This window comes from Streptosporangium sp. NPDC049644, assembly GCF_040675205.1.
Taxonomy (GTDB): Bacteria; Actinomycetota; Actinomycetes; order Streptosporangiales; family Streptosporangiaceae; genus Streptosporangium; species Streptosporangium fukuiense.
Genome location: NZ_JBFAOJ010000064.1, coordinates 1 through 57,318 on the forward strand (window position 1 = coordinate 1; position 57,318 = coordinate 57,318).

Here is a 57,318-nt window from a genome sequence, read left to right on the forward strand (position 1 = left end):
GGGCGCCGCCGATCGAATCGGCGGCGCCCCTGCCCGTGTGGTGCCCGGACGGGGACACCACCGAGCTCGGCCGATGCCCGGAACGGACACGACCCGCCGAACTCGGCCCGCACCCGGGACAGGGTCAACCCTCGAGGGCTCGGCCCGCGCCCGGGACGACACCCGGAACAGGAGCGATCCTCCGGATTCGGCCGGGAAGGGCACCCCGAATGCCGCTAGTGTGCTTGCCGTCTGATTTCCCTGCTGCCTAAGGCGGATGCGATCGTGGCGGACGACTACGCGACAACTTTCAAGATCGTCGATGTTGACGGTGACGGCCTCATCTCGGTCCCCGAGCTGACCAGGCTCATGGAGGTGCTCGGCCAGCCGATCACCCCCGAGGCGGCCGCGACGGCCGTCGCCAGGATCGACCAGGACGGTGACGGCCTCATCTCCCTGGATGAGTTCGCCGGCTATCTCGCCCAGACCAGGGGCTGACCGACCTGATCCGATCGGGGTGCCCGCCCGGGCCCGAACCGGGCACCCCGGTCAGGTCCGCTTCCCCGCCGCGGACACCCGGCCAACACCGGGTCTCACCGCCGGCACGCCCGCCGCCTCCGCGCCCCGGCGACGACAGGTCCCGCCGACCGACCGGCCTCACCGACCCCGGCCCCACCGATCTCGGTCTCACCGCCGGCACGCCCGCCGCCTCCGCGCCCCGGCGACGACAGATCTCACCGATCGGCCCCACCGGCCCCGGTTTCGCCACCGGCACTCCCGGCCGCCTCCCGTACCCCTTGGCCAGGCACGGAACCGCTCGGTCCCGATCAGTCCCTCCCGCCGAAGACGTCACATGTTGCATTTGAGACAAGAACAAGCGTTTGCTAATTGTCCAAAGTGTCAATTAGGTGAGAATCTGAGGCGCACTCCGACGGGAGGGTCTATGGCGACAAAGGAACACACCCGAATCGCTGTCCCAGGCTTGAACGGCCGAAGAACGAGATCTCACGACCTGCCCGACCATCGGCTGTGGCGTTCGGCTCCGGCCAATGTCGCCAAGCTCCTGAGGCCGGGCCTGGCCCAGGTCGCACACCAGGTGATCGAAGAGATCACGGCGCGGATCCCCGAGTACGCCCGGCCGGCCGACACGAACTACATCAAGGCCATCAGGCTGGCCGTGGACGAGGCCCTGCGCCAGTTCGTCGACCGGATCGAGAACCCCAACGCGCCGTGGGAGCCCGACGTCTTCCGGACGATCGGGCGCGGCGAGGCCAACGAGGGCCGCAACCTCGACCCGCTGCAGACCGCGATGCGCCTGGGCGCCCGGGTCGCCTGGCGGCGGCTCACCGAGCAGTCCGAGCAACTCGGCCTCACCCCGCAGCACCTCTACGACCTGGGGGAGGCCATCTTCGTCTATCTCGACCAGCTGGCCGACGCCGCGGCCGAGGGGTTCGAGGAGGCCAGGGCCCGCGCGGCCGGGGAGATCGAACGCCGCCGGCACCGGCTGATGGACCTGCTGCTCAGCCAGCCGGCCGCGTCCCCCGACGCGATCGTCGAGCTGGCCAAGACCGCCGGATGGCGGCTGCCCAAGACCGTGGCCGGGGTCGCGCTGGAGGAGCACCCCGGTGGCTACCGTCCCCCCTCACTGCCGCCGGACGTGCTGGCCGGCCTCGACCGGCCGGGCCCCTGCCTGATCGTGCCCGACCCCGACGGCCCAGGGCAGGCCCAGACCCTGGAGAAGGGCCTGCGCGGCTGGAAGGCGGCCGTGGGTCCCGCAGTCCCGCTGGCCGCCGCCGCGACCTCGCTGCGCTGGGCCCGCGAGGCGCTCGACCTGCACAGGCGCGGCGTGCTCACCGAGCAGCGCGGCCTGCTCCGCTGCTCCGACCACATGGCCACGCTGATCGTGTTCAAGGACGAGGAGCTGGTCACCGCGCTCACCAAGGTGCGGCTGGCGCCCCTGGCCCATCTGCGGCCCAGCCAGCAGGACCGGCTGGCGGAGACGCTGCTGGCCTGGTTGCGGCACGGCCGGGGGGCCGGGGAGGTCGCCGCCAGGCTCCACGTGCACCCGCAGACCGTGCGCTATCGCCTGCGGCAACTGGAGGAGCTGTACGGCGACCAGCTCAGCGACCCGGATGTCCGGTTCGAGCTGGAGATCGTCCTGCGGGCCCGCCAGTCCGCCGCCGCCGGCACGGCCTGATCACCGCGGACGACTCCCGGAAAGCCGGAAACGGCCTGGTCATCGCAGGCCGTCCGGCAGACCGGAGACGACCGGCCGCCGCGTGATCATCCGATCCGGTGAACGTTTCCGGTCACTGCCAGCCTCGGAACAGCCTGAGCCGGTCCTCGCCGACGCGCTCCCTGAGCGCGTGGTCCTCGACGCCGAGGTCCTCGGCGGGCGCCAGGGCGAGCACGCCGACCTTGCCGACGTGCTCGTTGAGCTGCACGGCGCGGGCGGCGGCGCCGGTCTCGGCGAGCGGGTAGACGGCCGACAGGGTGGGATGCAGCAGGCCCAGCGAGAGCAGCCGGTTGACCTCGTGGCACTCCTGGTAGTTCGCCCCGTGGGAGCCGACGATCCGCTTGAGCTTCATCCACAGGTGCCGGTTGTCGTACGCGTGGTCGTAGCCGCTGGACGACCCGCACGTGACGACCGAGCCACCGCGCCGCGCGACGTAGACGGAGGCGCCGAAGGTGTCCTGACCGGTGTGCTCGAAGACGATGTGCGGGTCCTCGCCGACCTGGCGGCGGACCTCGGCGCCGAACCTCCGCCAGGACTTCTCGTCGCCGAGGTGCTCGAACTGCGAGCGGTCCACGACGTGTTCGCAGCCCATCCTGCGGAGCAGCTCCGCCTTCTCCGCGGAGCTGACGACGCCCACCGGGATGCCGCCGCCGTTCCTCACCAGCTGCACGCCGTACGCGCCGAGCCCGCCGGTGGCCCCCCAGATGAGCACGACGTCGCCCTGCTTCATCCGGGATCCACGCTCGCTGACCAGCATGCGGTAGGCGGTGGAGGCGCACAGCATGTTGCAGGCGGCCTCCTCCCAGGTCAGGTGTCCGGGCTTGGCCAGCAGCTGGGTGGACTTGACCACCGCGAACTCGGCCAGCCCGCCGTAGTTGGTCTCGAACCCCCAGGCGCGCAGGTCGGAGCCGAGCATGGAGTCGGAGTGGCTGATCGGGTCCTGCTCGTCGACGTAGGCGGGCGACACGACGACCCGGTCGCCGATCTTCCAGTGCCGTACCGCGGCGCCTATCCGGACGATCACTCCGGAGGCGTCCGAGCCGAGCACGTGGAAGTCCTTGTCGTGCCGGGGGTCCTCGCGCCCGAACCGCTCCAGGAAGGCGAATGTGGGGATCGGCTCGAACATGGCCGTCCACACGGTGTTGAAGTTGATCGCGCTCGCCATGACGGCGACCAGCACCTCGTTGGGGCCGAGCTCGGGCATGGGCACCTCGCCCACGTGGACGGATCTGGTGATGTCCTTGTCGACGCCGTTCACGCCGTGCCTGCTCCGGCCGAACATGCCCACCTCGCCCTTGCGGGTGTGCGCGGCCCTGAAGGTCGTGGGGACGTCGAGCCGCGCGAGCTCTTCGGGATCGGCACCGTCGACGACGGCCTGTGCGAGGGTCATTCCTGGCCTCCAAGGTGAGCGGCGATGACTTCGACGTGCGGCGGATCGAGCAGGTTGAGGTGGTGCGAACCGGGGATCGTGACGATCTCCAGCGCCGGGCTGAACGGGCCGAACCCCCGCGTCGGGTCGTCGGCATGGGTGTAGCGGACGTCCTCCACGGCCCACGGGGTCGGTTCCGTCGAGCGGTAGAGCAGCACCCGCCCCGGATAGCTCCCCGCCCGGTACGCCTCCAGCGCCCGGGTGTCCTCGTGCGAGGTGATCTGGTGCCGCAGGATGGCCTCCCCCAGCAGGTCCAGCACCCCCGACTCGGCGACGCGCGCCTCCACCAGCGCGAGCTGCCCGGCCTCGTCCAGGGCCACCAGTTCCTCATGGACGAGGTCGACCCGCACCCCGTAGGTCTCGTCGAGATAGGCGGCGAAGTCCGCGTACCGCCGCGCGACGATCTCCGCCCGCCCTGCCGCCTCGACCTCGTCGGGCAGACCCGAGTCGATCATCGCGACCAGTTCCACGTTCTCCGCGCCGAGCCGCCGTGCGATCTCGAACGCCAGGACTCCCCCGAACGACCAGCCCCCCAGCCGGTAGGGACCGGAGGGGCACACCTTCCTGATCTCCTCCACGTACCGGGCGGCCCGCTCCTCGACCCCGGCCTCGGGGCCGAACACCCCCAGGTCCGCCGGGCGCTCCAGCCCGAACACCACCTGCTCGGCGCCGAGCAGCCCCGCCAGCAGCGAGTACACCCCCGTGGTCCCACCCGCCGGATGCCCCAGGAAGAGCGGCACCCGCTCCCCCGCCTCCGTGGAGCGGACCGCCAGGTAGGCGTGGGCGGCGGGGGTGAGCGGGCGGACGAGGCCACGGGCGGCCTCCTCCTCGTCGATCTCCCGTACCAGGTCGGCCACCTGGGCACCGGTCCACAAGCCGGTACGCGGGCCGGTACGCGGGCCGGCCCGCTCGCCCTCGCCCTCGCCCTCGGCGAGCGCGCGGCCCGTCTCCCGGCCGAGGACGTCGAGCAGGACCGGCAGGACCTCCTCGGGGATCTCCTCGGTCACCCCCGGCTCGCGCCCGAGTATCCGGGTGAGCGCGGCGACGACCTGCCGCTCCGCCGCGTCCCTCGGCTCCACCCGGCGGGCCGGGGCCGCCGTGCCGCCCAGGCCGAGCTCCACGGCGACGGCCATGGCCACGTCCCCGAGGGTCGCCCCCTGCAGCATCGGCGCGGCGGGCACCGCCACCCCGAAGTCGTGCTCGATCGTGCCGCGCAGCCGGGTGGCCGCCAGCGAGTCGAGGCCCGCCTCGGTGAGCACCGTGTCCTCCTGGAGCCAGGCGGCGTCGAACCCCAGCACCGCCGCCGTCCGCTCCCTGATCTTGCCGACCACGACCTCGACGGCCCTGCCCGGCTCCATGTCGGCCAGGGCCTCGGCACCCGCCCAGCCCCCGGCGCCCGCCCCCGCGCCCGCCAGGCCGGCGAAGTACGGCATGCGCGCGATGCCGGGGAACAGCTCGACGGCGGTCGCCACGTCCAGCCGCAGCACGCCCGCCGCGTCCGCCTCGGCGGCGAGAAGCGCCTCCAGCGCCTCGACTCCCTCGCCGGGCGTGATGGGCGAGACGGCGGGCAGCGCCGCCTGGCTCGCCCCGCCGACCTCGGCCCAGGTACCCCAGTTGATCGTCGTTCCCGGCAGCCCCTCGGACCTGCGCAGGTCGCAGAGCGCGTCCAGCCAGGCGTTCGCCGCCGCGTAGGCGGCCTGGCCGGGCGAGCCGAGCAGCGCGGCCGCCGAGGAGAACGCCACCCACCAGTCCAGACTCGGCTGCCTGGTCGCCTGGTGCAGTGCCAGACCGCCGTGGACCTTGGCCGACCAGACCCGGTGCAGGTCCGGCGAGCCCACGTCGACGACGAGACGGTCGTCCAGCACGCCCGCCGCGTGCACCACGCCCCGGAGCCGCACCCCTCCGTCGGTCACGGCCCTGACCAGCCGTACGGCGCCCCCCGGCGCGGCCAGGTCACCGGTCACCACCTGGACGTCGACGCCCAGCTCGCGCAGCCGCTCGATCTCGGCGGCCCCCTCGGCGGAGGGCCCCGACCGCCCGCCGAGCACGATCCGCCCCGCGCCCCGCCCGGCCAGCCAGCGGGCCACGACCAGCCCCAGGCCGCCGTACCCCCCGGTGATCAGGTATCCCCCGCCGCGCCGTACCACCGGCGTCGCCCAGCGCCGCCCGACCGCGCCGGATCCGGTGCCGGGGCCGGTTCCAGGGCCGCCCGCCAGGTCGGGTACGGCGGCGAGGCGGGCGGTGTACCGGATGCCGAAGCGCCAGGCCACCTCGTCGTCCGGCTCGTCGGCCGCCAGCTCCGTCAGGAGCGACTCCGTGTCGTCGACGTCCACCAGGCAGGCTCGCAGCTCCGGATGCTCGAAGGCCAGGACCCGGACCAGCCCGCGCAGCGCGGCGGCCCCCGGGTCACCCGGCTCCCCGTCCAGTACGGCCTGCGCCCGGTCGGTGACGATCCTCAGGCGGGTCCCGCCACCACCGCCGGGCCCCTCCCCGGGCCTCGGCGCCACGAGCTCGCGGACGGTCGCGGTCACGGCGAGGAGCAGCGCCTCGCTCCCCGCCGGGGTCAGGCCCGCGGGGACGAGCAGCACGACCTCGTCACTCGGCGGCACCCCGGCCGGGGACGACGGTACGAGGCGGGTCGCCGCGTGCGGGGCGGGTCGCTGGGCCGGCACCAGGGGCGAGGTCGCGGCAGGAGGCGGGGAGAGGCAGGGCATCGTGAGTGTGCGGGCGATGTGTCCGGCGGCGGCGAGCCCGGCGGCCAGGCGCTCGGCCCGCGGGTTCTCGTCTCCGGCCAGGATGAGCCAGCCACGGGCCCGAAGAGAGTCGAGTCCCCTCTCCGCGGGCCGGGCGTCGGTCCCCGCCTCGGTGGCCCAGACCCGCCTCACCAGCTTGCCCGCCAGGGGCACCGGTAGCGCGTCGGCCGGGACGTCCCTGGCCAGCAGCCCGACCGGGGTGCCGTCCGGCTCCAGCACCTCGATCTCGACCGGTGTCCCCGCCGGTACGCGCAGCCGTCCGGCCAGCTCGGCCGGGCTCGGTACGGCGGCGACGACGGGCGAGTCCGCGACGATGCTCGCGGTGCCGTACCGGACCCAGACCCCGGCGGCGTTCCTGGCGTCGATCTCGACCTCGCCCGAAGGGGTGAGGGTGGTGGTGATCGTGGCGGGCAGCGGCAGGAAGCCGGTCAGGGTGACGTCGGCCAGCTCGGCCTGACCGTGCACGGCGAGGGCCGCCGCCTGGGCCAGGGCCGCGACCACGACCAGCGGCATGATCGGCAGGCTGTGCGGCCGCCACACCGTGGGCTCCAGCCGCCAGGGGACGTCGGACAGGTCGTCCAGCGTGGTCGTCCACACGTGCCCCGCCGGGCTCTCGACGTGCACCCCGAGCAGCGGATGGGTGCCCGGCGGGAGCGCGGACGACCTGGTGGCGGAGATCCAGTGGCGTTCGTGCCGCCAGGGTGACGGTGGAACGTCGGCGAGCGTGCCGGAGCGGGACGGCAGCAGCGAGGGCATCGCGACCACGGTCGCGGCGAGCTGGGCGCGGATCTCCTCGTCGTGCCCCCGGCGCAGGGAGTGGGTGATCACCGTTCCGGCGGGCAGGCTCTCGCGCAGCGCTCCGGCCAGCACCGGGTGCGGGCTGATCTCGGTGAAGAGGGTGTGACCGTCCGCCGCGGCGGCCCTGATCGCGTCGAGCAGGCGGACCGGGCGGCGGACCCCCGCCGCCCAGTAGGCGGGCTCGAAGGTCGGCACCTCGCGGGGGTCGTCGAAGACCGTCGAGTAGAACGGGAGCTCCGGCTTGCCTCCCGCGATGCCCTCCAGGGCCTCGCGGAGCCTGGGCAGGAGCGGCTTGACCTGCGGTGAGTGTCCGGCGCCCTCGGCGGTCAGCGTCCGCGCGAGCAGGCCGCGGGCCTCGACCTCGGCGGCGAAGACGGCCAGCCGGTCGGGGTCGCCGGTGACGACGCACTGCCTGGGCGAGGAGTACACGGCGACGTGCAGGTCACCGGGCACCTCCTCGGCGGGCACCTCAAGCACCGCCATGGCCCCGCCGCCGCCGATCGTGCCGAGCAGCGCGGCCCGGCGGCAGATCACCCGCACCGCGTCCCGCAGCCCGATCCCGCCGGCGACCACGGCGGCCGCGACCTCCCCCATGGAATGCCCGACGACCGCCGCCGGCCGTGCCCCGTACGCCGTCCAGAGCCGGGCCAGCGCCACCTGCACCGCGAAGATCACCGGCTGCGCGACGGCCACCCCCGGCGCGTCCGCCCCCTCGGCGATGATCTCGCGCAGCCGGATGTCCGCCTCCTCGGCGAGCATCGGGTCCAGTTCGTCGATGGTCCGGGCGAAGACCGGTTCCTCCGCGTAGAGGCGGGCTCCCATGCCCGCCCACTGCGATCCGTAGCCGGAGAACACCCAGACCGGCCCGCGCCCCCCGGCCAGTGCCGCTCCGGTGACGCCCGCCCCGTCCCGTACGGCCCGCAGCCCGGCGACCAGTTCCTCCCGGTTCGCGGCCACGACCGCGGCCCCCGCCCTGCCCCGCCCCGCCCGCCGGGCGAGGGTGTGCGCGACGTCGCCGAGCGAGACCTGCCGCCGGGGCTCCTCGGCAGGGGCGTCCCCGGGGAGGGCGCCGGGCTCGGCGAGTTCGGCGTCGGCCCAGTTCGCGAGCGTCCCGGCGTGGTCCCTGACCCGCTCGGGAGACACGTCCGTGAGCAGGAAGATCTTCGCTGCCGGCCCCTCACGCTCCGGTTCCCGCCGCCGCGGGGCGGGTTCCAGGACGGCGTGGGCGTTGGTGCCGCCGAAGCCGAAGGAGGAGACACCCGCCAGGGGGTACCCGTCCGGCCAGGGGGTGGGGGCGGTGACGACCCGGAGGTGTTCCCAGGGAATGTGCGGGTTGGGCCGGTGGAAGTGGACGCTGGGCGGGATCACGCCGTGGTGGAGGGCGAGGACCGTCTTGATCAGACCGGTGATCCCGGCGGCGGCCTCCAGGTGGCCGAGGTTGCTCTTCGCGGAACCGAGGAGCAGCGGCGCGGTACGGCCCTCGCAGAGGGCGGCGGCGACGGCGCGGGCCTCGATCGGATCGCCCAGGAAGGTGCCGGTGCCGTGCGCCTCGATGTAGCCGGGACTGCCCAGACCCGAGTAGACACCGCGCAGGAGTTCCTCCTGGGCCTCGGGGTTGGGCGCGACCAGCCCGTTCGACCGGCCGTCCTGGTTCACCGCGGTGGCGCGGAGCACCGCCATGACCCGGTCGCCGTCCCGCTGGGCGTCGGACAGCCTCTTGAGCACGACGACCCCGCAGCCTTCGGCCCTGACCATCCCGTCCGCCGACGCGTCGAAACTCTTGCAGCGCCCGTCGGGCGCGGTGCCGCCGCCCTGGTCGAACGCCATGGTGATCACGGGTGAGAGCAGCAGGTTGACCCCGGCGGCGATGGCCAGGTCGCTCTCCCCCGACCTGAGGCTGCCCGCGGCGAGGTGCGTGGCGACCAGCGAGGACGAGCACGCGGTGTCCACCGCCAGGCTGGGCCCGCGCAGGTCCAGCAGGTAGGAGAGCCGGTTGGCGGCGATGCTGAACGCCGCGCCCGTCGCCGTCCAGGCGTCCACCCTCGCGGTGTCGGCCGTGGTCAGGTGGGCGTACTCGTTGCCGGATATGCCGACGAACGCGCCGGTACGGCTGCCGCGCAACGACCAGGGCGCGACGCCCGCGTGCTCCAGCGCCTCCCAGGCCGTCTCCAGCAGCAGCCGCTGCTGCGGGTCCATGGTCTCGGCCTCGCCGGGGACGATCCCGAAGAACTCCGCGTCGAACCCGGCGATGTCCTCCAGGAAGCCGCCGTGCCTGGTCGTCCTGGCCAGCACCTCGGCGGTGCGGGGAGATCCGTCGTCGAAGGACTCCCACCGGCCCTCGGGCACCTGGCCGACGGCGTCGCCGCCCGCCATGAGCAGCCGCCAGAAGTCTCCGGGGCCGCGTACCGAGCCGGGGAGGCGGCACCCGACGCCGATCACCGCGATCGGCTCGTCGGAGACGACCGGCCCGGCCTTCTCCGGGGCGGTCCGCGCGCGGGGCGCGAGCCCCCTGGCCAGGCGGTTGATCGTGGGGTACTCCCAGACCAGCGTGGGTCCCAGCTCGCGGCCGAGGAGCACCTCCAACTCCCCCGCCACCGCGACGGCGTCGCGGGAGGAGAGCCCGAACTCCTCCAGGGGGCGGTCGGGGTCGACATCCGCGGGGGACAGGCGACAGCGGGTCGCGATACGCCCCGTGAGGAAGCGGCGAATCTCGTCTTCACCGAACAGGTCCACGTGGCAGCTCCAAGAACACCCGAGGTGGTCGGCAAACTTACCCAGACATATCGGGATAAGGGAGCCATGGCAGACCACAATCCATCTCGGCGTTTTATAACGAACGTGATAACGCCCGATATCTGATGAGATTTGTGGTTAAAGCGCAAGTAACAGCGTCATTTCGTTGCGAACGCTTATAGCTGGGCGGCGATCATCCCGCCTAGGGTCGCCTGCCACGGCCACTGTCTCCAGGCCGGGTGGAGGAACGACCATGCGACCTGCTCGACGCGGACTTCTGGCGCTGGCGACCGCGCTTGTCGTCGGATTCCCCTCGACCGCGCACGCCGCCCCGGCCTGGGCGTCGGCACCCGGCGACAGGAGCGGCGAGGCGGGCGCGGCGGTCGAGACCGCTCCGGGGGCGAACCCGGCGGGAAGGGCCGCCCGGAAGGGGAAACCCGCGGAAGGCAACACTCTGGTCGCGAGACCGGGGGGCAGGACCGCCTCGGCGGTGAGACAGGCGGCGAAACCGCAGCCGAGCCCGAGCCCTTCCGCCGGCAAGGGCGGCAAGAGCCCGTGGGGGCCCTGGCCTGCCGCCAGGCCGGGCGCCGCGCGCGTGGTCAAGGAGACCTGGCTCGGCCCGCGCACGCTCGACCTCCAGATCTCGTCGCCCTCGGTCAACGCGACCCTGCCGGTCCGCGTGCTGGTGCCCAAGGGCTGGTCGAAGGGCGCGCGCCGCACCTGGCCGGTCCTGTACCTGCTGCACGGCGGTGCCGACGACTACACCTCGTGGACCCGGATGACCGGCATCGCGAGCATGACCGAGGACATGGACGCGATCATCGTGATGCCCGAGGCGGGCCGGGCGGGTAACTATTCGAACTGGTACAACAAGGGCAAGAGAGGCGCCCCCGGCTGGGAGACCTTCCACACGTCCGAGGTGCGCCGCCTGCTGGAGACCGGCTACCGCGCGGGGAGCCGCCGCGCCGTCGCGGGACTCTCCATGGGCGCTTACGGCGCGATGAAGTACGCCGCGCTGCACCGGGGGATGTTCCGCTTCGTGGGCGCCTACAGCGGCGTCATGTCCACCCGCCTGCCGGGCATCCCCGAGCTCATCATGAACGCGCAGGCCTCCGAGGGACAGGACCCGCAGGCGCTGTGGGGCGACCCGCTCAGGAACCGGGACGTCTGGAAGGCCAACGACCCCGCGGCCCATGCCAGGAACCTGCGTGGCGTGAGCATCTACATCTCCAGCGGCACGACCAGCAGGCTGGGCGAACTCGACCCGCCGGGAGCCCCCTGGAGCCCGGCCCACCTGGGCGAGCCGATCTCCGCCTACACGGCCAGGGACCTGGTCGCCAAGCTCCGCTTCCACGGCATCAAGCCCGTGGTGCACCTGTACAAGGACGGCACCCACAGCTGGCCCTACTGGGAGCGCGAGTTCCGCAGCTCCTTCCCGATGATCCTGTCCGCCCTGGGCCTGAAAGCCGCCCAGGACGACGCTTCCGCACCCCGGGAGCAGGAGGACGTCTGGAACCTGCTCGGCGGGACGTGAGAGCGGGGCGCGCGGCGGGCGCCGACGACAGCCGGCCGCCGGGTCCCGGCCGGACGACCCGCCGCCGGCGAGCCACGTCCGGCGAGCCACGTCCGGCGGGCCTCCCGATGAATCCGCTTCCAAAGGCGCGGGCTCTCCTCCCGTGACCCATCGCCGGTCCGGTCCCGTGTTGACTCACCGTTGACCAGATAATAACTTTGAGTAGTTGTTTCAGCACTCAGCGTGGCGAGTGTTCGAGGCCGCGCGTGAATCTCGACGTTCCGTGACGGACGTTCGGCCGCGGATCCCCTTCCCGAAGGCGGCCCCCGGTCTCACGCGCGAGGTCGTCCGGTCGTGTGCCGCCGTATCCCCGCGAAGGGTGACCCGCGGCTCTCGCCTGGCCGTCTCGGGGGAAGCGCGCTCACACAGGAAGAGGCGGCAATAGGTAATGAGGAGCGCATTCAGCGGACGCGCCGGGGGCGCGCCGCACGACTCGCGCGGGGCCCGGCATCCGGTGACCGTCGTGGCCGAGCAGATGACCGATGTCCTTCTCGACCTTGGTTACCGCGTCGTCGAAGGCCCCGAGGTGGAGGCCGAGTGGTTCGCCTTCGACGCGCTCGACATGGACGACGACCACCCCGGCCGCGCCCCCGGCCGGGCCTTCCACCTCGAAGACCCCTCGGAGCCCGGCGGGAGGTCGGGCCTCGTGCTGCGCACCCGCACCTCACCCGCGCAGGTACGGGCGATGCTCGGCAGGACCCCGCCACTCCGCCTGGTCTGCGCGGGCCGCGCCTTCCGTCCCGACCCGGCCGACACCATCCACAGCCCGGTGTTCAACCAGGTCGAGGGCCTCGCCGTCGACCTGGGGCTCACCATGGTCGACCTGAAGAAGACCCTCGACCACTTCGCCGCCGCCGTGTTCGGCAGGGGCACGGTGACCCGGCTCCGCACCCACCGGGCCGCCTACACCGACCCGTCGGCGAAGGTGTACCTGGAGTGCGCGGTCTGCCACGGCGTCCGGGAGGACGTCTCCGCGGGCCCGTGCGGGACGTGCGGCGGCGAAGGGTGGATCGAGTGGGGCTGGTGCGGCACGGTCCGTCCCCGGGTGCTGACCACCTGCGGCGTCGATCCGCACAGGTACGGCGCGTTCGCCTTCGGCGTGGGCGTCGAGCGCACCCTGATGCTCCGGCACGGCCTGAAGGACATCCGCGACATCATCGGCGGCGACATCCGCTTCCCGCTCGGGATGGAGGAGTTCGTCCCCGGCGGCAGGCCCAGGCCCGCTCCCCGCCCCTGGACCACGGCCACCAGCCGGGCCGTGCCGGCCGCACGGGCCGTGCCCGATCTGGAGATCATCCCGCTGACCCGAGGCGGTCACGGCAGGAGAGGCCCGTGGGGACGGGAGGCCGGCGGGGGACTCACCCGCTCGCAGAGCCTGCGACGGCGGATCGGGCACGCGCTGGCGGGGGCGGGGTACGTCGAGACGCCGCGTTTCCCCTTCGTCTGCGACGCCGCGTGGGACGCCTTCGGCCTGGCGCCCGACGACCCGCGCCGCGCCACGCTGACGCTCACGAACCCGATCACCCCGCGCGAGCCGTCGCTGCGCACCACGCTCCTCCCCGGGCTGCTGGCCGCGCTGGGGCTCAACCTCACCCTGGGAAATCACCACCCGGCGCTCTTCGAGCAGGGAGTGGTCTTCGCACCCCGCACGGGTGCCGCCCCCGCCCTCCCGCTCCTGGCGGACCGCCGTCCCGCCGCGAGCCGGCTCGACGCGCTGAACGCCGCCGTCCCCGCCCAGCCCAGCCATCTCGCCATCGCTCTGACCGGCGAGTCGTCGTGGGCCCGCGCCGTCGACGCCGCGCGGACGGCCGCGCACGTCATGGGGGCCGGCCTGATCACGCGCCCCACCGAGTACCCGCCCTGGCTCCCTGGACGCTGCCTGGAGCTGCTCGTCGGCGAGGCGGTGCTCGGCCACGCCGGCGAGCTGCACACCGCCACGGTCCAGGCCCTGGGCCTGCCCCCGGGGACGAGCGTCATGGAGATCGATCTCACCACGCTGGAACATCTCACCGATCACGGAAGCACTTGACGTCCTCCCCGCCGGCATCCGGAGAGCCGGGGCGCCCCGCCCACCGGCCAGGTCTGCCGGTTCGCGGTCCCGGTGAAACCGGCCTGAGCCGCCTCACCGGGACATCGCGCGGTATCGCGGGAGTGCGTCAGGTGGTCGCGAGATAGATCTGGCCGAAAGCCTCGGAGAGCTTCTTGAGGTCGGCGGTCACGTCCACCTCGGGGTTGGCCGGGTCGTAGACGGCGGCCAGGCGGCGCTGGATCGGGGTGAGCTTCTTCAGCTGGTCCCAGGCGGTCAGCCGGTTCACCGCGCCCTGGGCGTCCTGGACGCGGGTCCAGACGTTCACCTGCTGGGCGGCGCCGTCCTTGACGGGCACCGACAGCCGGGAGGCGATCTGCTCATCGGTCACCTGGCCGACGAGACCGGTCTCCTCCGCGGCGATCTGGGCCAGGACGTCCCACGACCGGGCCCGGACCTGGATCCACTGGTTGCGGTGGGCCTGCTCGGCGTCGATCTTCCAGGTGTCGTAGCCGCCGTACAGCAGGCCGGTGTCCAGGGAGAGCTGGTCGACACGGCCCGCGATCAGCGGGGACTCGATCTTCTCGGGGGCGAGCAGCGGGTACCGCTTGCGCATCTCCGCCTTGCAGGTGTCGTTGGCACCGCAGGCGAGCTCGGGGACCACGGTGTGGACGCCCAGCCGCTTGCCGGGCGCGGCCTGGCGGAGGGCGTCGGAGGCCGCGGCGACGAACGCGGTGATCTCCGCGTCCGTCTTGAACGTGCTGTTGTAGCCCAGCTGGGAGGTGAACCGGATGCCCGTGACCTCCGGACGCGCGGCAAGCGCGCCGATGCGCTTGACGGCGGCGGTGAACGTCTCGGTGCCCGCCTTCCAGTCGTCGGCCAGTTCGGTGTCGATCCAGACCCTCAGCTGCCGGGCCTTCGCCGCGGTGATCGCCTGACCGGCCGGAGTCAGCGCGGCCGCCGCGACGGCGGGGTCCTGCGTGCTCGTGGCGGTCGACTTGGCGGCACCGGTCTGTTCGGGTCCGCTGACGGTGCCGTCGCCGCCCTCGCCGTGTCCGTCGATCGAGCACTGCTGGCCCGCCTCGCACTCGGGCGCGCCGTCCTCTCCCGCGCCCTCGGGAAGGGGGGAGTTCTCGTCGCCCTCAGCGCCGCCGCCGGGCGGCTCAGGGCAGGCGCCGGCCGAGCAGTCGATGAACTTGCCGTCGATCGGGCTGGCCCCCCTGAGGTGGGCCGCGTCGTCGCTGCCCCAGAAGAGCGCGACGCCGAGGGCCTCCTCCGGCTTGGCCAGCCAGTGACACACGACGTAGGCCGGGGTGTCGGCCCCCATCAGATCGTTGCAGCTACGGGGGTCGTCCTGCGAGTACGCGGCCCCGGGCGTCATGATCCCGACGAGCGCGAGCGCGGCGCCGACGGCGAGTGCCCGGCGCAGAGTAAGTCGCATGTCCTGAACTCCCCGGGTGAAGCTGGTCAAAACGATCGATCCACACTTTACCCAGATCGCAATGGGCTCAACAGCCCCAGTCAAGGACACACAGGACTTCGATACCTTCCGGCTGATCCGGCGTCCCACGCGGGCGGGAGCCCGCGGCATTGCAGGTAGCCGGAATGCCGAGATCCCGCTGGCATGAAGCGACAAACGGAGGCTGCCAGCGCAGACGGCTGGCGCCGGAGACGACACCATGGTGATGAGGGCAACCGCCCGTCTCCGCGGCGGCATCGCCGATGACGAGACTTCGCCGCCTTCCTTGAAAAGCGCACCGATCGGTGCAGATCGAAACGGGATCTTCATGCCGCCGCACGCCAACCCTTTGAGCAGCCGGTTCCACGGGCTTCCGGGGTCGGACGAGATCATTCGTCTCGCCCTGGCGACCAGTGACCTGCTGAAGCAGATGGAGAACGCCAGGAACCGGATCGACCGGTCGCTGGTCCAGCAGCGGCGATTCGTGTCCGACGCCTCGCACGAGCTGTTCACCCCGATCGCCGGGCTCAGGGCTCTCCTGGAAGAGGCCCGGCTGCATCCCGAGGAGACGGACCTGAGCGAGCTGCTGGCAGACGCGCTGGAAGACGTCGACCGGCTTCAGCGGATCGTCAGCGACCTGCTGATGCTGGCGAAGGTCGGCACGAACCCGCCGGACACGTTCGTCAGCACGGACCTGGGTGAGCTGGCCCGCGCCACGGTCTCGCGGCGCGAGGACGACATCCCCGTACGACTTCGGCTCGCCCCCGGGGTCAGGGCGAACGTCGTCGACGTGGAGATCGACCGGCTCCTCTCCAACCTTCTGGACAACGCGCAGCGCCATGCCAGGCGCACGGTGCTGGTCGAGGTGCGCAAGGACGGTGGATACGGCGAGCTGACCGTCACCGACGACGGGGACGGCATCGCCGGCGCCGACAGGGATCGGGTCTTCGAGCGGTTCACCCGGCTGGACACGGCCCGCTGCCGCAGCCGGGGAGGCGTCGGGCTCGGCCTCACGATCGCCCGCGACATCGCCGAAGCCCATCTGGGCACCATCGAGGTGGACGGCTCTCCGCTGGGCGGCGCACGGTTCGTCCTCCGCCTTCCGCTCTCCACCGCCGCACGGCCGGACGGCGGTGGAGAGACCGCTTCCCGCCGGGCCCCCACCCTCTGACACCTGCCCGGATGACAGTGGGATCCGCCGAACCCCCACCCCCCGACCGGGCGGTCGCCCGTCCAGGCTCCCCCGGACCGGCGACCGGGTTCCCGCTCGGGGACCCGCCCACCCCGGCGAGCCGGCCGTGGCCGTCAGTTCTCGATCGGCACCATCACCAGAAGCGACGTGCCCTCCTCCGCGGAGCTCGTGATCGTCAGCCTTCCGCCGAGCGTCTCGACGCGGTCCCTGAGCCCGATGAGCCCCGACCCCCCGCCGTACTCGGCTCCCCCGGTCCCGTCGTCGCTGACCGAGAGCCGGACCGTCGCCCCGGCCACACCGAGGGTGACGCAGACCACGGAGGCGTGCGCGTGTTTCACCACGTTGGTCAGCGCCTCCGCCGCGGTGTAGTAGAGAGCCACCTCGACGCGTTCCGGCAGGCGCGGGACGGAGCTCAGCCGGAGTTCCACCGGAACGGCGGAGCGGCGTGCGAGCGTCTTCAGCGCGGGTACGAGACCGCCCTTCGACAGGATCGCCGGGTGGATGCCCCTGGAGAGCTCCTGCAGGTCCTCCACGACCCCGGTCAGCCCCTGGACCGCCTGAGACAGCTGCTCCCTGAGTTCGGTCATCCCCGGCGGCACTCCGGCCTCCACCGCGCGCAGTTCGAGCCCGAGTGAGACCAGCCGCTGCTGGGCACCGTCGTGCAGGTCGCGCTCGATGCGCCGGCGGGTCTCGTCGGACGCGGCGACGAGGCGCGCGCGGGAGGCGGCGAGATCGGCGCGGGCCTGCGCGTTCGAGATGGCGGTCGCGATCAGCTCGGTGAAGTCCGTCATCTGCTCCTCGGCGCCTTCGAGCCTCGGCTCCCAGCGGCTGTAGAAGGCGAGCATCACCCCCCACAGAGAGCCGTCGACGATCACGGGAGAGCCGAGTGCGGAGGTGATGCCCATCTCACGGGCCCACCTCAGGATCGTTCCCGAGGTCTCCTCGTAGTTCGTCACCCGTGCCGGCTTTCCCGTCCGCAGCACCGTGCCGGAGACGATCGTCTCGCTGATCGGCCACTGCGAGCCGAGAGGCATCACCTTCCGCACGTCCTCCCGGAGACTCCATGTGCCCACCACCGTCGTGTGGCCGGGGTCGTAGCGGGTGACCGACACGTGGTCCGCCTTCATGAGGGAGCCCATCTCGTAGGCGACCGCGTTGAACAGCTCCGTCGAGGAGATGCCCTGCGCCACGAGCGTCGCGACCCGCCGCAACGTCGCCTGCTCCCGCGCGATCCTGCGCAGCTCGTCACGACTGGACGCCAGGACGGCCCCGATGTTCTCGCGATCGCGGGCCGCCCGCAACAGCGCCTCCAAAGAGGGCAGCATCCGGTCGCGCAGACGTCTTCGCACATCCTCCGACGTCCCGGCGGGAAGGACGAGCGTGCCGACCCGATCGCCGCCCTCTGTGAGCGGCAGAACCTCGCCCTGCTCTCCGGCGGGGACCTCGGCGAGCCGGATCTCCAGGCCCGGCGCCCCCAGGGTCCGGGCCAGGAGGCGCGAGGCCGGCGGCAGCGCCGCGCTCAGGTTCTCGGTACGCAGCAGGATGTGGGCCAGTTGCACGGAGAGGTCCGCCTCACGGCGACGCTCGTTCGTCTGGATGCCCAGTGAGCGCACCCGTGCCGCGATCAAAGTGGTCGCCAGCCCGACGAGAAGGAAGATCAGAAGCGGGGTCCAGAGCCAGTGCTCCCCGGGGAAGAAGAACCCCTGCGGGGGAAGGTTGAAGTAGTCGAAGGCGGTGGCGCTGGCCAGCAGGGTCACCAGTCCTGGCCACAGGCCCCAGACGACCGAGACCAGCAGCACACCGAGCAGGTAGATCCCGTCCAGGAAACCGCCCGGCATCAAGCGGACCAGAAAAAGGGAAAGAAAAACTTCCACCGCGATACACGCGGCGGCGCATACGATCCCCAGCACGAAAGATTGACGCTTTGTGTGCGTCAATGACGACAGCAGCCGCTCGCGCATAGATACTAAGATACTCGCATGTCAACGGGATATTTCACACTTCGCCCCGAACCATACCCCGCCCGGTGGACTTACGACCGACTGTCCAGAGTATTGGGAATTCCTTAACCCTAAAGCGACCATTCTTTTAATGACGGACCCGGCGGGAAAGACACCCCGAAAGGGCGATGATCATGCACGAGAACCGGATACGTGTGGCACTGGCGGACGACGACGTGCTTTTCCGCGAGGGGGTGTCGAGCCTGCTGGCACGCTCGGGCTTCGACATCGTCGGCCAGGCCGGAGACGCGACGGAGATCCTCCCCCTGGTCCGCGAGCACCGGCCGGATCTCGTCGTCCTCGACATCCGGATGCCCCCGACCCACACGAACGAGGGCCTTGACGCGGCACGGGTGATCCGTGAGGAGTTTCCGGAGACGGGGATCCTCCTGCTGTCGGCGCACATCGAGGTGGAGGAGGCGATGGAACTGCTCGCCGCCGGGCACCGGGTCGGCTACCTGCTCAAGAGCCGGGTGACCGGGGTCGGCGACTTCGTGGAGACGCTCGAGCGCGTCGCCCAGGGCGGCTCGGTCGTCGATCCGAGCCTGGTGCGGGAGCTCATCAAGACCCACCGCAGGAACGACCCGCTGGAGCTTCTCACCGCGCGCGAGCAGGAGGTCCTCGCGCTGATGGCCGAGGGCCGCTCCAATGCCGGCATAGCGAGCAAGCTCTGGATCACCGAGGGCACGGTCGAGAAGCACGTGCACAGCATCCTGTCCAGGATGCGGATACCGGGATCGGAAGACGATCACCGCCGCGTCCTCGCCGTACTGGCCTTCCTCGAAACCCGCTGACCCGGATCGCCTCCCGGGGAACGACCGGTGCGACCTGAGGACCGATGCGGGTCCGGGACCGGGGACCTGTGGGGCCGACAGGGCCGGACCGGTGGGGTCGGCTTGGCGTCGCGGGCCGGCCCGGCGGGAGATCCACGGGGCACGTCCCGGGTCAGGTGGGGGCCAGATCCCCTTCGTCACAGGCTTTCCGGAGAATGTCGCGAATCGCCGCCCCGGAAAGGGCTGACTTCGACAGGAACGCGACGGCGGGACTGGCCGTGATCATGTCCGTGAAGTCCTTCTCGGCGTGGGTCGAGATCATGATGATGCGCGGGCGGCCCTCGGGGGGCACCCGCGCGAGCCGCTGAGCGACGTCGAAACCGTTCTCCTCACCGAGGTCGATGTCGACGAGTGCGACGTCCGGCCGGGAGTCGCCGATCTGCCGTAGGGCCTCGTCGCTCGCGGAGGCCATGCCGACCACGGCGATCCCCTCCCGCTCCAGCAGCGCACGGGCGGCACAGCGGAAGTGATCGCTGTCATCGACGATCAGACAACTTACGGCCACACATCGAGGATCGCATGGGAACAGCGTCGGCACATTGCAGCTAGCGGGAAAATCGGGAGGCCACTGGCGGGTATGGAGCATGGTCGGCGAGCCTCGGGCGACCCGAACACGGTCAGGCTCCGAGCGCCTCGCACGCGCGTCCCACCCCGTCCTCGGCCCGCAGCCGCTCCCCCAGTCGCGCCGCCACCGCCCGCGTTCCCGGATCCCGTACGGCGTGTACCACCCGTGCGGCCAGTGCTCCCACGGTGGCCCTGCCGATCGGCAGCGGCGCGGGCCCGGCCCCCAGCGACGCCACCCGTGCTCCCCAGAACGGCTGGTCGGAGAAGAAGGGACAGATCACCCCCGGCACCCCGGCCCGCAGGCCCGTCCCCGTGGTCCCGGCGCCGCCGTGGTGCACCACCGCGGCCATCTGCGGGAAGAGCCACCCATGATCGATATCGCCGATGACGAGCATGTCGTCGGCGCCCTCGTACGGCATGCCCTGAAGGACTCCCCGCACCCCGGCCCTGCGCAGCGCCGCCACCACCGTCTCCGCCGTCGCGACCGGGTCGGCCGGGATCATGCTGCCGAAGCCCACGAAGACCGGTGGCGGCCCCGCGTCGAGGAACGCCACGATCTCGGGGCAGGGCGGCAGCGCGCGCTCAAGCGACCAGAAACCGGTCAGGTGCACGTAGTCCGGCCAGTCCCGTGGGCGGCCGACGATCCAGGGGCTGACCCCGCACAGCACCGGCACCCGATCGGCCCGTGCCCGCCGGAACGGGCTGCCCCGCATGGGTTCGAGCTTGAACACCCGGCCCCGCAGCCGGTTCACCATGCGACCGAGCAGCAGCCAGCTCAACCCCTCGACCAGCGCGTAGCTGGCCCGGTTGCCGGCTCCGCCGAGCGTGCGCAACGGCACCAGCGGGTTGGGGAAGGCCCGGGTGGGCTCGCTGGGCTGGAAGTGCAGCAGCGCGTACGGCATGCCGTACCGCTCGGAGAGATGGTGCCCGAAACCGCCCAGCGCGGGTGACAGGACGAGGTCGGCTCCGGCGCAGGCCGCGTCCACCTCGGCGACCAGGCGCTCGGCGAGCGGTTCCACGATCGTGCGAAACCCCCTGGCGAACCCGGCGGGGCCGCTCCGCAGCCACGCCTGCCCCTCCGCGGACTCCATGATCTTCAACGGGTCCACGCTGATCGGGCTGAACTCCAGCCCCGCCTCCTCGACCAGCCCGCCGTAGCGGCCCGCCGCCACGATCATGACCTGATGCCCCCGCCGGGCGAGTCCGGCGCCGAGCGCGACGCACGGCTGGGTGTCACCCCGCGAGCCGAACGCCAGGACCGCGATCCTCACCCGTACCTCCCCGAACCGACGGCTCGCCGAAACTCACCGATCCGGCGGCTCACCAAGGCGTCGCCACCCGGACGACTCATCGGAGCGTCACCAGGCTGATGGCCGCCCCCGTGACGACCAGCCCCGCGGCCGCGAGCAGGCCCGTCGAGTAGCCGGCCGTGAAGCTCGCGGAACCGTTGACGATCACCCCGATGATCGCGATGCCGAACAGCCCCGACATCTCCCGGGCCACGCTGAACACGCCCCCGGCCACCCCTGCCCTGGACTCGGGCACGGCACCCAGCACCGCCGACCCCAGCGGCATGGTCAGCGCCGAGCCGATCCCGATCACGCATACCGACGGCAGCAGTTCGGCCCAGCCGTCCCCCGGGCGCAGGAACGCGACGGCGGCCATGCCCGCGGCGACGAGGACGAGCCCCAGCGCCACGGTGCGCGCGGCGCCGATCCGGCGTTCGGCGAACGGCACCAGCGGCGTGACCACGACGACCAGCAGCGCCAGCGGCACGAACGCCAGCCCGGACGCGGTGGGGCTGAAACCGAGCACACCCTGCAGGAACAGCGCGGTGAAGAAGAAGACCCCGTTGACCCCGAGTCCCCAGAGCACCTGGGCGATCACCCCGCCGGTGAAGGTCCGCGACCGGAACAGCGCGAGGTCCACCATCGGGTCCTCGCCGAGCCTCTCCGCGACGGCGAAGACCAGGGCGGCGGCCACCGTGAACAGCAGCGCGACCAGGATCGGCGGCGAGGTCCACCCCAGCTCGGCCCCGAAGGTCAGGGCGAAGGTACCCGCCGACAGGACGACCACCGACGACGCGACCCCCGGAACGTCCACCCGGGCGGCCCGCTCGTCGCGCGACTCCGGGATCGCGACGGTGGCGAGCGCGATGATGAGGACGCCGAGCGGGACGTTGAGCAGGAAGATCCAGCTCCAGTGGAAGTGCTGGGTGAGATAACCGCCGACGACCGGCCCCAGGGCGAGCGCGCCCGCCCCTGACGCCATCCAGACGGCGACCCCGACGGACCGCTGCCGCTCGTCGTTGCCGACCGCGACGATCGCCAGCATCGCGGGCAGGATCAGGGCGGACCCGGAACCCTGCACCAGCCTGGCGGCGACGAGCGCGCCCACCGAGGTGGCCAGCCCCGCCGCGAGGGACGCCGCCGTGAAGACGGCCAGTCCCGCGACGAGCACCCTGCGACGGCCGTAGACGTCGGCCAGCCTGCCACCGGCGAGCATGAAGCCCGAGAAGGTGAGGACGTAGCCGGTGACGACCCATTCGAGTGCCGCCAGCGACGCGCCCAGCTCCGCCTGCAGGGTGGGCAGCGCGACCGTCACGACGGTGTTGTCCAGAGTCGTCACGAATCCAGCGAGCCCGATGACCAGCAGCAACAGCCCTCGCCGCACTGCCGGTGCTCCCGACGGCGATCCTGATGGCGACGCACCCGGCGCGCTCGACGCGGCGGACGGAGTCGGTACGACCTGGGCGTCCGGCCTGGGCTGCGCGCCCGGTACGGCCCGATCGCTCACTCGTCCACCTCTGTCCACTCCCAGCCGGATCCGTCGGCCTTGGGGCGTACGACCCGCGTGGTTCTGGTGCCCACGGCGACCCAGCCTCCCGCCGGTTCCTCCGTCTCCCGCCTCGCGGGCGCCCCGCCCGCGGGCTCCCCCGCACCACGCGGTACCGCCTCACCGCGCGGTACGGCAGCGGGCGGGGAGGCGGGGGCCGCCGCCCTCCACCGCACCCCCGCCGGAGGCCGCGGAACCTGGGGGACCGGAACCGGCGACGGGGCCGAGGGCGGGGCCGGGGTCCGCGGAACCGCAGGCGAGGCCGGGACCGAGGGCAGGGCAGAGGGCGGGGCAGGGGTCTGCGGAAGCGCAGGCGGAGAGGGGTCCGAGGGGGGCGTCTGCGGGGATGCCGGGATCTCCTGCCGGGGCGCCGGGGGCCCCGGCTCGATCGCCCTGGCCACCGGCCGTACCAGCGGCTCCAACTGGTCGATCAGATGGCTGCTGACCGGCGGCAGGCTCGGCACGCGGCGCGCGTCCTCCCCGGGTTCCGGCCTCCCCACCTCCTCGGGTACGGGCGCCGGAGGCGGGGTGGCGGGTGGCGTGTCAGGGGCCGCCGGCAGCCCGGCGGGCCGGCGCTCGGAAGCCGCCGGGGGCGGCGGGAAGTCACCGGAGCGGGCCACATTAGCGGGCCGGGGAGACTGTTCCATCGCGTCCCGCACGGTCAGCAGGGGCTCCGGTGGGGACGGCCTCTCCTGCTCCTCGGCCCAGTGCCAGCCGGGACCGTCCAGGTTCGGCTTGATGACCTTCCTGGTCCTGCCCCCGGCCGGCCCGGGGCCGGACGTCGGCGGTGCGGTGGACGCGGCGGCGGGCCTGGACGTCGGCTGGACGGGAGGGGGCGGCTCGGCGTCGAGTCCGGGCATGGGGTAGGGATTCGACCGGTTCTGCCGGAAGGAGGCATCCGAGATCCGGGACCGCCAGGGACGTGCCGTACCGGGCTCGGGGGACGGGACGCGGAACCCGTTGCGCGGGGCCGCCGGGTCCGGGCGCGGGCCCCGAGTCTCCTCCCGCGCCGCACGGGCGTTCGACACCGGAACGTGCGGATCCACGGGCACCCCCCAGGCCCCCTCCTCCGCGGCGTGGGCATACGGGTCCACGGGCGAGCCCCAGGACTCCTCTCCCACGGCGCGAACCTCCGGCACCGGGACGCGCGGGTCCAGGTGTACGGCCCAGGGCCCCTCCCCCATGGCGCGAACACCCGGCGCCGGGACGTGCGGGTCCATGGGCGAGTCCCAGGGTCCCCCCTCCGCCGCGCGGACGTCCGGCACCGGCACATGCGGGTCCAGAGGTGCGGTGGGGGGCGGTGGGAACTCCTCGGCCCACTGCCAGTCGCCGTCGCGGCCGGTCCTGATGACGCGTACCGGAACGGCGGGGGCGATCGGCAGTGGTTCGGCGGGCGGTGGCGGGGGAGGCCCCGCGGGAGCCTGGGAGGAGGTTCCGGCGGCGATCTGCGGGGGCCCCGGGAGGTGGGCGAGGCGGCGCGCGGGGGCGGCGCGGTGGGCACCGGGGGCACCCGCGCGCTCCACCATCACGTACGTGGCGGGAAGCTCGTCCGTGGCGTGCTCGCGGATCTCGATCCGCCGGTGGAAGCCGCGCAGGAAGCTCGGCAGCCACCAGTTGGCCTCGCCCATCAGCCGCATCGTCGCGGGCACCAGCAGCGCCCTGACCAGGGTGGCGTCCACCACGATGGCCACGAACATGCCGACGCCGAGCATCTTGACGATCGTGATCCCGGCCGTGGAGAACGCCCCGATGACGACCAGCAGCAGCAGGGCCGCGCTGGTGATGACCCCTCCGGTCCGCTCCAGCCCGACCGCCACCGCCACGGTGTTGTCGCCGGTTCTGAGCCACTCCGCGCGGACCCTGCTGAGCAGGAACAGCTCGTAGTCCATGGAGAGCCCGAACACCACGGCCAGGATCAGCACCGTGATCGTCGCCTCGATGCTCCCCGTCGGGGTGAAGCCCAGGACGCTCGCGAGATGGCCGTCCTGGAAGGCCCAGACGATCACCCCGAACGACGCCCCCAGCGACACGACGTTCATCAGGATCGCCTTGACCGGCAGCAGGATCGAGCCGAACGCGGCGAACAGCAGCAGGCCCGTCATGAGGCAGACCACCAGTGCGGTCCACGGCAGGGTGGCCCGCAGACTGGCCTGTAGATCCAGCTGGGCCGCGGTGGGACCGCCGACGACGACGTCCTGGAAGTTCGGCTCGGGCGGCAGCTCGCGGATCCTGTCGACCAGCGCGCGGGCCTCGTCCGACATCGGGTCCCTGTCGTAGCGAACCGCCAGCCGCACGGCGCCGCCGTTCTGGGAGACGCCGGTCACGTCGACGCCGGTGACGTGGTCGAGTGCCTCCAGCCGCTCGGCGAAGACCTTGACGTCCAGCGGGCCGACCGGGGTGACCGGGGTGATCCCCGAGTTCCCGACGCCGAGGGGGCCGCGCTGGGTACCGACCTCGGAGGTGAGCGCGCCGGGCGCCGACGCGGTCATCGGCCCGACCAGGTCGCGCTCGACGAGCACGATGACCTCGATCGGCGCGAGGGCGTTCTTGGCGAACCTCGTGTTGATCTCCTCGGCCACCTGGCGGCTCTCGAACCCCTCCGGCAGTACGCGATGGTCCACGCTGCCGAACCGCGCGTGCGCGAAGGGCGCGGCCAGCGCGACGAGGAGCAGCCCGACTCCGAGGAGGTACGCGACCGGGCGGCGCATCACGCTGGACGCGATGGTGTGCCAGGTACCGCCCCTGCGACTGCCGAAGTCGGGCATGACCTTGATCGCGTCCACCTTCGGCCCGAGCACGGCCAGCAGCGCGGGCAGTACCACGATCGCGGACACCATCGCGACCAGCACCACCGCCGCCGCGCCCAGCCCTATCGACCGCAGGAACATCTGCGGGAAGAGCAGCAGCCCGCTGAGCGAGGTCGCCACGGTCAGCCCGGAGAAGGCGACGGTGCGTCCGGCGGTGGCGATGGTCCGCACGACCGCCGCCTCGGTGGGTGTCCCCCGGTGGATCTCCTCCCTGAAGGCGTTCAGCACGAAGAGCGAGTAGTCGATGGCCAGGCCGAGCCCGAGCATCGTCACGACGTTCAGCGAGAACACCGAGACGTCCGTGACCTCGGTGAGCAGTCTCAGCAGCAACAGCGCCCCGGCCACCGAGAGCAGCCCGACGACCAGTGGCAGGCCCGCCGCGACCAGGCTGCCGAAGACCATGACGAGCAGGACGAGCAGTACCGGCATCGAGATGGCCTCGGCCTGCTGCAGGTCGGCGCCGGTCTGCGCGTTGAGGTCCTTGAGCAGCGGGATCCTGCCGCCGATCTTGACCGTGTATCCGGCGGGCGCCCTGCGGAGCTCGTCCCTGATCTTCTCGTACCCGCTCTGCTTGGTCAGCTGCCCGCCGCGCAGGGTGATCAGCGCGTAGGTGGAGTGCCTGTCCTCGGAGACGAGTTCCCCGGCCTTGGTCGACCAGTAGGTGGTGGTGCTCGCGACCTGCTCGGCGGGCAGCGCGCGGAGCGCCTCCCGCACGTCCTTCTCGAACCGCTCGTCGGCGGCCTCGTAGCTGGGATGCGTGTAGAGGGCCACCACGTCGGGTGAGTTGCCGCCGAACCACTTCTGGCTCCACTCGGCGGCCGAGGTCGACTCTGCCCCCGGGTCCTCGAAGCCGCCGTCGGACATCCTGCCGAACAACCCCAGCCCGAAGTAGCCGGCGAGGACCGCGAACGCCGTCCCCAGGACCAGCAGGGACCAGCGCCCTCGGTAGACGGCCCGCCCAAGCGACTCGAACATCAGACGTCGGCACCTTGCCCGTCGGCCGAGAACCCGTCGGCCGAGAACCCGTCGGCCGGGAAGGCACCGGTCGGGAAGGCGCCGTCCAGGTAGGCCCGCGCGCAGGCACGCCTGGCGATCTTCCCGCTGGACGTGCGCGGCACGGCCCCCGCCTCGACCAGTACGAAGTCATGCAGCCGCAGATCATGATTTTTCGTGACAGCTGCGCGGATGTTGGCCGCGATCTCGTCGATGTCCCGCCCGTCGGCCTTCCGTGACCGCTCGGCCACCACCACCAGCCGCTCGGTCTCCTCCCCCGGCACCGCGAACGCGGCCACATGGTCCCTGCGGACGGCCTCCTCGGCCTCCTGCACGGTCACCTCCACATCCTGTGGATAGTGATTGCGCCCGTCGACGATGATCAGGTCCTTGACCCGTCCGGTGATGTAGAGCTCGCCCCCGTGCATGACGCCCAGGTCACCGGTGCGCAGCCAGGTGCCCTCCTCCCCTTCGAGGACGTTGCCGAAGACCTCGGCGCTGCGCTCGGCGTCCCGCCAGTAGGCCCGTGCCACGTTGGGCCCCCGCACCCAGATCTCGCCGACCTCGCCGTCGGGTCTGGCCGTACCGGACGCCGTGCCGGATGTCGGGTCGGGCGTCGTACCTGGCATGGAGGCGATGACCACCCGCTGGCCCGTCGGCACCCCGCAGGAGACGAGGTCGCTGATCCGGCCCCGTCCCGTGTGCGGCACCGCGCGCCCCGCGGTCAGCGCGTCGCGGTCGAACAGGGTGACCCGGGCGGGCAGGTCCCGGTCCATCGCGGTGACGAACACCGTCGCCTCGGCCAGGCCGTAGCCGGGGGTGTGCGCCTCGGGCCGCAGCCCGCACCCGGCGAACGCCTCGGAGAAACGGTCGATCGTGCTGCCCCGGAGCGGCTCGGCGCCGTTGAGCATGACAGACACCCCGGACAGGTCGAGCGTGGCCTTCTCCGCCTCGGTGACCCGGCTCGCCGTGTACTCGTAGGCGAAGTTGGGACCGCCGGTGAACACGTCCTCCTGCCCGGAGAGCATCCGCAGCCAGCGCACCGGGTGCATGACGAACGCCACCGGGTCCATGAACATCGACTGGTTGCCGCCCACGATCGGCGCGGCGATGGTGGCGATCAGGCCCATGTCGTGGAAGAGCGGCAGCCAGAGCGCGGCCGTGGACACCCTGGGGGTGGCGCGGAACGCGGTCCACAGCTGCCTGGCGTTGGCTGTGAAGTTGCCGTGGCTGATCTCCACCCCTGCCGGGGCGCGGGTCGAGCCGGAGGTGTACTGCAGGTACGCCAGGTCCCCGGGGCCGATCGGTTCGGGTTCCCACTCGTCGGCCAGCAGGTCGGAGACCATGTCCAGGGTGATGATCCGCTTGGGCCGGGGCGCGGAGCGGCCGTCCAGGAAGGCGTGCACCCCCTCCAGCGCGGGCGTCGTGGTGAGCACGCACACCGGGTCGGCGTCGGCGTAGGCGCGGATCAGCCGGTCGGCGTGACCGGGCAGGTCCGGCGCGAAGAGCGGTACCGCGATCACCCGGGCGTACATCGCCCCGAGCATCGCGACCACGTACTCCAGTCCCTGCGGCGCCAGGATCGCCGCCCGCTCGCCCGGGTGCGTCACCTCTCGCAGCCGTACGGCCAGCGCCCGTGCCCGCAGGTCGACCTTCGCCCAGGAGAGCGTGTGCCGCACCCCGTCTCGTCCGGCGGAGTAGTCAAGGAAGGTGTAGGCCGGAGCGTCAGGGATCTCCCGTGCCCACCGCTCAACCTGGGCGATCAGCGTCTCGCTCATGCTCAAGGTCCCCTCGCCGAGGTACAGGGACCTAGCAACTTACGTCAGGGGTATCTCGCAATTCTTGCCAAAGCACTCCACATTCCCGGCTGCCGGTTATTACCGGCATGACAACTGATCACCAGTCGATCTGACCGCTCGTGCGAACCGGGCCGGACCCCGGTCACGGATCCGTCCGGCCGCTGGTACGCAGCCCCCTGGCGGAGACCCGTTCGTGCAGGCCGAAGCGGGGCTCGGGCTCCCTGGCGCCGTCCAGGATCTCCGCGACGTACTCCGCCAGGGCGGGGGCGTGCTTGAATCCGTGCCCGGAGTCGCCGCCGAGCAGCCAGGCGCCGTCCTGTTGCCGCGCGATGACCCACTCGGCGTCGCGGGTGAGGGTGTACTGGCAGGCCTGGCCCAGCAGTACGGGCGCCGCTGCCAGGCTCGGGAACCTGCGCCGCAGGTAGGCCCGGACGACCGCCTCGCCCGACGGCGAGATCCGCCGGTCACCGGTCTCCGGCTCGTAAGGCTCACCCTCGGCGTCCGACGTCGCCTTCATGCCGAGTCCGTCGATGTCGCCGTGCCCGTAGATCGAAGCGTCGTAGTCGCCCCATGCCGGGGTGTCCCACGGGTCCTGGACCGCGAAGTGCAGCGCGTCCTGCTTGGTCACCTGGAGATCCACCAGACCGGGAAAGAGCCGGGGCAGCCACGCGCCGCACGCCCAGACCACCCGATCGGCCCTGAGCACCTCGTCGCCGATCCGGACCGCGTCGCCGTACGGCTCCGCGCGCCCCCTGAGCAGGGTGACCCCGGCCGCGCGGGCGAGCCCGGCCGTGACCTGGGTGGCCCGCCTGGCCCTGACGACCCCGGCCTCCGGTTCCCAGAGCGCGAACTCCAGGTCGTCGCCGCGGAAGTCGGGAAAGGCGGCACCGACCCTGGCCGGGTCGTGGATCTCGTACGGGATGTCGAGCCGGTCGAACACCCCGGCGCTCGCCCTCTCCCAGCCCTGGTCCCGGCGGGCGAACCAGTACGCGCCCGTCTCGGCGTACAGCTCCTCGCCGGTCCGCGCGCCCAGGTCCAGCCAGAGCTCGCGGGACCGCCTGGCCATCCGGGCGTACCACTCGTCGGTGCCGTGCGAGGCGCGCAGCAGCCGGGTCTCACCGGCGCTCGCCTGCCGCAGGTGACCTGGCTGGTACTGCTCGACCAGGGTGACCCGCCACCCCGACTCCGCCAGCCGGAGCGCCAGCGACGTCCCCCAGATCCCCGCCCCGACCACGACCGCCGACCTCATCGAGCCCCCTCCCCCAGCCCCGCTCCACCGCGGGTCGTCCGAGCTCACGCTAGGTCCTCGCCGGTACGGCGGGCACACCGCCCTCGGTACCGGAGGGCGAGGCGCGGCCCCGTGGGCGGTGTGCGGTCCTTCAGCGGGGGACGTACCGGCCGGTGCCGGGGCGGCGGCGATAATCGGGGGCATGGTTCCAGCCCAGTGGGTGTCCTAGATGCCGGCCGAATCCTCGCAGACCCTGGAGCGCGGCCTGCGGCTGCTCCGCCTGCTCGCCGACGGACGCCGGGGTCGTACTCCCACAGAGCTGGCGGCCGAGCTGGAGCTGAGCCGCCCGGCGGTGTACCGCCTGCTCACCACCCTGCAGGGCGAGGGCTTCGTCCGCCGGGACGACGCGGGGCGGGTCCACCTGGGCTTCGGGGTTCTCGTCCTGGCCCGTGCCGTGCAGCCGCTGCTCCGGGAAGGCGCCCTGCCCACCCTGCGCGGGCTGGCCGAGGAGGTGGGCGCGACCGCGCACCTGACGGTGGCCGAGGGCGACGAGGGCCTGGCGGTGGCGGTGGTCGAGCCCTCCTGGACGAACATGCACGTCGCCTACCGCGAGGGGTCCCGCCACCCGCTGACCAGGGGGGCCGCCGGGCTGGCCATCCTCGCCCTGCGCGAGGGCCGCGCCGGCTACCAGGTCTCCGAGGGGCAGCTCCAGGAGGGCGCCCGGGGCATCGCAGCCCCGGTGCCCGGCCTCCCCTGGCTGGAGGCATCGGTGGGCGTGGTCGCCTTCACCCCCCTCGACCTGGACTCCGTCGGCCCCCGGGTGGCCGCCGCCGCCGCCGAACTGTCCGGCTCGCTCGCCTGACGGACCGGTGGAGTGATCCCTTTCCCCACGCCCGCCGCCGCCTGCCCTCAGGCACCGCGGGGGCGCCGGGTCCGGGACAGCAGGACCTCGGTCGCGCGCCTGGCCTCGGGAGAGGCGAACAGCCGCGCGGACAGTTCGACCATCTCCTGGCTGAGCTCGTCCATCCGGGCGCGCACCGGGGCGGTGAGCAGTGCCTTGGCCTCGCGCAGGCCCTGTGGGCCGCCCAGCAGCAGGTCCTCCAGGTACGCGTCGACCGCGGCGTCCAGCTCGGCCTCGGGCACGGCGCGGGTCAGCAACCCGGCCCGCTCGGCCTCGGCCCCGCCGAAGACCCGGCCGGTCAGCAGGTAGTCGGCGGCGGCCCGGTCGCCGAGCCGGGGCAGCACGGTGAGGCTGACCGCGGCGGCAGCCAGCCCGAGGCGGACCTCGGTGAGGGCGTAGCTGCTCTCCAGCGACCCGACGGCGACGTCGGCGGCGGCGACCAGGCCCAGGCCGCCGGCCCGGACCGTGCCGTGCACCCGCGCCACCACCGGCTTGGGCATGGTCACGACGAGGCGCTGCACCTCGACGACACCCTCGACGATCGGGGTCATCGCGCCGGAGCGCACCGCCGCGAGGTCGGCGCCGGAGCAGAACGAGGGGCCGTTGGCGCGCAGCACGACGACCCGGACGGCATCGTCGGCCGCGGCCCGCCGCAGCAGTGCGGTCAGCTGGTCCAACAGCGGACGGGACAGCGCGTTGCGGTTGGCGACCGAGTCCAGGGTCAGCGCGGCGACACCGCGCTCGCGGTCCGCGTGATATCCGACCAGCGCGGGTCCGGCGCCGGGGATCCCGGGGGCGTTCATCGGGGCGCCCTGGGCAGGCCCAGGCCCACGGTGGCGATCAGCTCGCGTTGGATCTCGCTCACGCCACCGCCGACCGGCAGCTTCAGCTCGGTCTTGAACGCGTGATCCGTGTCGCGCAGCACGGCGGCGGTCAGCTCGTCGGCGGGGTCGCCGTACCGCTGCACCAGCTGTGCGATCCGGGCGCCGGCCTCGACCAGCCTTTCGGAGTTGTACAGCTTGTTCACCGAGGCGTCGGCCGCGCCCAGCGTGCCGGTGCCGGTGTCGGCGACGATCCGCCAGTTGAGCAGCTCGTTCGCGGTGACGATCGCGTCGAGCTCGGCGAGCGCCCGGCGCACCTCGGGCAGGTCGGCCATCCGGCGCCCTCCGCCCGGCCCGCCCAGCGGCGTCTCGGCGGCCCAGTGCCGGAGCCGGTCCAGGTGGGCCTGGATCTTGCCGGCCGGGCCGACGATGAACCGTTCGGAGTTGAGCTGGCTGACCACCACCGACCAGCCCTTGTTCTCCTGGCCGATCAGCCGGTCCGCGGCTACCCGGACGTCGTCGAAGTAGACGGCGTTGACCTGGTGCGAGCGGTTCAGCGTGCGGATGGGCGTCCAGCTGAAGCCGGGCAGGGCGGTGTCGAGCAGCAGGATCGAGATGCCCCGGGTGCGCGGCTCCTCGGGGTTGGTACGGCAGGCCAGCCACAGGTAGTCGGCGGTGTGCGCGCCCGAGATGAACATCTTCTGGCCGTTGACGAGGTAGGAGTCGCCGTCGCGCCGGGCGGAGGTGGTCAGCGAGGCCAGATCGGTGCCGGAGCCGGGCTCGCTGTAGCCGATGGAGACCTGCAGGTCGCCGGCGAGGATGCGCGGCAGGAACTCCCGCTGCTGCTCCGGGGTGCCGAACTCCTGGAGTGCCGGGCCGACCGAGTAGACGGTGACCAGCGGATAGGGGACCTCGTACCGGAAGGCGGTGCTGACCACGATCTGGTCGGCCATCGGACCGAGGCCCCGGCCGCCGTGCTCCACCGGCCAGCCCAGGCCGAGCCAGCCGTCGCGGCCCAGCCTCCGGGACACCGCCCGGTACGCGGGGCCGAACTCGTCCTCGTGCAGCTGGGCACGCTCCTGCTCGGTCACCACGCCGGCGAAGTAGGCGTCCGCCTCCCGCTGGAGCTCGCGCTCCTCGGGGGTCAGGTCGATGTACACGGTGGTGTCCTCTCTCAGCTGACCCGGGCGGAACCGGCCGCCGCGTCCAGACATGCCTCGGTGCCGCCCAGGAACTGGCCGAGGGCGAGCCCACCGGTGACGTACCGGTGCAGCGGGTGATCGATGTCAAGGCCGGTGCCGCCGTGCAGGTGCTGGCAGGTGAGCAGCGCCGGGACGGCGTCGTGGCAGACCAGGTAGCAGGCGGACGACAGGCTGCGCCGGGCCTCGGCGGTGCGGCCGGTCGCCAGCTGCCAGGCGGCGGCCAGATAGGTGTTCTCCAGGATGCGCTGCGCCGTGAAGACGTCACCCATCTGCATGGTGACCGCCTGGAACTGGGCCAGCGCGCGGCCGAACTGCTTCCTCGCCCTCACGTGCGCGGCGGTCAGCTCCATGGCGCGCTCCAGCAGGCCGGAGGCGGTGGCGGCCACCCCCAGCAGCGCGGACAGCTCCAGGTGTCCGGCGGCCTCGGCGGCCAGGGCCGGCCCGCCCAGTAGTGCGTGTCCGGGCACCGCCACCGCGTCCAGGGCGATCCGGGCGGTGGGCACGTGGTCGGTGACCGGGTGCGCCGCGGCGGCCAGCCCCGGGGCGGCGGCGTCCACCACGAAGACCCCAACGGTGCCGTCCTCCGGTCCGCCGATGATCCGCGCCGGGACGAGGATCGCCTCGGCCTGCACGCCGAACGGGACGTAGGTTCGCACCCCGGTCAGCCGATGGCCGCCGTCGTACGGCTCGGCCGTCACGTCCGTGTCCAGGACCCGGCCGCCGCCGGGCCCGCGGACCGCGCCGGTCACCAGGGCGCCGCCCTTGGCCACGCTCCCCAGCAGGTCCCGCTGCTCGGCGCCGCCGTACCTGGCCAGGGTGTGCAGGCCGTAGGCCAGCACGGGCAGCGCCGGAACCAGGCCGCCGTACCGGGCCGCCCGCCGCAGCACGGCGGCCAGCACCACGGCGTCGGCGTCGGTGCCGCCCAGGTCCTCGGGGAGGAACGCCTCCAGGACGCCGGCCTCCGCCAGGCCGCGCCACGCCTCCTCGGAGTACCCGGCGGCCTCGAAGTCGGCCGAGGCGATCCGCTCGTCCGGCAGTCCCCGGGCGAGCAGATCGCTCGTCAGTCCGCTGAGGGTCTCCGCCGTCTCGTCCAGTCGGAAGTCCACGTCGATTCCTCCTAGGCCTCGTCGCCGATCCGCACCGGGAAGCGGACGTAGCCGATGTCGCCGGCGGAGGTGAACAGGCCGCGCTCCCTGGCGTGCGGGGAGTCCGCCAGCTCCAGCGGCGACAGCACCCGCATCACCGGGACGTCGGCGGCCTCCAGCGTCTCGGTCAGGGACTTGACGTCCCGGCCACGCACCGCCGCGGCGATCCTGGCGTTGATCTCACGGGTGTTGCGGCGCCGGTCCCCCAGGGTGGCGGTGTCCAGGCCGGACAGGTCCAGGTCGAGGGCGGCGACGGTGCGCTGCCAGAAGTGCTCCTCCAAGGCGGCGATGCTCAGGTACTCGCCGTCGGCGGTCTCGAAGACGCCGTAGGCCGGACGGGTGAAGACCGCCTCCCTGGCCTCCCGCAGCGAAGCGCGGCCGTCGGCCTGGAGCTGGCCGATCACCATGTTCATGCCATGCGTCAGGCAGTCGGTGATGGAGACGTCCAGGTGGCGGCCCCGGCCGGTGTCCTTGCGGGTGAGCAGTGCGGTGAGGGTGGAGCTGAGCGCGTACACCGCCCCCAGCAGGTCGCCGACGGGGGCGCCGACGCCGAGGGCGGGTGGGCCGTCGAGCTCGCCCATCAGGCCGAGCAGCCCAGAGGCGGCCAGGTAGTTGAGGTCATGGCCGGGTATCCGGCTCAGCGGCCCCTCCTGCCCGAAGCCGCTGATGGAGACGTAGACCAGGCCGGGGTGCCGCTCGGCGAGCGTGCCGTACCCGAGGCCGAGCCGGTCCATGACGCCCGGGCGGAAGCCCTCCACCAGCACGTCGGCCCCGGCCACCAGCTCCGCTGCGCGGGCCAGGCCGTCCGGGGTCTTCAGATCCAGGACGTGGATCCGCTTGCCGTCGTTGAGCACCCGGTAGGTGCCCGGATGGGTGGAGAGGGCGCCGTCCCTGGCCGGGCGCTCCACCTTGTCGATCTCGGCGCCCAGGTCGCGCAGGCACCGGGTCAGGAACGGGCCGGGAGCCAGTTCGGAGAAGTCGATGACCTTCAGCCCCACCAGGGGCAGCCCCTGCCCTGGCGGTTCCGACGCCGGCAGCCCGGTGCCCGTCGTCTCGTCACGTTCCACGTTCCACCCTCCAGCCGGCCGCGATCGACTATCATCACGACCTTTCGTATGTATATCCGATATTTCGTTGCAAGGGCCGGGGGAGCGACCATCGGCCGATCACACCTGGGCGGTCGGCCGGATCACGATCCTGTTCAGTGCCACCTCGCGGGGGCGGGTCACCACGTACCCGACGGCGTCGGCGACGTCGTCCGCGGACAACCGGACGACGTCACCCATCGCCTTCCTGCGCTCGGCCAGCACTTCCGGGCGAACGTGGTCGACCAGTTCGGTGACGGTGGCACCGGGTTCGACCAGAGCCACCCGGACCCGCTGCCCGGCCAGTTCCTGGCGCAGCGACTCGGAGAAGGCGGCCAGCCCGGCCTTGGTCAGGGCGTACACGCCGTTGCCGGCCCGCGCTCCCGCGCCTCGGCCGGCCACCGAGCCGATGTTGACCACGTCGGCCACCCGGCGCGGCGCGGACTCCGCCGCGGCCAGCAGGTGTGGCAGGGCCGCCCGGGTCGTCGCCAGCACGGCGCCGAGGTTGAGATCGAGCATGCGCTCCCACTCCTCCTCCGGTGCGTCCGCCACCGGGCCGAGCAACATCACCCCGGCGTTGTTGACCAGGACGTCCAGCCGCCCGTACGCGGCGGCCGCCTCCTCAACCGCACCGGCGGCCCGGGCCGGATCGGCCAGGTCCGCCGGGAGGGCGACCGCACCGCCGCCCAGGCCGGTGATCTCGTCGCACAGGTCGCGGAGCCGGTCCTCCCGGCGCGCGACCAACGCCACCGCGGCCCCGGAGGCGGCGAGCCGGAGGGCGGTGGCCCGCCCGATCCCACTGCTGGCCCCGGTGACCAGGGCGACGACGCCCTTCAGTTCGTCCGCCACGGTGTTTCCTTCGCCGTTTCCCGGATCCGGCACGTCTCAGTCCAGGGACTCGCCGATGGCGGGCACACTGCGATAGGCGACCCACCGGGTGATCCGGGCCTCGGCGTCGAAGGTGCCCGCTCCGGCGAAGGAGGACCGGATCGGCCCGCCCTCGGACTCCCGGACGATGCCCTCGATCAGGCAGCGGTCGTCGGCGACGAAGAGCGTCTGGATCTCGTGGAACCACTTCCTGGTGCCGCGCCTGCCCTTGAGCAGCGCCCGCACCGCCTCCCGCCCGATGACCTCGGCCCGCTTCGGGCTGTCCGGGTCGAAGGGCGGGTGGGAGTAGAAGGCGTCGTCGGCGAACAGGTCGGCCACCGCGTCGAACTCGGAGTTCTCCAATCCCTTCACGTAGCCGAGCACCGTCTGCCGGATGGCGTCGCGGGAGGGGTAGGCCGTGGTGGTGCCCGCGGTTCCAGTGGTCTCCGTCATGGTTCTCCTTCCGGGCCGGGCGCGGGCGACCGCGCACCCGCCGGTTCGGGCTGCGAGCCCGGCATCGTTTCGGGATTTCGCATGGTCATACGACAGGTCGGAATACATCCGATGCACCAGACCGGCGGCTGCCGTCTGGAAGCCAGTATTCGGCTGACCGTAAGTAGGTAACGGTCAGCGGTTGGCGGGATGGGTACTCGGCAGCGGGGACACCACGCCGATCCCGCCGTCGACCGGGATCTCCGCACCGTTGACGTACCCGGCCAGATCCGACAGCAGGAAGAGCACCACCGAGGCGATGTCGTCGGGGAGGCCACAGCGGCGCTGCGGGACGACCGCCGCCACGGCGCGCACCGCCTCCGCCGGCGGGTTCGGCGTCCCGCCCGAACCCAGGATCCGGCCGGTGACGACGGCGTTGGTTCGGACTCCGTAGGGCCCGAACTCCTGCGCGCAGGCCGTCGCCAGGTGGTGCACGGCCGCCTTCGCCGTGCCGTACAGCCCCAGCCGGGGCGTGTTGGCGGCCCCGGCCAGCGAGCCGACGAACACCACGCTGCCGTGCCCGAGGACGGCCAGCCGCGGGATCGCGACCTGAGTGAGCAGCACCGGGTGGCGCAGCACCAGGTCGAACTGGCGGCGCATCGACTCCTCGGTGCCGTCGGCCAGCAGTTCGGCGAAGGAGACCCCGACCACGTCGACGATGCCGTGGAAGCCCTCGCCGAACAGCTCCTCGGCCCGATCGAACACGGCCGTCAGCTGCTCCCGGTCGGTCACGTCGGCGGTCATCGCCTCGCCACCGCAGCGCGCCGCGGTCCTCCCCGCGCGCTCGCCGTCCAGATCCGCGCACAGCACCCGGCCCCCGGCCTGCGCGATCGCGTCGCAGACCGCGCCGCCGATGCCGTCACCGGTGCCCAGCACCACGTACCCGCGGCCGTCGAGCCGGAGCCGGCCCGGATAGTCGGGCCTCGCCTCCTGGGCGTACGGCCCCGGGGCCATCAGAACTCCTCGCAGTACGGCCGGATGTCCATTTCCTGAGTCCATGCGGTCCGGGGCTGTACCGCTACCTGCCAGAACGTCTCGGCGATCTGCTCGATGTCCACCATGCCGTCCGCCGGGCGGCTGTCCTTCGCGTGCGGGAACGCCGAGTTGAGCCGGTCGCCGTCGATCGGGCCGTGCACGATCACGTTCGCGACGTGCACGTTACGCGGGCCGAACTCACGGGCCAGCGCCTGGGCCACCGCGCGCTGCCCGAACTTCGCCGAGGCGTACGCGGCGAGCTTGGGCCGGGCGATCAGGCCGGAGACGGAGCCGGTGAACATGATCACCCCGCCGCCGGAGACCGTCATCCGCCGGGCCGCCTCCCGGCCGGTGATGAAGGAGCCCAGGCAGTTGGTGCGCCAGACCGACTCGAAGAACTCGGTGTCCATCTCCAGGATGCCGGGCTTCCACTGCGAGCCGCCGGCGTTGTAGGTGGCGATCGCCAGGGTGCCCAACTCGTCGACGACCGCCAGCGACTCGCGCAGGCCCTCCTCGGAGCCGGCGTCGCCGACGACGGCGGTGGCCCGGCCGCCCGCGGCCTCGATGTCCTCGGCGACCGCGGTGACCTTCTCCTTGGTGCGGCCGGTGACGACCACGTGCAGGCCGGCGGCGGCGAAGCGGCGGGCCACGGCCGCGCCGGTCCCCTGCCTGGCTCCCACCCCGACCACCCAGGCCACCGAGCCCTCGGGCGGCGGGCCGCCGTGGACCGGCCAGCCGCCGAACCGCTGTGCCTCTTCTGTCGGTGGCGCCATCCTCATGCCCTTCTCTGGTCGCTGCCGTCGCCGATGCGCATCCGGATGCGCCGTCCCGCGGAAGGCCCATGGGCGGGCGCTGTCCGGGCCCGGCGGCCACGGCGGGAACCGCCCCGGCGGGGCCGGCCGGCCCCACACCCGCGCGCATCCTCAAGCGTCACGGCTCGCCCTCATCGGCCAATCATGTAACTTCGTGGAAACCTACGATATTTCGCATACATGCCGCAAGGGTCACCTGCGCCCGGATCCCCCCTTGTCCAACTTCATGCCACACATCGTTGCTCCCGATCACGCCATCAGCGACGCCTGTCCGTGGAACCTTGCGAGATACCGCAACTACGACGTCGCAGCCCTGCCGGAACTCCGGCCGCCCGACCCGTCGACTTGGGACACCCCTCCCGACGAGCGACCCCGCAATCCGCCCGCTCGTTACGGACGCCCCAAAGCATTGGCCAACACCACGAAATACCGTATAGTGCAACAGCAGTTCGCAATATAGTCCCCCAGGTGGCCGTCCTGCCGCCCGGTACCGCACGCATGACCGCCGTCACCGGCGATGAATCGCCGTGCCCGCCTCGTAGAGCCTGCACGGAGCACACAGAGGAGGCCAGATCTCGCATGGCAACCGATCTCGCGGCGTCACCACAGAGCCGGAGCATCGCCGAGGAGGCGATGCTCTACCTCACGTCGCACCACCCCGACCGCGGAGAGATCACCGCCGACCCCTACCGGTTCTTCGACCGGCTGCGTGAGCACGCGCCGGTCTACCGGACCGCGCAGGGCCCGATCCTGGTGACGTCCTACGACGCCACCCAGCAACTGGTGAAGGACCGGCGATGGAGCCGGGAGGAGATGGACGGCAAAGAGGGCGTCACCCCGACGCAGCAGATCTTCCTGGAGAGCCTGGCCTTCCGCGACCCCCCCGACCACACCCGGCTGCGCGCCGTCGTCTCCCGGCTGTTCACCCCCCGGGCGGTCGAGCAGAACCGGCAGGACGTCAGCGAGATCGTCCAGGAACTGCTCGACGGGCTGCGCGACCGGGCCGAGTTCGACTTCATCCAGGATTTCTCCTACAAGGTGCCGCTGCGGCTGATCTGCCGGCTCGTCGGCGTCCCCCCGACGATGGAGGACGACTTCCTGGCCTGGGGCGAGGCACTGCACGGTTCACTGGAGCCACTGGCGCAACCCGCCGACGTCGCCGCGCGCCGCGAGGCCACCGCCGCGGAGTGCTTCGCGTACTTCGAGGAGCTGATCAAGGAGCGGCGGGCCAACCCCGGCGGGACCGACATCATCTCCCAGCTCATCCAGGCCTCCCCCGAGGAGATCACCGACCTGGAGATCATCGCCAACTGCATGCTGCTGCACTCGGCCGGGTTCAGCACCACCAAGAACCTGATCGCCAACGGCATGCACCTGCTGCTCACCCACCCCGGGGCCTATGACGACCTGCGGGCGAACCCGGACGCGATCCCGTCCGCGGTCGAGGAGATGCTGCGCTACGAGGGTCCGGCCCGTAACAGCCTGTGCCGGATCGCCCCCGAGGAGATGGAACTCGACGGCGTGCGGATCCACAAGGGCGAACACGTGTACGCGATCCTGTCGGCGGCCAACCGCGACCCCGCGGTGTTCGAGGACCCGCATCGGTTCGACATCCGCCGCGGCAACTCACGGCACGCGACCTTCGGCGGCGGCATCCACATGTGCCTGGGCGCGAGCCTGGCACGGTTGGAGGCCCAGGTGGCCTTCGCTCATCTGGCCGCGGCACCGCGACTGGCGCTGAACACCGACCGGGTCGAGTGGCTCGGCTCGTTCCTCACCCGCGGCATGGCCGCTCTCCCGGTGCGCTGGGCCTGACCGCCCGCTGCCCCCGGCCGGGAACGGCCAGGTGGCCGGACATCGGACGCTCGACAATGGAGGATTACTCGTGCCGGAATCAACGGGCACCGCGACACTGGTGACGGGCGGGGGCCGCGGAATCGGTAAGGCCGTCGCCCTGGAATTCGCCTCGCGCGGTGATTCGCTCGTCATCGCCGACCTCGATCCGGACAATGCGAAGGCGGTCGCCGCGGAATGCGCTGAACGCTTCGGAGTGGCCGCCTCGGCCGTCCGCACGGACGTCATGCGGCCGGATGACGTCCGTTCTCTCATACGGTTCACGGTCGCCGAGTACGGGCGTATCGGAACCGTCGTGAACAGCGCCGGTGTTTTCCCGTTCGCACCCGTGCTGGACACCACGGACGAGATCTGGAACCTCGTCATCGGCGTCAATCTGACCGGTACGTTCACGGTGTGCCGGGAAGCCGCCCGGAGCATGGTGGAGACCGGTGGCGGATCCATCGTCAACATCGCCTCCGGCGCCGGGTCCATGGCCAATCCGAATCTCATCGCGTATTCGGCCAGCAAGGCCGGGGTGCTCGGGATGAGCCGGGCGCTGGCAGCGGAACTGGCCCCGCTGATCCGGGTCAACGTGGTCTCGCCGGGCCCGACCCGGACCGAGGGGACCACCCGGGCGGGTGCACCGCTGGACACCTCCAGGATTCCGATGAAGCGGACCGGGGAGGTGGAGGAGATCGCCCACGCCGTCGCATTCCTGGCATCGGATGAGGCGGGTTTCATCACCGGCCAGACGCTCCACGTCAACGGCGGCAAGTTCATGCCGTAGCGGCCGTTCCGGGAATCACCGGGCCGGGTGGCCCGGTGATTCCCGGAGCCGACGGGGTCGTACGACCTCGTTCGCCTCCGCTCCGCGCCCGTACCCGGCCACCGGGCGAAACGGCCGTCGCAGGGAAGCCCGGAAGGCCCACAGCCGTAGCGGATCATGCCTCCGTCGCGCGACCCCCTCGGGGCGGTGGATGCGAAGAACTCGCGGGTATTCACCTATGCGGTGTTCTCTGACGATGATTAGGCGCCCTCATCGCGGTATCCTTGTCACGCTTCACACCGGCTGGCGCGCTATTCGGTCACCCGTGGCCGACGGCGCCCGGCGGCACCACCGATCGGACCGACTGCGGACGCGGTTTGCAGCTTTTCTACCTTTGCCACACGTCCGGCATTGATCACCTGATTGTCGCCTTCCGCCCGTTGGGTATCAGGGACGGATGTCGCGCAGCGCCTACGTGTGCGAAAACTGTGAGAGGGTTTGCCAATGGCACAGGCGGCAGAATCGGCCGCATCCGCGCGACGCGGACGGCGGTCGCGTGGGGGGCCGGTGGAGGCAGGCGGCTCCACCGTGCCCGCGGCGGCCCGGGCGATGGCGCTTTTCGAGATCTTCGCGCGGGAGAAGCGGGAGCTCACCAAGTCCGAGGTGGCCCGCCTGCTGGACATCCCGGAGAGCAGCAGCTCCGACCTGCTGAACACGCTGCACGAGCTGGGCTACGTGAGCCGCACCGCGACGACGCGGCGCTTCTACCCGACCGGCCGGCTGCTGGCCACCGCGACCGCCATCTCTGAGAACGACCCGCTGTCGGCGTTCGGCGCGGAGGCGAGCGGCCTGCTCGCGCAGCGCTCCGGGGAGACGGCCTCGTGCGCGGTGCTCACCGGGGACCGGATAAAGATCGTCGCGGTCTCGCAGGGCGGCCACCGGCTGCGGTACGTGGTGGAGGTCGGCGACACGTTCACGATCAACGGCACCGCGATCGGGAAGGCGCTGCTGAGCAGGCTCGACGACCACGACCTGAGCCGGCTGCTGCGCCTCAAGCCGCTCCCCCGGCTCACCGAGAACACCAAGACCAACCCCCGGGAGCTGGAGGAGGAGGTGCGCAAGCACCGCGAGCTCGGCTGGTTCCGGTCCGTCGACGAGGGCACGGTCGGCGTCAGCTCCTTCGCCGTCTCGGGCAGTGTCGGGGACGAGGTCGTCGGTCTGGGCATCATCGGCCCCTCCGACCGGATCCAGGCCGACGAGGACCGGCTGCTCAAGGTCGTCCTGGAGGTCCGCGACACCGTCTTCGGCCGCGGCGCCTGACCCGCCCGGGCGAGGCGGGTCAGGGCGGGGCGGCGGACGTCAGCCGGTGACCTGGATGGCGCCGGTGGGACACTGCTCCTCGGCGTCGAGGACCAGGTCGCGCAGGGACTCGTCCGGCTCGGGCCGGAGCACCACGAGCTCGCTGTGGTTTTCGATCGCGAACACCTGGGGTGCCACGAACGCACACGTACCGGTGCAGACACACCGGTCCGAATCAACGCTGACTCTCATCTCACCCTGCCTTGTCTCGCATACATCAGCCTCACCCCGGAGAACGGCCGGGCGCCGGTTCCACCACGGTTCCGCGGCGTCCCGGGGCCCGGGACGCCGACGGCCTCAGCGCCTCGTCTGGAGGCGGTGGTAGCCGACCTCCTCGCGGGCGGCACGCAACGAACGGCCGCCCCGCACCGCATCGCGGATTCGCTCCTCGGCGTTCCGAATCTCCTCGGCGACGGTGACCACCTCATGCACCCGTGGCGCCGGGATGCACAATACGCCGTCGCCGTCGCCCAGCAGCCAGTCGCCCGACTCGACCCGGGCACCGCCGACGGACACCGGGCCGCCGATCTCCTCGACGCGCACCCGGTCCTTGCCGGTGCGCATCCAGTTGCCGCGGGAGAAGACCGGGTAGCCGGTGGTGACCGAGCGATCGACGTCGCGGCACACACCGTCGATGACGGTGCCCTCGACGCCGTTGCGGATCGCCGTGTAGGTCAGCAGATCGCCCCAGACGGTGGCGTCCAGCCGGCCCTGGTTGTCCAGCACCACGACCTGGCCGGGGCCGAGGTCGTCGATGTAGTCGCCGACCGTGCCGGGGTCGCGGCCCACCGGGCCGTAGCGCAGCGTCCAGGCCCGGCCGACCAGCCGGAACGAACGGTCCAGCGGCATGATGCCCAGGCAGTGCCCGGCGATACCCAGCCGGTCCATCGCGTCGCTGACGTCGGTGCAGCTCAGCGCCTTGAGCGCGGCGGTGGTCGCGGTGTCGGCCGCGGTGGTCGTGGTGGTGCTCATCGGTTCTCCTGCAGCATCGTCTCGTAGCGGGCGCCCATCACCTGGGACACGGGCACGCCCGCCCTCACCTGTTCGGCCATCGCCCGCTCCCGCTCGGCGACCTGCTCCGCGGCGGCGAGGATCTCCCCGGCGCGCGCCGCGGGCAGGAACACCACCCCGCTGCCGTCGGCGATCACCAGATCGCCCGGGGCCACACCGACCCCGCCGACCGTGATCGGGACGTTCCAGTCACGTTCGACCACGCGGCCCCGCGCGGTGACCGGGACGGCGGCACGGGCGAACAGCGGCAACCCCAGCTCGCGGCTCTCGTCGATATCGCGGCAGGCGCCGTCCACGATCACCCCCTCGACACCGCGGCCGACCGCGGCCAACGAGAGGATGCCGCCCCAGCCGGACACGTCGGTCCGCCCGTGCTCGACCACGATGACGTCGCCGGGCCCGGACGCCTCGACGGCGGCGGTGCCGAGATGCCGCCCGCTCGGCGGCGTGTCGGCCGCGTCGCCCAGCCGCACCGTGGTGACCCGCCCCACGATGCGGTGGTGCCCGGTCAGCGGGGCCAGGCCCGGCACGGCCCCGGCCAGGCCCAGCCGGTCCATCGCATCCGACACCGCGCAGGTGTCCAGCACGCCGAGCCGTACCAGCAGGTCGTCACCCATCCGTCTCTCCTTCCGTGACGTACGCCGTGGCCTCCAGCTGCACGAGCATCCCGCCCGGCAGGTCGTGCCGGATCAGGTGCCGAGCGGGCCGGGAGGCCGGGTCGGGAAACATCGCGACCCACTCCTCGTTCACCGCGACCCGCACGTCGGCCGCGGCGAACACCGTCACGTGCACCACGTCCCCGGTGGTGGCACCACCGGCCTCAAGCACGGCCCGCAGGTTGGCGAACGCGTGCCGGACCTGGCCGGGGACGTCCGCAGGCAGCTCGCCGGTCACCCGGTCGACACCGCGGACACCTCCGGTGGCCAGCAGCGGGCCGACCCGGGAGGCCGCCGGGATGGGGTTCGTCCCGTGCTCCAGGCCGGGGACGACGACGCTGCGCCGCCTCACGACTCCTCCGAGCCGGGCAGCCGGTAGACGTCCAGGCTGGTCTCGCCGGCGGCGAGCCTGCCGAAGATCTCCTGCTCGGCGGCCTCACGCCGGGCCGCGGCCCGCACCGCCCCGGCGGCGTCCGCCGCGGGCAGCACCACGACGCCATCGCCGTCGGCCACCACCAGGTCGCCGCGGTGCACGGTCACATCGCCGATCCGGACCGGCGCGCCGACCGAGCCGCGGCCGTCCGGATCCTTGCCGGTGCCACGGATGCACAGTGACGGCGCGAACGCAGGGAAGCCTCGCTCGGCCATCTGGTCGCCGTCCCGGACGCCGCCGGAGGTGACCAGGCCGGCGATGCCTCGGTGCAGAGCCGCGACCGCCATGACCTCGCCCCAGTGACCGTACTCCAGCGGGTCGGCCCCGTCGCCGAAGGCCACCACCAGCACGTCGCCGGGCTCGGCCGCGTAGATGGCGCGGTGCAGCCACAGGTTGTCCCCGGGCGGGCTGAGCACCGGCAGCGCCGGGCCGGCCACCCGCATTCCGGGGCGGACCGGGCCGATCGCCGCGGGCAGCGCGCCGATCTTCCCGGCGGCCTCGTGCAGGGTGGCCGCGGGCAGCGCGGCGACCTCCCGGACCAGCTCGGCGGTGACCACTCCGGTCGTCGCGGCGGTCATCGGGCCAGCCTGGAGAAGACGCGGCGGGCGTTGCCCTCGTAGATCAGGGCGCGGTCCTCGTCCGTCAGGAAGCCGATGCGGTCGATGGTGTACTTGAAGTCCTCGAAGGAGCGGCCGGTCGCCGGGTTGATCGCGCCGCCGCTGCCGGGGCGCTCGGTGCCGAACAGGCAGCGGTCGGTGCCGACGGTGCGGAAGAGCAGCTCCAGCGAGTGGGAGCTGTGCACGTCCGTGTCGAACCACAGCCGCCGCAGCGCGTCGTCGAAGCTGGTCAGGTCGGCCGGGGCGTCCGGCAGCGGCTCGCCGTTCATTCCGGCGTGCTCCAGGTCTCGGAAGTACCGCGCGATGTGCTTCTTCTTGGTCGCCAGGTCCAGCCACCAGTGCGCGCGCCAGCGGCCGATCTGGTACGGGATGGAGCCGCCGCCATGACTTATGATGATCTTCAGGTCGGGATACCGGTCGAACACCTCGGAGTGCACCAGCGAGGTGACCGCCAGGCTCTCCTCGGTGGCGAAGTGCTCGTCGTAGGTCTCCCGGCCACGGCAGCCGGCGCTGTGGATCAGCGCGGGCACATCCAGCTCGACCAGCTTGGCCCACAGCGGGTACCAGTACGGGTCGGACAGCCGCGGCGACCGGCCGCCGCCCTCGTCCGGGTCGGGGTTGAGCAGCACGCCGACGAAGCCCAGCTCTCCGATGGCGCGCTCCAGCTCGTCGAAGACGATCTCGACGGGCTGCCCGGTCACCTGCGGCAGCCCGGCCATGCCGCGGTAGCGGTCCGGGTGCAGCGAGACGGTGCGGTGGATGAGGTCGTTCTGCAGTTCCACCCAGAGCCGCACGTCCTTGACGACCGGATGCGAGTGCATCAGTACGAACGGCCTCGGCGAGATGAGCTGGACGTCGGTGCCGACCTGGTCCATCAGCCGCACGCCCTTGTCGGCGGAGGCCGTGATCTCCTCGTCCCGGACGTACCGGTCCAGGTACCACTCCTTGGAGTGCTGGCCGTTGGACGCCTGCAGGACCGTGCGCACCGCGAAGACCGCGGGCGGGGTGATGAGGTGGCCGTGCGCGTCGATGATCACAAGGAGCTCCCAGGTGCGGAGGGTGCGGGCCGCCAGACGAGGAAGGCGAGCCCGATGCCGGTCCCGGCGGGGGTGCGCTGGACCGGGATGTACTCGGAGTCGGTCACGGTCAGGCCGTCGACCGCCCCGGCGGTCATGATCCAGTTGAGGATCTCGGAGTTGCCGGAGCGCAGGCCGAACGGCGGTAGCGCGCGCAGCGCGTCCACGTCCCCGGTCTCCAGGGCGGCCAGCAGTTGCCGGTCGAGGTCCTCGTCGACCGCGAAGTGGGTCAGCCCGCCGGAGGCGACCACGCCGACCCGCTGTCCGCCGGGCAGCGCGGCCAGGGTCCGGCCGATGACCTGCCCGATGTCGTAGCAGCGGCCGGGCCGCGGCACGTTGGGCGGAAAGTAGGTGTTGAGCATGACCGGCAGGATCGGGATCGGCCGGTCGCCGCAGAGCCGGTCGATGACGAAGCCGTAGGCGTGCCCGAAGCCGGCCTGGTGCGGGTCGGTCACCTCGCTGGCCACCGCGACGTCCACGCCCGCCTCGATCAGCCCTTCGATCAGGCCGTCGGCCAGTTCGGCGGCGACCGGGTGGCGGTGTACCGCGTCCATTTTGTAGCCCTTGTTGGCTTCCTGGTACCAGCCGGGCAGGTTCGGGTTGACCTCGTTCTTCGGGTGCGTGACGATCTCCGGGCCGTTGTAGACGGCGATCGCCGGCATGTGCGCCCGGCTGAACAGCTCCTCCTGGTCGTCGCCGATGATGACCAGAGCGTCCAGCTCGGCCTCGGCGATGGCCGCGGCCAGCCGGTCCAGCGCCTGCTGCGCCTGCTTCGCCTGCTTCTCGAAGTTCTCCGGCACGGCCCGGTCGGCGTACCGGCCGGCGGTCTCCTCGGCCAGCTCCGCGTAGGACACCACCCGGCCGTCGGCCAGGTACAGCTCCTGCTTGCGATGGTCGTCCTTTGCGCGTTCGGCCCACAGCGCGGGCTCGATGGCCAGCAGCGGACTGTGTGAAGTGCCGATGCCCAGCACTATCTCAGCCACTCGTTCCTCCTTTTCGGCCTTGCCGGCCCAGCCGGCCCTGTCGGCTCGTCGGTCGCGGTCCGCCCGCGGGCCCGTTCACGGGCTGCTCACAGCTCCAAGACGAGCCGGGCGCTTCTGCTGCCGGAGCAGCAGATCATCATGGTCTCGCCGGCCTCCCTTTCCTGGTCGGTGAGGATCAGGTCCCGGTGGTCGGGCGTGCCGGAGATCACCCGGGTCTCGCAGGAGCCGCAGACGCCCTCGCCACACGAGTACGGCATATCCACCCCGGCCTCCAACACCGCGTCAAGGATGGTGGACCCCTCGGGAATGGTCAGCGTGATCCCGGTGCGGGTCAGCTCGACCTCGAAACCGCCCTCGGTGGCCGCGTCGTCCTTGCCCGCGAAGTACTCCAGGTGGCGGCGCTCCGGAGGCAGCCCCGCGGTGGCCTTCTCGAACGCCTCCAGCATCGGCACCGGCCCGCAGCAGTACAGGTGCGCGGTGTCGCCCGCAGCGGCGACCACGGCCTCGATGTCCAGGAAAGCCCCGTCGTTCTCCTCGTCGACGTGCAATCGCACCCGGTCGGGCCGGTCACCGGCCAGCCGGGTCAGCTCGTCCAGGAACGCCGCCTGGCCACGAGCGCGCACCGCCAGGTACAGCGTCCAGTCACGGCCGAGCGCGGCCAGCCGACGCACCATGCCGAGCATCGGCGTGATCCCGATGCCGCCGGCGATGAGCACGCTGTGCTCCGCTTCCTCGGCCAGCGGGAAGTTGTTGCGCGGCATGGACACCGTGATCGTTTCGCCGGCATGCACGTTGGCGTGAATCCACTCCGAGCCGCCACGGCTGTTCGGGTCGCGGTTGACCGCGACCACATAGCGGTCGGTCTCGGCCTGGTCGCCGCAGAGCGAGTAGCCGCGCACCAGGCCGTTCCCCAGGTGCAGGTCGATGTGGGCGCCGGCGGTGAACGCCGGCAACGCCGCCCCGTCCGGTCTGCGGAACTCATAGGAGAGGACCGAGTCGGCCTCCCAGCGCACCGCCTGCACACGGACCGTCAGCGGCTCAACGGACTGGGACATGGATGGACACCTCCTGGGTGCTGAGGAAGACCTCGCGCCGCTCGCGGGCGGATTCGGCGATGGCCAGGCAGGTCCGGACGGTCTCCCGGCCGAACGCGCCGTCGTGCTGGGCGGGCCGGCCGTGCACGACCGCGTCCACCAGTTCCTGCAGGACGTTCCCCCGGCCCGGCCACCACCGCGTCCGCGGCACGGCCAGCTGCTCGACGCCGCGGTCTGTGTAGGCGGTGACACCGTCCGCCGAGCAGCGCAGGTCGGCGCCGGCACAGGTGACCACCAGCTCGCCGAAGTGCGGCTGGTGCGGCGGGGGCAGCGGGGAGCGAGCGCCGTACCCGAAGTCGGCGGTGCGCGACCGCTGCTCCTGCTCGGGGGTGAGCGCGGCCAGCCTGCGCCGCGCGGCGCCGTGCGCGGGTGTCTTGGGGCCCCCGCCCTCGGCGATCCAACCGTGCAGTTCGTCGCTGTCGAAGTGGTCGTAGCCGCTGTACACCAGGCTGGCCGCGCCGCCGCCCTCGAACTCGATCAGCGCGGCGCACGCCCCCTCGGTGGGGCGGTCCGGGTCGAGTACGGCGGCGGTGGCGCGCACCGAACGCACCGGCCGGTCGGCGACGGTACGGGCGATGTCGACCTGGTGCGGGATCTGGTTGTACAGGATGCCGCCGCCGCGGGCGCTGTCCAGTTCCTCGGGGCGGCGCGGCCGGTACAGGAAGTCGGTGTAGTTCCAGAGCGCGATCATGCCGAGCGGGCCGTACCCGCCGGAGCCGACCAGGTCCCGGATGAGCGCCACCGCCGGGTCGAACCCGTGGGTGTGCCCGACGACCAGGACCACGCCGGCCGCCTCGGCCGCCTTGATCATGGCGTCACAGTCGGCGACCGTCAGTGCCATCGGCTTCTCGACGATGACGTGCTTGCCGGCCCAGGCCGCGGCGACGGTGTGCTCGCGGTGCAGTTGGTGCGGCGTGGCCACGTACACCGCGTCCACGTCGGGCTGGGCCAGCAGCCCTTCGATGCCGGGATGGACCGGCAGCCCCTCCGCCCCGGCGAACCGCTCCCTCAGTGTGGGGTCGGGGTCGGCCGCTCCCGCCAGCCGGATGCCCGGGTGGGTGCGGGCGGCCGACGCCATCACGCCTCCGGCGAGGCCGAGCCCGACCAGGCCGAGCCCGAGCGTACGTGCGCTCATCCGACGGCCCCTACTCGACCGGGACCGGTCGGCATACGCCGGTCGCCCGGGTCTCCTCGCCGTAGACCGCCATGAACTCGTCGAAGCTCGCGATGGGGGTGAGCTTGCTGATCGCGCGAACGCCGAACGCGTCCGGGTCGGCGACGACGGCCGGTTCCACGCCCTTCTTCAGCGCGTCGGTAAGGTTGATCAGGATTCGCCGGGCGGCGACCACCGCCCGGTCGGAGCTGACCAGGTGCTCGGCGGACCGGTCGATGATGCCGGGGTCGGCACTGCCGATGCTGCGCGAGTTCTCGGCGAGCGCCCGGTCCTGGTCGTGCACGCCCCAGATGCCGGTGAAGTTGACGGTGCGCTGCACCTCCCGGTCCAGCAGGTAGTCGTTCTCCTTGCTGGCGAGCGGGAGCCAGGTGTCGATCGCGTACCCGCCGGGCAACACGTACCGGCCGCGTTCCATCCGCGGCGGGAACAGTGCGCCGCTGTTGTAGTAGGTGTCCAGTTCCTCCTGCCCGATGGGCTGGTCGACCCGGTAGCCGAAGGTGAAGACGGTGGTGTGGTTGTCGTCGACCGGCACCCAGGCCCGGCCGCCGCCCGAGACGAAGCCGCCCGGCGCCCGCGGGATGAGGCTGAACATGGGCAGGATGAACTGGGTGACCCGCCACAGGTATTGACCTTCGTGCTCACGGCGGGCGCCGTAGACCAGGCCGTACTCGGTCTGCCGCAGCTCGATGTGCGGGGCGGCGTCGCTGGACATCTGCGCGCCGGTCGATTTCTGCTTGGTTGTGTTCTTGTCGAAGTCGCGGTGCAGCCAACTGATGTGCGAGCTGTCGATCTCGCCCTCCATGCCCTGCGACCAGTTGGTGCGCTGCAGCCAGCGGGCGGCGAACGCGTGCTCGGCCGGGACGTTGGCGTACTCCAGTGCGGGGAACGGCGGCTGCACCTCCTTCGGCCCCATGTAGATCCAGACGACCCCGGCGCTCTCGTGCACCGGGTAGGCGGTGATGCCCACGTTCCTGCGGATGTCCGGGGCACCGGGCGGCACGTTGGGCGTCTCCATGCACCGGCCGCCGGTGTCGAACTTCCAGCCGTGGTAGACGCAGCGCAGCCCGCCCTCCTCGTTGCGCCCGAAGAACAGCGGCGCCAGCCGGTGTGAGCAGTACGCGGCGACGATGCCGACCTTGCCGGAGGAGTCCCGGAACGCGACCAGGTCCTCACCGAGGATGCGCAGCCGCACCGGGGGACAGTCCGGCTCGGCGACTTCGGAGGTCAGCACCGCGGGCAGCCAGAACCGGCGGAACAGCTCACCCATCGGCGTGCCCCGCCCCACCCGGGACAGGGTCTCGTTCATGTCAGCGCGCAGCATGGCGGCACTCCTCGGCGGCTCGGCGGCCCGGGTTCTCCGCCCGGTTCGCGTTCCTCTTCAGGTCCGGACTCCTCATCGGGGATTCCCGGGCAGCTTGTTCCGCTCGTCCTGGCGCAGCACCAGATCCCACAACTCCTGGCCGATCGGGGACTGCTCGTCCTCGATGAGGTGGCCGAGCAGTCCGGCGCACCGGCCGACCAGGGCCAGGCCCCGGGCCAGGTGCAACGGCAGGTCCATGCTGAGCACCATCGCGCCGACCGCCCCGGCGGTGTTGGCGGGCAGCCGCCGCGGGTACACCGTGGAACTGGTCTCGTCCAGGGCCAGCAGTAGCCGCCAGTACCGACCGAAGTAGCCGTTGCGCTCGGACACGGCGCGCAGCACCGGGATCCGCGGATCGCCGTCGACGTGGATGTTGTGGCCGAGCCCGTACAGCGGCGCCCGGGCGGCCCGGCGCGCGGCGGCGAACTCGCGGGCGGTCTTGGCGACCTCCTCGTCCGAGCTGTCCTCGGTGAGGTCCCGGCCGGCCTCGCGGAGCATGACCGCCGCGTCCTGCATGGCGCCGAGGAACACGCTGCCGGCCCCGAGCAGCCCTGCCGCCACCGCCGCCTGCGGCGCCTCGGGGGCGCCGAGGTAGGTGAGCCGGGCGGCCAGCGCGCTCGGGGTGAGCCCGTGGTCGGTGACGGTCACCATGATGGCGTTGAGCATGTCCTTCTCGTTGCCCTCGCACCGGCGCCCGATGGTGACGAGCAGGATCATGTCGACGAAGTCGATCTGCCCGATCAGCTCGTTCGCCAGGTCGTGGCCGCGGACGGTGATGCGGTCCGGGGTGGTCTGGCCGATTTCGGTCTTGATCACTGGGTTGCCTCCACGGACCCGGCGGTGACCAGCACCGCGTCCAGGGCGACGACGCCCTGTCCCGCGGGCAGCACCCGCACCGGGTTGAGTTCGAGTTCGTCCACGACCGCGGCATTGGCCTCGACGAAGCGGGACACGTTGACCAGCAGGTCGACCAGGGCGTCCACGTCGCCGGGCTCGCCGCCGCGCACGCCGTGCAGCAGGGCGGCGCAACGCGGCTCGTCGACGAGGGCGCGGGCCTGGTCCGGGGTGAGCGGCAGCAGCCGCCGGGACACGTCACCGAACAGCTCGACCAGGACGCCGCCCAGGCCGAAGGTGACGACCTGGCCGAACACCGGGTCGCGGGAGACACCGACCAGGACGTCCAGGCCGGCCGAGGCCATGGCCTCCACCAGCACGCCGCCGACCTCCGCATCCGGCCGGGCGGCCGGCACGGCCTCCCGGATCCGGTGGTAGGCAGCGCGGACCTGCCCGGCGTCGGCGAGGCCGACGGCGACGCCGCCGACGTCGCTCTTGTGGGTGATCTGCGCGCTGACCACCTTGAGGACCACCGGGTACCCGACGCGCTCGGCGACGGCGACCGCCTCGTCCGCGGTCGTGGCGACTCCGGAGGCCGGGACGGGTACACCGTGCCGGTCCAGCAGTTCCTTGGCCGTCGGCTCGGTGTGCACGATCCGCTCGCCGCCGGATGACGCGGCACCGAGTGGGCGCCAGCCCTCCTGGTGGCTCCAACGGCCCCGCTCGACCCAGCGGCGCAACGCCGCGGTGCCGTTGCGAACGCTGCGCACCGGGACCAGCCCGCCCTTGACCAGCTCGTCGTAGCCGGGGCCGAGCCGGTCGCTCATCCACACCGGCAGGATCGGCGTCTCGGTCTCCCGCTGGACCTGGGCGATGGACGCGCCGATCGCCTCGGTCAGCTCCTCGTAGTCGCAGGGGAACGGGTAGAGCACCAGGCCCACGTCGGGGTCGTCGGCGACGGCGCGCAGGCTCTCGTAGCCGATCTCGGTGCGGGTGAGGATGTCGGAGGTGGCGTCGACCGGGTTGGCCACCGCGGCGTAGTCCGGCAGCACCTCGCGCACCCGGGCCAGCGTCTTGTCGGAGAACTCGGCCAGCTCCAGCCCGGCGTTGCCGACGGCGTCGGCGCCGAGCGCGCAGCCGCCGCCGGAGAACCCGTACACGGCGATCCGCTCACGCCCGGTGGGCCGCTTGCGGGCGAACAGTGCGGCGGTGTCGATCAGCTCGTCCATGTCGTCGACCTCGACGACCCCGGCCTGCCGGAACACCGCGCTGTTGACCTCGGCGGCGCCGGACAGCGAGCCGGTGTGCGAGGCGACGGCCCGGGCGCCGTAATCGGAGCGGCCGACCTTCAGTGCGATGACCGGCTTGCCGCGCTCGGCGGCGTACAGCGCGGCGTCCACGAAGGCAGGGCCGTCCTTGACACCCTCCATCGTGCTGGCGATGACGGTGATGGCGTCGTCGTCGGCGTAGTGGCGGATGAAGTCCGCGACGGTCAGGTCGACCTCGTTGCCGGTGGACGCCCACAGCCCGACGCCGACGCCGCGCTCCATGGCCTGCAGGAAGCAGCGGCCGATGCCGCCGCCCTGGGTGGCCAGGCCGATCGGGCCGGCGAACTGGTCCAGGTGGAACGATGGGGAGAACATCAGGCCGAGCCGCCGGTTCAGGTTGCACAGGCCCGGCGAATTGGGTCCGTAGATACGCATCCCGGATTCGCGGCCGATCTGCGCCATTTCCGCCTCGGCCCGCTTGCCCTCCTCGCCCATCTCCCCGAACCCGGAGGTGAAGACGATGGCGAACCGGGTCCCCTTCAGGGCGCACTCGCGCAGCACGGGGAGCGTCTGCGCGGCGGGGACGACCAGCAGGGCGACGTCGGGGGACTCCGGCAGGTCCAGCACGCTCTGGTAACAGGGCAGGTCGTGGATGGTCCTCTTGCTCCGGCTGATCAGGTACGCCGCACCAGTGAAGTCCGAATGGTCGAGTAGGTTTGCGACTGTTCGTGATCCAAGACTGCCCGGGCGGTCCGATGCTCCAATGATCGCCACAGACGAAGGGTTCACCAGCCGGGACAGGTCCACCCGTCCGACCAGACCCGTGGCCGCCTCGCTACCGGCCGCTCCCATGCGCCACCCCGCTTCCATTTCATGTTATTTCGTTGCACCTTACGAGATATCGCGGCTTTGAGGCAATGACCCCGACTCATCCGACCGCTGGACGGCCCCACCGGACACGCCCAGGCGCATGTCCAGGGCGGACCCCTCGGTCGCGACGGAGCGCCCGAACTCGCACGAGCAGGCGGGCACGCCGGCCCACGTGACGGTGAGGCAGTGCTCACAGCTGGTCACCAGCGGAGGAACCGGGCCCGCGGCGGGGTCCCCAAAGAGAGGGCGGGCGCTCATCATGACCCCGCCCCGGCGACCGCTGCGCCTACTGACACGACAACCCCCAAGGATCAAATACTGCGACCTTTCGTGATGCTACACGAAATATCGCTGTTTGCGAGGGAGTGTCGAAGTCGCAGACCGACCACGACGGCCATGTACGGTCGAACCTGCTTGGACATGTGGAAAAGCACTCTCAGACCGGCCCATCGATCCCACCGGGGTCCACCTCTCCCGCCATACGGCACCACCTGGCTACGGGGCGTCGTGACTTGAACCGGAATTACGGGATCTATCCATAAGGTCCGCAGGCGCCACCCGACAGCGCGCCGGGCATCGGCCTCACGGGGATTCAGTGCCGGTAGGACGGCGCCGGCGGAACAGGGCCGCCCGCCGCGGAACACGGGACCGGCCACCGCGGCGCGGACGCCGGAACCGGTACCCCGGACGAACACGAGGCCCGGCGAGCGCGTCCGGGCCGCCAGGCCGCCCGCATCCGCGATCAACATGCCCGACTACGCCCCCTGCGGGCGTTTCATTACCATTTCGTCAAGACACGTAGTATTTCATCGTTATTTCGGGATACGCTACGGCACGTCGTTACCCAAGACAAGGGTGCCGGCACCGCGGCGTACGACCGTTCGCCCGCCGCCGGCACCGTTCCGGAGCGGACATACCAACCCACCGCCCCACCCCGGACCTCGGCCCGTCATCGCAGGACGAGCCGGACAACCAAGCGGAACGCCGGATACGGTCCTCCGCAGAGACGAGGCCGCCGCATCCTTGACGCAGTGCGTCTCAGACCATATTTTTACACGAGATATCGTCATATATTGTGAGATATCGAGGTCGAGATGCTCGACGAAGTATCTGACTGACCGGTAGCCGGACCTCCCGGTCCGGTCGGCTCCGGCACCGCGAGGACACTTGGACGTGTCACCGGCACGTCCGCCCGCGCCGCCAGCGACCACATCCCCAAAACGACAAGTCACCAGCCGACCGTGAGCGCCGTACCGGCGAGCCAGCAGTGCCGCGCCGGTGTCAGGCGACCCCTGACCCCCCCGTCATCGAAATCCCGCATCACCGGCCGTCATCTCCTCCCCAGCGATGAACGGCCCGCGGGATTGATCCGCAGCCCATGAGGAGGCTGAACGATGCGTCCCAGCTTGAGGCTGATGGCAGTGGCGATGCCGCTGGCCCTCACCCTGGCCACCGCCGCCTGCGGCGGCGACTCCGGCGCCACAGAGAAGCGAGAGGTCAGTGCCTTCTCCGCCACGGGCGACGACGCCCTGGCCGCGCAACTGAAGCCCAAGCCACTCGCCGAGCGCAAGACCATCAAGATCGGCATCTCGTCGATCGTCGGTTCCTACGCCGCAGTCGCGCTCGCCGACAGCCTCGGGGAGTTCGAGAAGGAGAACATCCAGATCCGGTTCGAGTTCCTGCAAACGCAGGATGCGCTGGTCATGATGACGCAGGGCAACGTGGACGTGCTGGCCACCCAGGTCTCCCCCGGCTTGCTCAACCTCATCGCGTCCGGCGAGAACATCCGGATCGTGTTCCCCGGCGGCGGCCGGCCCGAGAGCACCGACCAGGGCCTGTACGTCAACAAGAGCATCTTCGGCGACAACGGGAAGTTCGACCTGACCGACCTCAAGGGCGTCAAGCTCGCCGGTCCCGGCGGCAACCGCCCCGCACTGTGGGCCTCGCTGTTCGAGCACCTGAAGAACAACAACGTCGCCATCGGCCCCAAGGACGTCGAGTGGCAGGACCTGTCCTCAGCCGACTCGGTCAACGCGCTGCGCAACGGCGCGGTCGGCGCCGCCTACGCCTCGACCCCGTACCAGAAGGTGGTGGCCGGTGACGCGTGCTGCGAGTTCGTCAAGGGCGCGATCGCCCCGACCACCGGCGTCTTCTACATGTTCGACGACCGCCTGATCAAGGACGACCGGGAGACCGGGCTGGCCTTCACCAGGGCGATGGCCAGGACGACCCAGAAGTACCTGCTCAAGGACTACCGGCAGACCAAGGAGGTGGTCGCCGCCCTCGCCGCGGCGCAGAAGATCCCCGAGGACTCCATCCGCACCACCGAGCCCTCGGCCTTCGAAGCGGACTACAACCTGCACACCGAGAACGCCTCGATCTACCAGGGCTACTACCGCAGCATCGACAGCGGGCTGCTCCAGTACAAGGACGACCTCGGTGAGCAGGACCTCTTCAACACCTCCTTCGCCGAGGAACTGAAGAACGCCGGCTGAGCCTGGCGGCGGGGCCCCGCTGCGGCGGGGCCCCTTTTCACCTATCGGGTACCGGATGACGACGGCAGGGAGCGACCGCCGCCGGCCGGAAGAGCCGAGAACCGGAAGAGCGGAGAAGTCGTGAACGACAGTAGAGTCGCGGTACGCGGCGTGGAACGGGTGTTCGCATCCGGTGGTTCCAGCGTCCAAGCCCTGGGGCCCATCGACCTCGACGTCAGGGACGGGGAGTTCCTCTGCATCGTCGGCCCGTCGGGGTGCGGGAAGTCCACCCTGTTGCGCGTCATCGCCGGGCTGCTGAGCCCCAGCGCCGGCGAGGTGTCACTGCGCAGCACCAGCGGGGAGGCCCCGCTGACCTCGGTGGTGTTCCAGGACTACAGCATCTTCCCGTGGAAGACCGTCGAGGCCAACGTCCGCTTCGGCCTGGACATCGCCAAGATCCCGGCGGCCGTGTCCAGGGAGCGGGTCTCCCGCTGGCTGACCCGGCTGGGCCTCGCGGACTTCGCGTCCGCCTACCCGTCCACACTGTCGGGGGGCATGAGGCAGCGGGTCTCCATCGCCCGCGCCTTCGCGGTGGAGCCGCAGATCCTGCTCATGGACGAGCCGTTCGCCGCGCTGGACGCGCAGCTGCGCCAGATCATGCAGGCCGAGCTGCTCGAGCTCTGGCAGGAGGACCGCAGGACCGTCATCTTCATCACCCACAACCTGGACGAGGCGATCCTGCTCGGCGACCGGGTGATGGTGATGAGCTCCCGGCCAGGGCGCGTGGTGGCCGAGTTCGAGGTGCCGTTCGAGCGGCCCCGCTCGGCCGACATCCGCCGCAGCTCCGAGTTCGCGGAGCTGGAGGGCGAGATCTGGGACCGGTTGCGGTCCGCGATGGAGCCGCGCTCCCAGGTGTCCGCGTGAGCGGGCGACCGGAAACCGTGGGGAAGTGAAGAGGTGGGAACGATGACCGACCTGGTACAGACGGAGAAGCGGGCGCGGACCGGCGGGGAGGGCGGTGACACCGTCCTGCGCCGGCCGGACCTCGCCGAGCGCGACCCCGTCCGGTTCCAGCGGCGCCGGGTTCTGGTCGACAACCTGCTGCGGTTCGGCACGCCCGTCCTCATCCTCGCCGTATGGCAGGCGATCTCCAGCAGCGGACTGGTCGACCAGCGGTTCTGGCCGCCGCCGAGCGAGATCGTGGTCTCCTTTGCCGAGCTGGTCTCCTCCGGCCTGGTAATCGAGGCGGCGTCCAGTACGCTCCAGGTGCTCATGCTGGGCTACCTGAGCGGATCGCTGGCCGGCATCCTGCTCGGCGTGCTGCTCGGCAGCATCCGCAAGCTGCGCACCGCCATCGAGCCGATCATCAGCGCTCTGTACACCGTGCCCAAGCTCGCGGTGCTCCCGCTGCTGCTGATGGTCTTCGGGCTGGGCATGACCCCGAAGGTGCTGCTGGTGGCGTTCGGCGTCTTCTTCATCGTGGTGATCTCCACCATGTCCGCGGTGGCCGGCATCCCCGAGGGCTACCTGGAGCCGGCCCGGTCCTTCGGGGCAAGCCGGCTGCAGACGTTCCGGCACGTGACCCTGCCGGCGATGGTGCCCGAGGTGTTCACCTCACTGCGCATCGCCATCGGGACCGCGGTGCTGCTGGTCATCGGCATCGAGTTCGTGCAGGGCCGGGACGGCCTGGGCTTCCTCATCTGGAATTCCTGGCAGGTGTTCCTGGCGGACCGGATGTACGCGGGCATCGTGACGGTGTCGCTGATCGGCGTCGCGCTGCAGTCCGCGGTCACCTGGATCGGCCGCCGCGTCGCCCCCTGGGCCCCGCGCCGGTAGCACATGCGAGAAGGCCGCCGCCCCTTCCAAGGGGCGGCGGGCGGCTCGCTCTCGCGCGCGGGGGGGTGCGGGGGGGCGGGCTGGGGGCGGGTATTATTTGAGAGGTGGCGCCGGAAGACGAACTCACGCTCCAA

44 protein-coding genes are annotated in these 57,318 nt (G+C 71.9%); 14 read left to right on the forward strand and 30 right to left on the reverse strand.

Features of this window, described 5'->3' with window-relative positions; genetic code table 11:
* Positions 1–264: 264 nt before the first annotated feature.
* The gene (locus AB0J58_RS29560) at positions 265–477 is read left to right on the forward strand and encodes an EF-hand domain-containing protein (RefSeq protein WP_343974767.1); all 213 of its coding nucleotides are present in this window, start codon (positions 265–267) and stop codon (positions 475–477) included.
* A 484-nt stretch (positions 478–961) separates the two neighbouring features.
* On the forward strand, positions 962–2,176 hold the full coding sequence (locus AB0J58_RS29565; protein ID WP_343974770.1) for a helix-turn-helix domain-containing protein: 1,215 nt from the start codon (positions 962–964) through the stop codon (positions 2,174–2,176).
* Between the two features lie 112 nt (positions 2,177–2,288).
* Here AB0J58_RS29565 and ccrA read toward each other — a convergent pair whose 3' ends face one another.
* Entirely contained in the window at positions 2,289–3,605 is a 1,317-nt protein-coding gene (gene ccrA, locus AB0J58_RS29570; protein ID WP_364221645.1) for a crotonyl-CoA carboxylase/reductase, read from the reverse strand.
* Entirely contained in the window at positions 3,602–9,928 is a 6,327-nt protein-coding gene (locus AB0J58_RS29575; RefSeq protein WP_364221648.1) for an SDR family NAD(P)-dependent oxidoreductase, read from the reverse strand. Before AB0J58_RS29575 ends, ccrA begins: the two co-directional genes overlap by 4 nt.
* A gap of 253 nt (positions 9,929–10,181) precedes the next feature.
* Here AB0J58_RS29575 and AB0J58_RS29580 point away from each other — a divergent pair, with 253 nt between their 5' ends.
* Together AB0J58_RS29580 and AB0J58_RS29585 are read left to right on the forward strand one after the other, a co-directional pair.
* On the forward strand, positions 10,182–11,462 hold the full coding sequence (locus tag AB0J58_RS29580; RefSeq protein ID WP_364221651.1) for an alpha/beta hydrolase-fold protein: 1,281 nt from the start codon (positions 10,182–10,184) through the stop codon (positions 11,460–11,462).
* A 427-nt stretch (positions 11,463–11,889) separates the two neighbouring features.
* Positions 11,890–13,530 carry a hypothetical protein gene (locus AB0J58_RS29585; protein WP_364221654.1) on the forward strand — a complete coding sequence of 547 codons (1,641 nt, stop codon included), beginning with the start codon at positions 11,890–11,892 and terminating at the stop codon, positions 13,528–13,530.
* A gap of 127 nt (positions 13,531–13,657) precedes the next feature.
* Here AB0J58_RS29585 and AB0J58_RS29590 read toward each other — a convergent pair whose 3' ends face one another.
* Entirely contained in the window at positions 13,658–14,968 is a 1,311-nt protein-coding gene (locus tag AB0J58_RS29590) for a hypothetical protein (RefSeq protein WP_364221657.1), read from the reverse strand.
* 16 nt (positions 14,969–14,984) lie between these two features.
* Here AB0J58_RS29590 and AB0J58_RS29595 point away from each other — a divergent pair, with 16 nt between their 5' ends.
* On the forward strand, positions 14,985–15,155 hold the full coding sequence (locus AB0J58_RS29595; RefSeq protein WP_364221660.1) for a hypothetical protein: 171 nt from the start codon (positions 14,985–14,987) through the stop codon (positions 15,153–15,155).
* 180 nt (positions 15,156–15,335) lie between these two features.
* A complete protein-coding gene (locus AB0J58_RS29600) occupies positions 15,336–16,157 on the forward strand; it encodes a HAMP domain-containing sensor histidine kinase (RefSeq protein ID WP_364221663.1) in 822 nt (273 codons plus the stop codon).
* A 134-nt stretch (positions 16,158–16,291) separates the two neighbouring features.
* Here AB0J58_RS29600 and AB0J58_RS29605 read toward each other — a convergent pair whose 3' ends face one another.
* Entirely contained in the window at positions 16,292–18,139 is a 1,848-nt protein-coding gene (locus tag AB0J58_RS29605) for a GAF domain-containing protein (protein ID WP_364221665.1), read from the reverse strand.
* Between the two features lie 173 nt (positions 18,140–18,312).
* On the opposite strand from AB0J58_RS29605, the gene AB0J58_RS29610 reads away from it, so the two are divergent.
* Positions 18,313–18,972, forward strand: a complete 660-nt coding sequence (locus tag AB0J58_RS29610) for a response regulator transcription factor (protein WP_364221668.1) — start codon at positions 18,313–18,315, stop codon at positions 18,970–18,972.
* A gap of 151 nt (positions 18,973–19,123) precedes the next feature.
* Here the strand turns inward: AB0J58_RS29610 and AB0J58_RS29615 are convergent, their stop codons facing one another.
* The 6 genes from AB0J58_RS29615 to AB0J58_RS29640 all read right to left on the reverse strand — a co-directional run bounded on the left by AB0J58_RS29615 (position 19,124) and on the right by AB0J58_RS29640 (position 29,258).
* The gene (locus tag AB0J58_RS29615) at positions 19,124–19,516 is read right to left on the reverse strand and encodes a response regulator transcription factor (protein WP_364221671.1); all 393 of its coding nucleotides are present in this window, start codon (positions 19,514–19,516) and stop codon (positions 19,124–19,126) included.
* A gap of 112 nt (positions 19,517–19,628) precedes the next feature.
* Positions 19,629–20,846, reverse strand: a complete 1,218-nt coding sequence (locus tag AB0J58_RS29620; protein ID WP_364221674.1) for a glycosyltransferase — start codon at positions 20,844–20,846, stop codon at positions 19,629–19,631.
* Positions 20,847–20,922: 76 nt separating this feature from the next.
* A complete protein-coding gene (locus AB0J58_RS29625; protein WP_364221677.1) occupies positions 20,923–22,248 on the reverse strand; it encodes an MFS transporter in 1,326 nt (441 codons plus the stop codon).
* Positions 22,249–22,367: 119 nt separating this feature from the next.
* Positions 22,368–26,192 carry an MMPL family transporter gene (locus AB0J58_RS29630; protein ID WP_364221680.1) on the reverse strand — a complete coding sequence of 1,275 codons (3,825 nt, stop codon included), beginning with the start codon at positions 26,190–26,192 and terminating at the stop codon, positions 22,368–22,370.
* Positions 26,192–27,988, reverse strand: coding sequence for a fatty acyl-AMP ligase (locus AB0J58_RS29635; RefSeq protein WP_364221683.1), 1,797 nt, complete (start codon positions 27,986–27,988; stop codon positions 26,192–26,194). Before AB0J58_RS29635 ends, AB0J58_RS29630 begins: the two co-directional genes overlap by 1 nt.
* A 163-nt stretch (positions 27,989–28,151) precedes the next feature.
* The gene (locus AB0J58_RS29640; RefSeq protein ID WP_364221686.1) at positions 28,152–29,258 is read right to left on the reverse strand and encodes an FAD-dependent oxidoreductase; all 1,107 of its coding nucleotides are present in this window, start codon (positions 29,256–29,258) and stop codon (positions 28,152–28,154) included.
* Positions 29,259–29,466: 208 nt separating this feature from the next.
* Here AB0J58_RS29640 and AB0J58_RS29645 point away from each other — a divergent pair, with 208 nt between their 5' ends.
* A complete protein-coding gene (locus tag AB0J58_RS29645; protein WP_364221689.1) occupies positions 29,467–30,099 on the forward strand; it encodes a helix-turn-helix domain-containing protein in 633 nt (210 codons plus the stop codon).
* Between the two features lie 47 nt (positions 30,100–30,146).
* Here AB0J58_RS29645 and AB0J58_RS29650 read toward each other — a convergent pair whose 3' ends face one another.
* The 8 genes from AB0J58_RS29650 to AB0J58_RS29685 all read right to left on the reverse strand — a co-directional run bounded on the left by AB0J58_RS29650 (position 30,147) and on the right by AB0J58_RS29685 (position 37,498).
* Positions 30,147–30,941 (reverse strand): enoyl-CoA hydratase-related protein, encoded by a 795-nt coding sequence (locus tag AB0J58_RS29650; protein WP_364221691.1) that lies wholly within the window; start codon positions 30,939–30,941, stop codon positions 30,147–30,149.
* Positions 30,938–32,119, reverse strand: coding sequence for an acyl-CoA dehydrogenase family protein (locus tag AB0J58_RS29655; RefSeq protein WP_364221694.1), 1,182 nt, complete (start codon positions 32,117–32,119; stop codon positions 30,938–30,940). Before AB0J58_RS29655 ends, AB0J58_RS29650 begins: the two co-directional genes overlap by 4 nt.
* A 14-nt stretch (positions 32,120–32,133) precedes the next feature.
* Complete coding sequence (locus AB0J58_RS29660) at positions 32,134–33,267, reverse strand: acyl-CoA dehydrogenase family protein (RefSeq protein ID WP_364221697.1); 1,134 nt, start codon at positions 33,265–33,267, stop codon at positions 32,134–32,136.
* Between the two features lie 11 nt (positions 33,268–33,278).
* Entirely contained in the window at positions 33,279–34,373 is a 1,095-nt protein-coding gene (locus AB0J58_RS29665; protein WP_364221700.1) for a CaiB/BaiF CoA-transferase family protein, read from the reverse strand.
* A 99-nt stretch (positions 34,374–34,472) separates the two neighbouring features.
* A complete protein-coding gene (locus AB0J58_RS29670; protein ID WP_364221703.1) occupies positions 34,473–35,240 on the reverse strand; it encodes an SDR family NAD(P)-dependent oxidoreductase in 768 nt (255 codons plus the stop codon).
* A 36-nt stretch (positions 35,241–35,276) separates the two neighbouring features.
* Positions 35,277–35,711, reverse strand: a complete 435-nt coding sequence (locus AB0J58_RS29675) for a nuclear transport factor 2 family protein (protein ID WP_343974834.1) — start codon at positions 35,709–35,711, stop codon at positions 35,277–35,279.
* Positions 35,712–35,885: 174 nt separating this feature from the next.
* On the reverse strand, positions 35,886–36,704 hold the full coding sequence (locus AB0J58_RS29680; RefSeq protein WP_364221706.1) for an SDR family oxidoreductase: 819 nt from the start codon (positions 36,702–36,704) through the stop codon (positions 35,886–35,888).
* Entirely contained in the window at positions 36,704–37,498 is a 795-nt protein-coding gene (locus AB0J58_RS29685) for an SDR family NAD(P)-dependent oxidoreductase (protein ID WP_364221709.1), read from the reverse strand. The genes AB0J58_RS29680 and AB0J58_RS29685 overlap by 1 nt, the downstream gene beginning before the upstream one ends.
* Before the next feature lie 618 nt (positions 37,499–38,116).
* Between AB0J58_RS29685 and AB0J58_RS29690 the strand changes: the two genes are divergently transcribed.
* From AB0J58_RS29690 to AB0J58_RS29700, 3 genes are all read left to right on the forward strand, one after another.
* Entirely contained in the window at positions 38,117–39,352 is a 1,236-nt protein-coding gene (locus AB0J58_RS29690; RefSeq protein ID WP_364221712.1) for a cytochrome P450, read from the forward strand.
* A 70-nt stretch (positions 39,353–39,422) separates the two neighbouring features.
* Positions 39,423–40,160, forward strand: a complete 738-nt coding sequence (locus AB0J58_RS29695; protein WP_364221715.1) for an SDR family NAD(P)-dependent oxidoreductase — start codon at positions 39,423–39,425, stop codon at positions 40,158–40,160.
* Positions 40,161–40,706: 546 nt separating this feature from the next.
* Positions 40,707–41,459, forward strand: a complete 753-nt coding sequence (locus tag AB0J58_RS29700; RefSeq protein ID WP_364221718.1) for an IclR family transcriptional regulator — start codon at positions 40,707–40,709, stop codon at positions 41,457–41,459.
* A 39-nt stretch (positions 41,460–41,498) separates the two neighbouring features.
* Here AB0J58_RS29700 and AB0J58_RS29705 read toward each other — a convergent pair whose 3' ends face one another.
* The 12 genes from AB0J58_RS29705 to AB0J58_RS29760 all read right to left on the reverse strand — a co-directional run bounded on the left by AB0J58_RS29705 (position 41,499) and on the right by AB0J58_RS29760 (position 52,874).
* Positions 41,499–41,690, reverse strand: coding sequence for a ferredoxin (locus tag AB0J58_RS29705; RefSeq protein WP_364221721.1), 192 nt, complete (start codon positions 41,688–41,690; stop codon positions 41,499–41,501).
* 105 nt (positions 41,691–41,795) lie between these two features.
* The gene (locus AB0J58_RS29710) at positions 41,796–42,470 is read right to left on the reverse strand and encodes an RraA family protein (RefSeq protein WP_364221724.1); all 675 of its coding nucleotides are present in this window, start codon (positions 42,468–42,470) and stop codon (positions 41,796–41,798) included.
* The gene (locus AB0J58_RS29715) at positions 42,467–43,126 is read right to left on the reverse strand and encodes an RraA family protein (protein ID WP_364221727.1); all 660 of its coding nucleotides are present in this window, start codon (positions 43,124–43,126) and stop codon (positions 42,467–42,469) included. Before AB0J58_RS29715 ends, AB0J58_RS29710 begins: the two co-directional genes overlap by 4 nt.
* Positions 43,119–43,517 carry a RidA family protein gene (locus AB0J58_RS29720; protein WP_364221729.1) on the reverse strand — a complete coding sequence of 133 codons (399 nt, stop codon included), beginning with the start codon at positions 43,515–43,517 and terminating at the stop codon, positions 43,119–43,121. The genes AB0J58_RS29715 and AB0J58_RS29720 overlap by 8 nt, the downstream gene beginning before the upstream one ends.
* Positions 43,514–44,176 carry an RraA family protein gene (locus tag AB0J58_RS29725; RefSeq protein ID WP_364221732.1) on the reverse strand — a complete coding sequence of 221 codons (663 nt, stop codon included), beginning with the start codon at positions 44,174–44,176 and terminating at the stop codon, positions 43,514–43,516. The genes AB0J58_RS29720 and AB0J58_RS29725 overlap by 4 nt, the downstream gene beginning before the upstream one ends.
* Entirely contained in the window at positions 44,173–45,252 is a 1,080-nt protein-coding gene (locus tag AB0J58_RS29730; protein WP_364221735.1) for an amidohydrolase family protein, read from the reverse strand. Before AB0J58_RS29730 ends, AB0J58_RS29725 begins: the two co-directional genes overlap by 4 nt.
* Positions 45,249–46,274, reverse strand: coding sequence for a hypothetical protein (locus tag AB0J58_RS29735; RefSeq protein WP_364221738.1), 1,026 nt, complete (start codon positions 46,272–46,274; stop codon positions 45,249–45,251). The genes AB0J58_RS29730 and AB0J58_RS29735 overlap by 4 nt, the downstream gene beginning before the upstream one ends.
* A gap of 86 nt (positions 46,275–46,360) precedes the next feature.
* Positions 46,361–47,329, reverse strand: coding sequence for a PDR/VanB family oxidoreductase (locus AB0J58_RS29740; RefSeq protein ID WP_364221741.1), 969 nt, complete (start codon positions 47,327–47,329; stop codon positions 46,361–46,363).
* Positions 47,313–48,503: a Gfo/Idh/MocA family oxidoreductase gene (locus AB0J58_RS29745; RefSeq protein ID WP_364221744.1), complete on the reverse strand. Its 1,191-nt coding sequence runs from the start codon at positions 48,501–48,503 to the stop codon at positions 47,313–47,315. Before AB0J58_RS29745 ends, AB0J58_RS29740 begins: the two co-directional genes overlap by 17 nt.
* 10 nt (positions 48,504–48,513) lie before the next feature.
* A complete protein-coding gene (locus AB0J58_RS29750) occupies positions 48,514–49,863 on the reverse strand; it encodes a Rieske 2Fe-2S domain-containing protein (RefSeq protein WP_364221747.1) in 1,350 nt (449 codons plus the stop codon).
* 72 nt (positions 49,864–49,935) lie between these two features.
* Positions 49,936–50,718, reverse strand: a complete 783-nt coding sequence (locus tag AB0J58_RS29755; RefSeq protein WP_364221750.1) for a citryl-CoA lyase — start codon at positions 50,716–50,718, stop codon at positions 49,936–49,938.
* Positions 50,715–52,874 (reverse strand): acetate--CoA ligase family protein, encoded by a 2,160-nt coding sequence (locus tag AB0J58_RS29760; RefSeq protein WP_364221753.1) that lies wholly within the window; start codon positions 52,872–52,874, stop codon positions 50,715–50,717. Before AB0J58_RS29760 ends, AB0J58_RS29755 begins: the two co-directional genes overlap by 4 nt.
* Before the next feature lie 1,394 nt (positions 52,875–54,268).
* On the opposite strand from AB0J58_RS29760, the gene AB0J58_RS29765 reads away from it, so the two are divergent.
* The 3 genes from AB0J58_RS29765 (at position 54,269) to AB0J58_RS29775 (ending at position 57,184) form a co-directional block, all read left to right on the forward strand.
* Complete coding sequence (locus AB0J58_RS29765) at positions 54,269–55,369, forward strand: hypothetical protein (RefSeq protein ID WP_364221756.1); 1,101 nt, start codon at positions 54,269–54,271, stop codon at positions 55,367–55,369.
* A gap of 120 nt (positions 55,370–55,489) precedes the next feature.
* Positions 55,490–56,272 (forward strand): ABC transporter ATP-binding protein, encoded by a 783-nt coding sequence (locus AB0J58_RS29770; protein WP_364221759.1) that lies wholly within the window; start codon positions 55,490–55,492, stop codon positions 56,270–56,272.
* A 42-nt stretch (positions 56,273–56,314) separates the two neighbouring features.
* Positions 56,315–57,184 carry an ABC transporter permease gene (locus AB0J58_RS29775; RefSeq protein ID WP_364221762.1) on the forward strand — a complete coding sequence of 290 codons (870 nt, stop codon included), beginning with the start codon at positions 56,315–56,317 and terminating at the stop codon, positions 57,182–57,184.
* The last annotated feature ends 134 nt before the right edge of the window (positions 57,185–57,318 follow it).

Excerpts from the sequence above, each read along its gene's own strand:
- AB0J58_RS29685 (WP_364221709.1), bottom strand. The coding sequence starts at position 37,498 with ATGGCGCCACCGACAGAAGAGGCACAGCGGTTCGGCGGCTGGCCGGTC.
- AB0J58_RS29610 (WP_364221668.1), top strand. The coding sequence starts at position 18,313 with ATGCACGAGAACCGGATACGTGTGGCACTGGCGGACGACGACGTGCTT.
- AB0J58_RS29675 (WP_343974834.1), bottom strand. The coding sequence starts at position 35,711 with ATGACGGAGACCACTGGAACCGCGGGCACCACCACGGCCTACCCCTCC.
- AB0J58_RS29680 (WP_364221706.1), bottom strand. The coding sequence starts at position 36,704 with ATGGCCCCGGGGCCGTACGCCCAGGAGGCGAGGCCCGACTATCCGGGC.
- AB0J58_RS29605 (WP_364221665.1), bottom strand. The coding sequence starts at position 18,139 with ATGCGCGAGCGGCTGCTGTCGTCATTGACGCACACAAAGCGTCAATCT.
- AB0J58_RS29725 (WP_364221732.1), bottom strand. The coding sequence starts at position 44,176 with ATGACCGCCGCGACGACCGGAGTGGTCACCGCCGAGCTGGTCCGGGAG.
- AB0J58_RS29750 (WP_364221747.1), bottom strand. The coding sequence starts at position 49,863 with ATGCTGCGCGCTGACATGAACGAGACCCTGTCCCGGGTGGGGCGGGGC.
- AB0J58_RS29585 (WP_364221654.1), top strand. The coding sequence starts at position 11,890 with ATGAGGAGCGCATTCAGCGGACGCGCCGGGGGCGCGCCGCACGACTCG.
- AB0J58_RS29705 (WP_364221721.1), bottom strand. The coding sequence starts at position 41,690 with ATGAGAGTCAGCGTTGATTCGGACCGGTGTGTCTGCACCGGTACGTGT.
- AB0J58_RS29745 (WP_364221744.1), bottom strand. The coding sequence starts at position 48,503 with ATGAGCGCACGTACGCTCGGGCTCGGCCTGGTCGGGCTCGGCCTCGCC.
- AB0J58_RS29650 (WP_364221691.1), bottom strand. The coding sequence starts at position 30,941 with ATGAACGCCCCCGGGATCCCCGGCGCCGGACCCGCGCTGGTCGGATAT.
- AB0J58_RS29690 (WP_364221712.1), top strand. The coding sequence starts at position 38,117 with ATGGCAACCGATCTCGCGGCGTCACCACAGAGCCGGAGCATCGCCGAG.
- AB0J58_RS29765 (WP_364221756.1), top strand. The coding sequence starts at position 54,269 with ATGCGTCCCAGCTTGAGGCTGATGGCAGTGGCGATGCCGCTGGCCCTC.
- AB0J58_RS29590 (WP_364221657.1), bottom strand. The coding sequence starts at position 14,968 with ATGCGACTTACTCTGCGCCGGGCACTCGCCGTCGGCGCCGCGCTCGCG.
- AB0J58_RS29760 (WP_364221753.1), bottom strand. The coding sequence starts at position 52,874 with ATGGAAGCGGGGTGGCGCATGGGAGCGGCCGGTAGCGAGGCGGCCACG.
- AB0J58_RS29645 (WP_364221689.1), top strand. The coding sequence starts at position 29,467 with ATGCCGGCCGAATCCTCGCAGACCCTGGAGCGCGGCCTGCGGCTGCTC.
- AB0J58_RS29710 (WP_364221724.1), bottom strand. The coding sequence starts at position 42,470 with ATGAGCACCACCACGACCACCGCGGCCGACACCGCGACCACCGCCGCG.
- AB0J58_RS29630 (WP_364221680.1), bottom strand. The coding sequence starts at position 26,192 with ATGTTCGAGTCGCTTGGGCGGGCCGTCTACCGAGGGCGCTGGTCCCTG.
- AB0J58_RS29775 (WP_364221762.1), top strand. The coding sequence starts at position 56,315 with ATGACCGACCTGGTACAGACGGAGAAGCGGGCGCGGACCGGCGGGGAG.
- ccrA (WP_364221645.1), bottom strand. The coding sequence starts at position 3,605 with ATGACCCTCGCACAGGCCGTCGTCGACGGTGCCGATCCCGAAGAGCTC.
- AB0J58_RS29715 (WP_364221727.1), bottom strand. The coding sequence starts at position 43,126 with ATGGGTGACGACCTGCTGGTACGGCTCGGCGTGCTGGACACCTGCGCG.
- AB0J58_RS29580 (WP_364221651.1), top strand. The coding sequence starts at position 10,182 with ATGCGACCTGCTCGACGCGGACTTCTGGCGCTGGCGACCGCGCTTGTC.
- AB0J58_RS29635 (WP_364221683.1), bottom strand. The coding sequence starts at position 27,988 with ATGAGCGAGACGCTGATCGCCCAGGTTGAGCGGTGGGCACGGGAGATC.
- AB0J58_RS29640 (WP_364221686.1), bottom strand. The coding sequence starts at position 29,258 with ATGAGGTCGGCGGTCGTGGTCGGGGCGGGGATCTGGGGGACGTCGCTG.
- AB0J58_RS29740 (WP_364221741.1), bottom strand. The coding sequence starts at position 47,329 with ATGTCCCAGTCCGTTGAGCCGCTGACGGTCCGTGTGCAGGCGGTGCGC.